51 protein-coding genes, 1 pseudogene and 1 riboswitch (2 of these 53 running past the window's edge) are annotated in these 57671 nt (G+C 66.7%); of the genes and pseudogenes, 30 read left to right on the top strand and 22 right to left on the bottom strand.

Features of this window, described 5'->3' with window-relative positions; all coding sequences use genetic code 11:
- The 7 genes from LG299_RS15115 to LG299_RS15085 form a co-directional block, all read left to right on the top strand.
- Positions 1–905 carry the 3' portion of a phytanoyl-CoA dioxygenase family protein gene (locus LG299_RS15115; protein WP_404431681.1) on the top strand. Its footprint begins 22 nt before the window's first position, so 905 of the gene's 927 nt are visible here — the last part of the coding sequence; its start codon lies off the left edge, out of view; the stop codon is at positions 903–905.
- A 334-nt stretch (positions 906–1239) separates the two neighbouring features.
- The gene (ribD, locus tag LG299_RS15110) at positions 1240–2286 is read left to right on the top strand and encodes a bifunctional diaminohydroxyphosphoribosylaminopyrimidine deaminase/5-amino-6-(5-phosphoribosylamino)uracil reductase RibD (protein WP_404431679.1); all 1047 of its coding nucleotides are present in this window, start codon (positions 1240–1242) and stop codon (positions 2284–2286) included.
- Positions 2286–3008, top strand: a complete 723-nt coding sequence (locus LG299_RS15105; protein WP_404431677.1) for a riboflavin synthase — start codon at positions 2286–2288, stop codon at positions 3006–3008. The genes ribD and LG299_RS15105 overlap by 1 nt, the downstream gene beginning before the upstream one ends.
- Positions 3005–4279: a GTP cyclohydrolase II gene (gene ribA / locus LG299_RS15100; RefSeq protein WP_404431675.1), complete on the top strand. Its 1275-nt coding sequence runs from the start codon at positions 3005–3007 to the stop codon at positions 4277–4279. Before LG299_RS15105 ends, ribA begins: the two co-directional genes overlap by 4 nt.
- Positions 4276–4752, top strand: coding sequence for a 6,7-dimethyl-8-ribityllumazine synthase (gene ribH, locus LG299_RS15095; RefSeq protein WP_404431673.1), 477 nt, complete (start codon positions 4276–4278; stop codon positions 4750–4752). Before ribA ends, ribH begins: the two co-directional genes overlap by 4 nt.
- 175 nt (positions 4753–4927) lie before the next feature.
- Positions 4928–5281 (top strand): Fe-S protein, encoded by a 354-nt coding sequence (locus tag LG299_RS15090; RefSeq protein WP_404431671.1) that lies wholly within the window; start codon positions 4928–4930, stop codon positions 5279–5281.
- A gap of 42 nt (positions 5282–5323) precedes the next feature.
- Positions 5324–6781, top strand: a complete 1458-nt coding sequence (locus LG299_RS15085; protein WP_404431669.1) for an MFS transporter — start codon at positions 5324–5326, stop codon at positions 6779–6781.
- A gap of 19 nt (positions 6782–6800) precedes the next feature.
- Here LG299_RS15085 and LG299_RS15080 read toward each other — a convergent pair whose 3' ends face one another.
- Genes LG299_RS15080 through LG299_RS15070 form a run of 3 tightly spaced genes read right to left on the bottom strand, consistent with a single transcriptional unit; the run spans position 6801 to position 9426 of the window.
- A complete protein-coding gene (locus LG299_RS15080) occupies positions 6801–7622 on the bottom strand; it encodes an ABC transporter permease (protein WP_404431667.1) in 822 nt (273 codons plus the stop codon).
- Positions 7619–8488 (bottom strand): ABC transporter permease, encoded by an 870-nt coding sequence (locus LG299_RS15075; RefSeq protein WP_404431665.1) that lies wholly within the window; start codon positions 8486–8488, stop codon positions 7619–7621. Before LG299_RS15075 ends, LG299_RS15080 begins: the two co-directional genes overlap by 4 nt.
- Positions 8485–9426, bottom strand: a complete 942-nt coding sequence (locus tag LG299_RS15070) for an ABC transporter ATP-binding protein (protein WP_404431663.1) — start codon at positions 9424–9426, stop codon at positions 8485–8487. Before LG299_RS15070 ends, LG299_RS15075 begins: the two co-directional genes overlap by 4 nt.
- Before the next feature lie 117 nt (positions 9427–9543).
- Between LG299_RS15070 and LG299_RS15065 the strand changes: the two genes are divergently transcribed.
- Together LG299_RS15065 and LG299_RS15060 are read left to right on the top strand one after the other, a co-directional pair.
- Positions 9544–9759 carry an AsnC family protein gene (locus LG299_RS15065; protein WP_404431661.1) on the top strand — a complete coding sequence of 72 codons (216 nt, stop codon included), beginning with the start codon at positions 9544–9546 and terminating at the stop codon, positions 9757–9759.
- A gap of 31 nt (positions 9760–9790) precedes the next feature.
- Entirely contained in the window at positions 9791–11746 is a 1956-nt protein-coding gene (locus LG299_RS15060; RefSeq protein WP_404431659.1) for an ABC transporter ATP-binding protein, read from the top strand.
- A 67-nt stretch (positions 11747–11813) separates the two neighbouring features.
- Here LG299_RS15060 and LG299_RS15055 read toward each other — a convergent pair whose 3' ends face one another.
- Positions 11814–13688, bottom strand: a complete 1875-nt coding sequence (locus tag LG299_RS15055; protein WP_404431657.1) for a phosphoenolpyruvate carboxykinase (GTP) — start codon at positions 13686–13688, stop codon at positions 11814–11816.
- Between the two features lie 153 nt (positions 13689–13841).
- Between LG299_RS15055 and LG299_RS15050 the strand changes: the two genes are divergently transcribed.
- Positions 13842–15278 carry a helix-turn-helix domain-containing protein gene (locus LG299_RS15050; protein WP_404431655.1) on the top strand — a complete coding sequence of 479 codons (1437 nt, stop codon included), beginning with the start codon at positions 13842–13844 and terminating at the stop codon, positions 15276–15278.
- Positions 15279–15282: 4 nt separating this feature from the next.
- On the opposite strand, the gene LG299_RS15045 is transcribed toward LG299_RS15050, so the two are convergent.
- The 3 genes from LG299_RS15045 to LG299_RS15035 form a co-directional block, all read right to left on the bottom strand.
- Positions 15283–16350, bottom strand: a complete 1068-nt coding sequence (locus LG299_RS15045; protein ID WP_404431653.1) for a winged helix DNA-binding domain-containing protein — start codon at positions 16348–16350, stop codon at positions 15283–15285.
- A 127-nt stretch (positions 16351–16477) separates the two neighbouring features.
- Positions 16478–17962, bottom strand: a complete 1485-nt coding sequence (locus LG299_RS15040; RefSeq protein ID WP_404434913.1) for an NAD-dependent succinate-semialdehyde dehydrogenase — start codon at positions 17960–17962, stop codon at positions 16478–16480.
- Between the two features lie 146 nt (positions 17963–18108).
- On the bottom strand, positions 18109–18420 hold the full coding sequence (locus LG299_RS15035; protein WP_404431651.1) for a hypothetical protein: 312 nt from the start codon (positions 18418–18420) through the stop codon (positions 18109–18111).
- Positions 18421–18583: 163 nt separating this feature from the next.
- On the opposite strand from LG299_RS15035, the gene LG299_RS15030 reads away from it, so the two are divergent.
- Positions 18584–20236 (top strand): thiamine pyrophosphate-binding protein, encoded by a 1653-nt coding sequence (locus LG299_RS15030; RefSeq protein ID WP_404431649.1) that lies wholly within the window; start codon positions 18584–18586, stop codon positions 20234–20236.
- A gap of 54 nt (positions 20237–20290) precedes the next feature.
- Here LG299_RS15030 and LG299_RS15025 read toward each other — a convergent pair whose 3' ends face one another.
- Together LG299_RS15025 and LG299_RS15020 are read right to left on the bottom strand one after the other, a co-directional pair.
- Entirely contained in the window at positions 20291–22183 is a 1893-nt protein-coding gene (locus tag LG299_RS15025; protein WP_404431647.1) for an FAD-dependent monooxygenase, read from the bottom strand.
- A gap of 36 nt (positions 22184–22219) precedes the next feature.
- Positions 22220–23602: an MFS transporter gene (locus LG299_RS15020; protein ID WP_404431645.1), complete on the bottom strand. Its 1383-nt coding sequence runs from the start codon at positions 23600–23602 to the stop codon at positions 22220–22222.
- A 116-nt stretch (positions 23603–23718) separates the two neighbouring features.
- Here LG299_RS15020 and LG299_RS15015 point away from each other — a divergent pair, with 116 nt between their 5' ends.
- The 8 genes from LG299_RS15015 to LG299_RS14980 are packed head-to-tail and all read left to right on the top strand — an operon-like array spanning position 23719 to position 31277.
- Complete coding sequence (locus tag LG299_RS15015) at positions 23719–25200, top strand: fumarylacetoacetate hydrolase family protein (protein ID WP_404431643.1); 1482 nt, start codon at positions 23719–23721, stop codon at positions 25198–25200.
- The gene (locus tag LG299_RS15010) at positions 25182–25874 is read left to right on the top strand and encodes a GntR family transcriptional regulator (RefSeq protein ID WP_404431641.1); all 693 of its coding nucleotides are present in this window, start codon (positions 25182–25184) and stop codon (positions 25872–25874) included. The genes LG299_RS15015 and LG299_RS15010 overlap by 19 nt, the downstream gene beginning before the upstream one ends.
- Positions 25875–25898: 24 nt before the next feature.
- Positions 25899–27398 (top strand): 5-carboxymethyl-2-hydroxymuconate semialdehyde dehydrogenase, encoded by a 1500-nt coding sequence (hpaE, locus tag LG299_RS15005; protein ID WP_404431639.1) that lies wholly within the window; start codon positions 25899–25901, stop codon positions 27396–27398.
- Position 27399: 1 nt separating this feature from the next.
- The gene (gene hpaD / locus LG299_RS15000) at positions 27400–28563 is read left to right on the top strand and encodes a 3,4-dihydroxyphenylacetate 2,3-dioxygenase (protein ID WP_404431637.1); all 1164 of its coding nucleotides are present in this window, start codon (positions 27400–27402) and stop codon (positions 28561–28563) included.
- Positions 28560–29348 carry a 2-keto-4-pentenoate hydratase gene (locus tag LG299_RS14995; RefSeq protein WP_404431635.1) on the top strand — a complete coding sequence of 263 codons (789 nt, stop codon included), beginning with the start codon at positions 28560–28562 and terminating at the stop codon, positions 29346–29348. Before hpaD ends, LG299_RS14995 begins: the two co-directional genes overlap by 4 nt.
- Positions 29333–30133 (top strand): HpcH/HpaI aldolase/citrate lyase family protein, encoded by an 801-nt coding sequence (locus tag LG299_RS14990; protein WP_404431633.1) that lies wholly within the window; start codon positions 29333–29335, stop codon positions 30131–30133. The genes LG299_RS14995 and LG299_RS14990 overlap by 16 nt, the downstream gene beginning before the upstream one ends.
- Before the next feature lie 56 nt (positions 30134–30189).
- Positions 30190–30636, top strand: a complete 447-nt coding sequence (locus LG299_RS14985) for a MarR family winged helix-turn-helix transcriptional regulator (protein ID WP_404431631.1) — start codon at positions 30190–30192, stop codon at positions 30634–30636.
- Positions 30633–31277: an NAD(P)H-dependent oxidoreductase gene (locus LG299_RS14980; RefSeq protein WP_404431629.1), complete on the top strand. Its 645-nt coding sequence runs from the start codon at positions 30633–30635 to the stop codon at positions 31275–31277. Before LG299_RS14985 ends, LG299_RS14980 begins: the two co-directional genes overlap by 4 nt.
- 30 nt (positions 31278–31307) lie before the next feature.
- On the opposite strand, the gene LG299_RS14975 is transcribed toward LG299_RS14980, so the two are convergent.
- Genes LG299_RS14975 through LG299_RS14960 form a run of 4 tightly spaced genes read right to left on the bottom strand, consistent with a single transcriptional unit; the run spans position 31308 to position 35538 of the window.
- A complete protein-coding gene (locus LG299_RS14975; protein WP_404431627.1) occupies positions 31308–32384 on the bottom strand; it encodes a glycosidase in 1077 nt (358 codons plus the stop codon).
- Positions 32381–33286, bottom strand: coding sequence for a carbohydrate ABC transporter permease (locus LG299_RS14970; RefSeq protein ID WP_404431625.1), 906 nt, complete (start codon positions 33284–33286; stop codon positions 32381–32383). The genes LG299_RS14975 and LG299_RS14970 overlap by 4 nt, the downstream gene beginning before the upstream one ends.
- Complete coding sequence (locus tag LG299_RS14965; RefSeq protein WP_404431623.1) at positions 33283–34233, bottom strand: carbohydrate ABC transporter permease; 951 nt, start codon at positions 34231–34233, stop codon at positions 33283–33285. Before LG299_RS14965 ends, LG299_RS14970 begins: the two co-directional genes overlap by 4 nt.
- A 12-nt stretch (positions 34234–34245) precedes the next feature.
- Complete coding sequence (locus tag LG299_RS14960) at positions 34246–35538, bottom strand: extracellular solute-binding protein (RefSeq protein WP_404431621.1); 1293 nt, start codon at positions 35536–35538, stop codon at positions 34246–34248.
- A gap of 141 nt (positions 35539–35679) precedes the next feature.
- Here LG299_RS14960 and LG299_RS14955 point away from each other — a divergent pair, with 141 nt between their 5' ends.
- From LG299_RS14955 to LG299_RS14935, 5 genes are all read left to right on the top strand, one after another.
- Positions 35680–36474, top strand: a complete 795-nt coding sequence (locus LG299_RS14955; protein WP_404431619.1) for a transglutaminase family protein — start codon at positions 35680–35682, stop codon at positions 36472–36474.
- A gap of 42 nt (positions 36475–36516) precedes the next feature.
- Positions 36517–37071, top strand: a complete 555-nt coding sequence (locus LG299_RS14950; RefSeq protein ID WP_404431617.1) for a phage holin family protein — start codon at positions 36517–36519, stop codon at positions 37069–37071.
- A gap of 160 nt (positions 37072–37231) precedes the next feature.
- Positions 37232–38092 carry a transporter substrate-binding domain-containing protein gene (locus LG299_RS14945; protein WP_404431615.1) on the top strand — a complete coding sequence of 287 codons (861 nt, stop codon included), beginning with the start codon at positions 37232–37234 and terminating at the stop codon, positions 38090–38092.
- Between the two features lie 37 nt (positions 38093–38129).
- Entirely contained in the window at positions 38130–38975 is an 846-nt protein-coding gene (locus LG299_RS14940; RefSeq protein WP_404431613.1) for an amino acid ABC transporter permease, read from the top strand.
- Positions 38972–39706, top strand: coding sequence for an amino acid ABC transporter ATP-binding protein (locus LG299_RS14935; protein ID WP_404431611.1), 735 nt, complete (start codon positions 38972–38974; stop codon positions 39704–39706). The genes LG299_RS14940 and LG299_RS14935 overlap by 4 nt, the downstream gene beginning before the upstream one ends.
- 112 nt (positions 39707–39818) lie before the next feature.
- Here LG299_RS14935 and LG299_RS14930 read toward each other — a convergent pair whose 3' ends face one another.
- Together LG299_RS14930 and glyA are read right to left on the bottom strand one after the other, a co-directional pair.
- Complete coding sequence (locus LG299_RS14930) at positions 39819–40700, bottom strand: bifunctional methylenetetrahydrofolate dehydrogenase/methenyltetrahydrofolate cyclohydrolase (RefSeq protein WP_404431609.1); 882 nt, start codon at positions 40698–40700, stop codon at positions 39819–39821.
- 127 nt (positions 40701–40827) lie between these two features.
- Complete coding sequence (glyA, locus tag LG299_RS14925; RefSeq protein ID WP_404431607.1) at positions 40828–42102, bottom strand: serine hydroxymethyltransferase; 1275 nt, start codon at positions 42100–42102, stop codon at positions 40828–40830.
- A gap of 38 nt (positions 42103–42140) precedes the next feature.
- Positions 42141–42224, bottom strand: a riboswitch (ZMP/ZTP riboswitch).
- 68 nt (positions 42225–42292) lie between these two features.
- On the opposite strand from glyA, the gene LG299_RS14920 reads away from it, so the two are divergent.
- The 5 genes and pseudogenes from LG299_RS14920 to LG299_RS14900 all read left to right on the top strand — a co-directional run bounded on the left by LG299_RS14920 (position 42293) and on the right by LG299_RS14900 (position 48877).
- Entirely contained in the window at positions 42293–43813 is a 1521-nt protein-coding gene (locus LG299_RS14920; RefSeq protein ID WP_404431605.1) for a beta-N-acetylhexosaminidase, read from the top strand.
- Between the two features lie 13 nt (positions 43814–43826).
- Positions 43827–44987, top strand: a complete 1161-nt coding sequence (gene nagA, locus LG299_RS14915; RefSeq protein ID WP_404431603.1) for an N-acetylglucosamine-6-phosphate deacetylase — start codon at positions 43827–43829, stop codon at positions 44985–44987.
- A 401-nt stretch (positions 44988–45388) separates the two neighbouring features.
- Complete coding sequence (locus tag LG299_RS14910) at positions 45389–47047, top strand: sigma-70 family RNA polymerase sigma factor (protein ID WP_404431601.1); 1659 nt, start codon at positions 45389–45391, stop codon at positions 47045–47047.
- Positions 47048–47097: 50 nt separating this feature from the next.
- On the top strand, positions 47098–47490 hold the full coding sequence (locus tag LG299_RS14905; protein ID WP_404431599.1) for a YrdB family protein: 393 nt from the start codon (positions 47098–47100) through the stop codon (positions 47488–47490).
- Positions 47487–48877 (top strand): annotated as a pseudogene (locus LG299_RS14900) (FAD-binding oxidoreductase). The gene LG299_RS14905 and the pseudogene LG299_RS14900 overlap by 4 nt, the downstream one beginning before the upstream one ends.
- A gap of 13 nt (positions 48878–48890) precedes the next feature.
- Here LG299_RS14900 and LG299_RS14895 read toward each other — a convergent pair.
- The 7 genes from LG299_RS14895 to LG299_RS14865 form a co-directional block, all read right to left on the bottom strand.
- Positions 48891–49553 carry a hypothetical protein gene (locus LG299_RS14895; protein ID WP_404431597.1) on the bottom strand — a complete coding sequence of 221 codons (663 nt, stop codon included), beginning with the start codon at positions 49551–49553 and terminating at the stop codon, positions 48891–48893.
- 27 nt (positions 49554–49580) lie between these two features.
- Positions 49581–50360 carry a glucosamine-6-phosphate deaminase gene (locus LG299_RS14890; protein WP_404431595.1) on the bottom strand — a complete coding sequence of 260 codons (780 nt, stop codon included), beginning with the start codon at positions 50358–50360 and terminating at the stop codon, positions 49581–49583.
- On the bottom strand, positions 50353–51294 hold the full coding sequence (locus LG299_RS14885) for an ROK family protein (protein ID WP_404431593.1): 942 nt from the start codon (positions 51292–51294) through the stop codon (positions 50353–50355). The genes LG299_RS14890 and LG299_RS14885 overlap by 8 nt, the downstream gene beginning before the upstream one ends.
- A 43-nt stretch (positions 51295–51337) precedes the next feature.
- Positions 51338–52309, bottom strand: a complete 972-nt coding sequence (locus tag LG299_RS14880) for a carbohydrate ABC transporter permease (protein ID WP_404431591.1) — start codon at positions 52307–52309, stop codon at positions 51338–51340.
- Positions 52306–53283, bottom strand: coding sequence for a carbohydrate ABC transporter permease (locus LG299_RS14875; RefSeq protein ID WP_404431589.1), 978 nt, complete (start codon positions 53281–53283; stop codon positions 52306–52308). The genes LG299_RS14880 and LG299_RS14875 overlap by 4 nt, the downstream gene beginning before the upstream one ends.
- A 227-nt stretch (positions 53284–53510) precedes the next feature.
- Positions 53511–54797 (bottom strand): extracellular solute-binding protein, encoded by a 1287-nt coding sequence (locus tag LG299_RS14870; protein ID WP_404431587.1) that lies wholly within the window; start codon positions 54795–54797, stop codon positions 53511–53513.
- Between the two features lie 98 nt (positions 54798–54895).
- The gene (locus LG299_RS14865; RefSeq protein ID WP_404431585.1) at positions 54896–56095 is read right to left on the bottom strand and encodes an ROK family protein; all 1200 of its coding nucleotides are present in this window, start codon (positions 56093–56095) and stop codon (positions 54896–54898) included.
- A 203-nt stretch (positions 56096–56298) separates the two neighbouring features.
- Here LG299_RS14865 and LG299_RS14860 point away from each other — a divergent pair, with 203 nt between their 5' ends.
- Positions 56299–57671, top strand: partial view of a L,D-transpeptidase family protein gene (locus tag LG299_RS14860; protein WP_404431583.1) — the 5' portion only. Its footprint extends 124 nt past the window's final position; the window shows 1373 of its 1497 coding nt (coding positions 1–1373); it begins with the start codon at positions 56299–56301; its stop codon lies off the right edge, out of view.

Below are 57671 nucleotides of genomic sequence, written 5' to 3'. Positions count from 1 at the left end.
CCATCGCGACCCGCCCGTACCATCTGAGCGCGGACGAGATCGACCGCTTCGATCGCGAGGGATACCTCGTGCTCAAGAACCGGATCCCCGCGCCGCTGCTCCAGCGGCTGCAGTCGGCAGCCGATGGCTGGATCGCCGACGGACGCGGGGTGTCGCCCGAGGATGCAGCATCCGTCGACTATCACTACGCCCCGCGCGGTGGGCAGCGCCGCATGTTCCGCGTGGACTATCTGCACAGCAAGGGGCGCACCGCATCGCTGGAGTTGCTGGGTAGCCCCGCCGTGCTCGGCATTGCCGAAAGCCTTGCCGGCCCGAACCTCGTTCCCACGTACGAGTCGCTGGTGTTCAAGGAGGAAGGCGATGGCGCTGCCATCGACTGGCATCAGGATGCCGTGCACCCGCGCACTCGGCGGATCTTCAACATCGATGTCTACCTCGATGCCTCGCGCGCCGGTGGAGGGGCGCTCCGCGTCGCACCCGGGTCGCACCTGGCACCGGTGGACGTCTGCCAACTGCAGGAGGAGTATGGCTGGGATGCCCCGGGAGTCCTCCAGGTGGAACTCGAGCCCGGCGATGTGCTCGTGCACGACGTGATGATCGTGCACGGCAGCGAATCTGTGCAGGGCAACCGCCTGCGCCGCACGATCTACTACGAGTTTCGCGCCGCCGAGCAGATCGCCGCGGAAGGACCGTGGGATGCCGAGTGGGTCGATCGACGCCTTCGCCTGCTGCCGGTGGCATTGCGTGAACACGCCCGCCGCAACCCCGACGAGAGCGGCTTCGCGTGGAACGTCTCGGACGAGTTCGCCCCCGATGCGAGCTTCGACGACGCGGCAGAGTTGCGCATCGCCCACGGCGTGCACTCGCCGGGTTCATACTGCAGCGCCGGCAACGTCCCCTTCTGAGTCACATCCTGAGTCAACGTCCTGAGTCAAGTCACCCACGGGATCCCGCGGGAATGAACCGCCACACAGCGCGTTGAGTAGACTCTGAGCAGTAACGTGCTCCGGGGTCGGTGAGAATCCGAACCGGCGGTGACAGTCCGCGAGCTGTGGCACCGGCATCCGATTCGGGTGTCGCCACGGCTGATCCGGTGTAATTCCGGAACCGACGGTGATGCGAGGGGAAGCCCTCGCTAGTCCGGATGGGAGGCAGCGCGAGCGGTATTCGGCGACAGAGTCGGATGCCGTGACTTCCCGTTGCCCCGGAGTCAGAGATCCTTTCACTCAGGCGGGAACGATGACGGCAACACAGGCGGAGCAGGTAGCCATGCGGCATGCCCTGTCGCTGGCCGCGCGCGGCCCCCGCGGGATCAACCCGCAGGTAGGCGCTGTCATCCTCGCGCCGACCGGCGAAGTTCTCGCCGAAGGCTGGCACCACGGCGCGGGCACGGCGCACGCCGAGGTCGATGCCCTCTCGAAGCTCGCGCCGGGCGCCGCGCACGGCGCAACGGCGGTCGTCACCCTCGAGCCCTGCAACCACACGGGTCGCACTGGCCCGTGCTCGGAGGCGCTGGTCGCCGCCGGTGTCGCGCGCGTGATCTATGCGATCGCCGACCCGGGAGAGGCCTCTGCCGGAGGCGCCGAGCGACTGCGCGAGGTCGGCATCGATGTCGAATCCGGTGTGCTCGCTGATGACGCATCCGCCCTCCTCGATTCGTGGCTCACCGTCCAGCGGCTCGGGCGCCCGCATGTCACCGTCAAGTGGGCTCAGAGCCTCGACGGCCGCGCGGCCGCGGCCGACGGGACAAGCCAGTGGATCACGGGCCCGGCTGCGCGCGCAGACGTGCACCGCCGCCGCGCAGAAGCCGACGCCATCGTGGTCGGCACCGGCACGCTCCTCGCCGACGACCCTGCGCTGACCGCCCGACAGTCCGACGGCACGCTCTACCACCACCAGCCACAGCCCGTCGTGTTGGGTGACCGCTGGGTTCCCGATGAGGCGGCCGTGCGGAAGCATCCTCTCCTCTTCCTTCACCGCTCGGGAGAAAACTTGCCCGCGGTGCTCGCTGAACTGCGCGATCTCGGAATTCAGCGCGTCTTCGTCGAAGGTGGCCCGACCATCGCGAGCGCCTTCGTGCGCGAAGGTCTCGCCGACGAGATCCTCACCTACGTCGCTCCCACCCTCATCGGCTACGGCGCCGACGGCACCGACCGCCCTGCCCTGCGCAGTCTCGGCGTAGATACCATCGGCGACCAGCGGCGGCTGTCCGTCGCTTCCGTCCAGACACTCGGCGACGATCTGCTGATCGTCTCGCACCCCTTCACCACCACAGGAGAAATCTGATGTTCACCGGAATTGTCGAAGAGATCGGCGAAGTCCTCGCGGTCGAACCGTCGGGAGACGGCGTGCGCGTGACCCTGCGCGCGCCGAGGGCGGTGGCGGATGCCTCGCACGGCGACTCGATCGCCGTCTCGGGCGTCTGCCTCACTGTCGTCGACCAGGGGCCCGACTGGTTCACGGCCGATGTGATGCGTCAGACGCTCGACATGTCGACGCTGTCCGGCGTAGAGGCCGGCCGCGTCGTCAACCTCGAACGCGCGACGCAGGCCCACGGCCGCCTCGGCGGACACATCGTGCAGGGTCACATCGACGGCACCGGCGAGGTGCTCGAGGTGCGACCGGGCGCGCAGTGGCGCGTGCTGCGCGTCGCGCTGCCCGCCCAGCTCGCTCCGCTCGTCGTCGACAAGGGCTCGATTGCCGTTGACGGTGTCTCGCTCACCGTCAGCGCGGCGAGCGACGCCTCGGAGCCGCAGCAGTGGTTCGAGGTGTCGCTGATCCCCGAAACACTCGCCGCGACCACCCTCGGTGCCCGGGTCGCCGGAGACCGCGTCAACCTCGAGACCGACATCCTTGCGCGGCACGTTCAGCGGCTTCTTGCTTTTGCGGCTCCGGCCGCACCCGCGCTCCGCGAGGCGCATTTCGCGGCTCCGGCCGCACCCGCGCTCCGCGAGGCCCCATCCTCTTCCACACCCCAGCTCGATACGAACGAAGGGGGCTCCCGATGAGTCTTTCGACCATTCCCCAGGCTCTCGCCGCCCTCGCCGCGGGGCGTCCCGTCATCGTCGCGGACGACGAGAACCGCGAGAACGAGGGTGACATCATCATCTCGGCTGCGCTCGCCACGACCGAGTGGATGGCGTGGACCATCCGGTGGTCCAGCGGCTTCATCTGCGCGCCGATGCCGGCCGATTGGGCCGACCGGCTCGATCTGCCGCCGATGGTGGCGAACAACGAAGATTCGCGCAGCACCGCCTACACCGTGAGCGTGGACGCGTCTGACCGCATCTCTACGGGTATCAGCGCCGAGGACCGCGCGCACACGCTCAACGTGCTGGCCGACGCCACCTCGACTCCCGCCAGCGTCATCCGTCCGGGTCACATCCTGCCGCTGCGCGCGGTCGACGGCGGAGTGCGCGAACGCGCCGGTCACACCGAGGCGGCCGTCGAACTCATGAGGCTTGCCGGGCTCCCGCCGGTGGGCGCAATCGGTGAGGTCGTCGCCGACGACGGATCGATGATGCGCATGCCCGGACTGCTCGAGCTCGGTGCCCGTGACGGGGTGCATGTCATCACCATCGAACAGCTGATCGCCCACCTCAACGAGCACGAGCCGGTCGAAGCATCCGCCCCCACCGTCTCGAAGCGCCGCGTGAGCCTGCGCGCCGAAGCGCTCGTGCCGACTTCGCACGGCGAGTTCCGATTCTTGGCGTACAAGGACCGGACGACCGGGACCGACCACCTCGCGATCGTCTCGGGTGAGCTCGGTGATTCCTCTCTCGTGCGCGTGCACTCGGAGTGCCTCACGGGTGAAGCGTTCGGCTCGCTCAAGTGCGAATGCGGCCCGCAGCTCGAAGCTGCCCTCGACGCGATCGAGCAGGACGGCGGCGTCGTCATCTACATGCGCGGCCACGAGGGTCGAGGCATCGGCCTGATCAACAAGTTGCGCGCTTACAGCCTGCAAGAGCGCGGGCTCGACACCGTCGACGCCAACCTCGCGCTCGGCCTACCCGCGGACGCCCGTGACTACGCCGCCGCCGCAGGAATCCTCGGCGACCTCGGCGTGGAGCGGGTGCGTCTGCTCACCAACAACACCGACAAGGTCGCCCAGCTGCGCGAACTCGGGCTCGACGTGGTAGAACAAGTGCCGCTGATCGTCGGCGTCGGACCCAACAATCACCAATACCTCGAGACGAAGCGGGATCGCATGGGCCACATCCTCGACGACGGCGACCTCCGAGATGCCCTCGCAGGCCTTCACGAAGGAACCGCACGATGAGCGGCGTCGGAGCACCCCAGCCCGGAGCACCGGTCGACGCGACCGGGATCACCGTTGTCATCATCGCGGGCTCCTGGCACGACGTGATCACCGACGGCCTCATCGCCGGCGCGAAGCGCGCGCTGGACGCCGCCGGCGCGACCTGGACACTCGTGCGTGTGCCCGGATCGTTCGAGTTGCCGGTGGTGGCGAAGGTGGCGCTGGATGCCGGAGCCGACGCCGTCGTCGCGCTCGGAGTGATCATCCGTGGGGGAACCCCGCACTTCGAGTATGTCTCGGCGGCAGCGACCGACGGCCTCACCCGGGTCGCGCTCGACACCGGAAAGCCGGTCGGCTTCGGTGTGCTGACGCTGGATGACGAGCAGCAGGGCCTGGATCGCGCAGGACTCGAGGGCTCGAAGGAAGACAAGGGCTACGAAGCGGCGGACGCCGCCGTGCGCACGGCGCTCGTGCTTCGCTCGTTGCAGCCCTGAGTCCGACTGACCTCACGACGAACTTCGCAGGATAGCGCGAACTTCGCAGGGTTGCGCCGAAATCCTGCGAAGCTCGTCACTTCTTGCGAAGTTGATGCAGCACGGTGAGCGCCAGCACTCCGGGTGAGGCGCGCCTTGCTGGCGCGACCTCGCGGATGCCTCTAGCGTGTCGAGCATGGAGATCCTGCGTCACGTTGTCGTCCTTGTTCACCTCGTCGGCTTCGCCGTGCTGTTCGGCGCCTGGGTGGTCGAAGCGGTCAGCAAGCGCCGCCAGGTCACGCCCCTGATGAACTGGGGTTTGGCGATCGCCGCCGTCGCGGGGCTCGCTCTCGCCGCCCCGTGGGGCATCTCGTACGAGCTCAACTACGTCAAGATCGGCGTGAAGCTCGTGATCCTGCTGATCATCGGCGCTCTGCTGGGCATCGGCGCCGGGCGTCAGCGCAAAGACGGCGCGGTTCCGTCCGCGATCTTCTGGTCGATCGGCATCCTGACCCTGCTCAACGCGGCGCTTGCAGTTCTCTGGCGCTGAGCGGCTCCCCGCCCACCCCGCAGAGGGGTAGGGTAAATCGGCGTGTCACCTGCCTCGCACTCGCCCCAGAAGACCACCTCCACTCCTGCCAACCCACGGTCACGCGTCATCACCGCGACCCTCGTAGGCACGACGATCGAGTTCTACGACTTCTACGTCTATGCGACGGCCGCCGTGCTCGTCTTCCCGATCCTCTTCTTCCCAACGGGCAATGACACGACGTCTCTGCTCGCCTCGTTCGGTGTCTTCGGCGCGGCGATGGTCGCGCGCCCGCTCGGCGCCGTCATCTTCGGCCACTTCGGTGACCGCTTCGGCCGCAAGGCGACACTCGTCGCATCCCTCCTCACGATGGGCATCGCGACCTTCCTGATCGGGTGTCTTCCGACCTTCGACGACATCGGGTGGTGGGCAGCTCTCCTGCTGCTCGTCCTTCGCCTCGCGCAGGGCTTCGCCCTCGGCGGTGAGTGGTCGGGTGCCGCCCTCGTCGCGACCGAGAACGCCCCCGCCGGCAAACGGGCCTGGTACGGCACATTCCCTCAGCTCGGTGCACCGATCGGCTTCATCATCGCCAACACCGTCTTCCTGATGATCAATTTCCCGCTTCCCCACCCCGATGGCGCGGCGCAGCGCTCCGAAGAATTCCTCGCGTGGGGCTGGCGCGTGCCGTTCCTCTTCTCGGCGGTCATGGTCATCGTCGGGCTCTGGGTGCGTCTGCGCCTCGTCGAGTCGGAGTCGTTCACAAAGGCCGAGAAGAAGGGCGTGCTCCGCAAGTTCCCGCTCGGCACCGTGTTCCGCCGCAACTGGTGGCACCTCCTCCTCGGCACGTTCATCATGCTTGCGACGTACGTCCTCTTCTACCTGATGACGAGCTTCACGCTGTCGTACGGCACGAAGCCGACGCTCGATGGTGCGCAGGCGGCAGCGGATGCCGCGGGCACCCCCTTCGACGCGGCGACGTACGTGCCGGGCCTCGGCTTCGGCTACACCGACTTCGTCATCATGCAGATCATCGGGGTGGTCTTCTTCGGCATCTTCACCCTGCTCTCGGGACCGGTCGCCGACTCCATCGGCCGGCGCAAGCTGCTGCTCTGGGTGACGGCCTTCATCATCGTCTTCGGTCTGTCGTTCAGTATCTTCCTGGCACCTCAGGCAGACCCGAAGTTCACGGGCGCCCTCGTGCAGGCGTTCCTCATCTTCGGGTTCGTGCTCATGGGGTCGACGTTCGGGCCCATGGGCGCCGTGCTGCCCGAACTGTTCCCGACGAACGTGCGCTACACCGGCTCGGCGATCTCATACAACGTCTCGTCGATCCTCGGCGCAGCCCTGGCCCCGCTCGTCGCGGTCGCGCTGTGGGCTGCCGCCGGCGGCAGCCCGTGGCTGGTCGGCGCGTACCTGTCGGCGATGGGCGTGCTGACGCTCGTCGCGCTGTGGTTGGCACCCGAGACGAAAGACGTCGACTACGACGACGACCTCGGGTTGGGTGAGACCGCCTCGCTCTGAGCTTCCACCGCCTCGGCGCTCAATCGAGGAACAGCGCCCGCAGACGCTTCGTCGTGAAGACGAGACCGACCGCGATCATGACGACGAAGTAGAGGATGTGCCAGCCTGTGTCGGGGCTCAGCACACCCGTCGTGAGGCCACGGATGAGCTCGACACCGTGCCAGAGGGGGAAGGCCATGATCACGCTCTGGATCCACTCGGGGTAGATCGTGATCGGGAAGAGGGTCGCCGAGAAGAGGAACATCGGCAGAAGGACGAAGTTGATCCAGTCCATCTGCTGGAAGGTCTTCATGTAGCTCGTGACCGCCATGCCGAGGCTCGCGAAGCCGAAGGCGATCAGCAGTACCGCCGGGAGGGCGAGGATCGCGGTGCATGACAGGTTCAACCCGAGGAACTGCATGATCACCATGAAGCCGCTCGCGTAGAGCAGACCGCGCAACAGTGCGTACATGATCTCGCCCAGGGCGACATCGAGCGGGCCGAGCGAGGTCGCCAGCATGCCCTCGTAGAGCTTGCCGTAGTTGAGCTTGAAGAAGACGTTCCACGTCGAGTCGTAGATCGCGCCGTTCATCGCCGACACGGCCAGGAGCGCGGGAGCGATGAACGCGGCATACGACACCTCGACACCTGCGGAGGTCTGCACGTTGCCGATGAGGGTACCGAGTCCGATGCCCATCGACGCGAGGTAGAACACGGGCTCGAAGAAGCCCGACAGCACCACAGCCCAGCTCGACGAGCGCGCGGCAATGAGCCCGCGCTGGACGACCGACTGCGGGTTTCCCGCCCAGAGTGCGCGTACGCTGCCCGAACGAACCTCTGCTACTTCTGTGGGCGCGCTCACTGGGCCAGCCTCCGCCGGAAGAAGCGCCGTCCGATGACGAACGCGACCACCGAGAGCACCAGCAGATAGCCGAGGTGGATCGCGACCATGAACGGCTCGATCGGCTTGCCGTAGGTGACCATCCTCCCGAGCTCGGAGGCGTGCCAGAGCGGCGAAACCCACCCGATCCACTGCAGCCACAGGGGAAGCGTCGCGAGCGGGTAGAACGTGCCCGAGAAGAGGAACATCGGCATGAAGATGAACCGCTGCACCAGCGCGATCTGACCTTTGTCTTCGGTGATGGATGCTGCGTACGCCATGTATGGGATGCCGAACGCGAGCCCGGCGAGGAGGCCGATCGGGATGGTCAGCCACCCGGTCTGCGGGTCGGGCACGGCACCGAAGAGCCAGAGGAAGACGTAGTACGCGGCCACCACGAAGAGCATGCGCACCGAGGCGCCGACGACGACTCCCCCGGCGATCTGGCCCGGTGAGAGCGCCGAGGCGCCGAACCCGAAGAAGTAGCGCCGCCACTTGAAGCCCGAGATCACCGGGTACGAGAACTCTTCGGAGGCGACCGCGATCGAGGCGGTCATCAGCAGAGCCGGGGCAACGAACACGAGGTACGAGACCTCGGTGCCACCGTCGGTGATGGGCGCGTCGATCAACGCTGCGAGACCGACCGCCAGGCCGAGAAGGTACAGGATCGGCTGCCCGAGGGCGCCGACCACGATCGTCCAGCCGTACGCGCGCATGGCACGGACCATGTGCTCGGCGACGTACCACGTGCCGAAGAGGCGGGGCTTGCGACCCCACTCCATCGCCTCGGCGCGGAGTTCGTCAAGGGCGGGATCGCTGGTCGCTGTATTCATTCGATCAGCGCTCATTCGATCAACGACCTTCCGGTCAGCCGCAGAAAGACATCTTCGAGGCTCGAGCGCCGCACGAGGCTCGTGATCGGTTCGAGCCCGCGGTGAGTGACTTCCTCGAGTGCCTGCTCGCCGTTGTCGGTGTAGATCAGCACGCGGTCAGGCAGCACCTCAACCCGCTCGCCGATGCCCTGCAGTTGAGGCTCGATCTGCTGGTTGCGGTCGGAGCCGAAGCGCACCTCGAGCACCTCGCGGCTGGAGTGCTGGCGAATGAGCGACATCGGTGTGCCCTCGGCCATGATCTTGCCCTTGTCGACGACGACGATGCGGTCGCAGAGTTGCTCGGCCTCGTCCATATAGTGCGTCGTGAGCACCAGAGTCGTGCCGCGCTCTTTGAGGCGAAACAGTCGGTCCCACAGCACGTGGCGTGCCTGCGGGTCGAGACCGGTGGTCGGTTCGTCGAGCAGCAGGATGCGAGGGTCGTTGATGAGCCCACGCGCAATCGTGAGCCGCCGCTTCATTCCGCCCGAGAGCTGGTCGACCTTGCTCTTGGCCTTGTCTTCGAGCTGGGCGAACGCGAGTAGCTCATCGGCCTTCTGATGGCAGACCTTTGCCGGCAGTCCGAAGTAGCGGCCGTAGATGAAGAGGTTCTCGCGGGCGTTGAGCTCGCCATCGAGGTTGTCTTGCTGGGGCACCACTCCGAGCCGCGAGCGGATCTCGGGTCCGTAGTTGTTGGGATCGAGCCCCATGATCGACAGGTCGCCACTCGTGCGGGTCGACACCGCGCCGATCATTTTCATCGTGGTCGACTTGCCGGCACCGTTGGGGCCGAGAAGCGCGAAGGACTCCCCCGGGGCGACCTCGAACGACAGACCGTCAACGGCCAAGAAGTCGGGCTTGCCCTTGACCTTGTACGACTTCACGAGGTTCTGAGCGGCGATCACGGGAGCAGGCACCGGACTACCCTAACGCCGCCCACCGACAGGGCGGGACACCCAAACGTCAATGCACGTTGACGGCGCGGCATCCGTCAATGTAAGTTGACTTCTCGACCACTTTGCGAAGGGCATGCCATGAGCGGTGACGACATCCGCACACTGATCGGATCAGCGCCCGATCGCGAGCCGATCGCCGAACTGCATCGCCTTGCCGAGGTACGGCGCGAGCTTGCGCGCTCCGAAGAAGTACAGGTGCGCAAGGCGCGCAACCTCGGCTACTCCTGGCAGGCCATCGCGGCAGCACTCGGTGTGACCAAACAGGCCGCGCACAAGAAGTACGGTCGAAGATGAACCCCGAAGCGAATAGAGCATTCCCGTGTCGATGACATCCACCCGAGCCCGCCGCGGCCGCCGCCGCGGCACCCCCGAAGACGGCCCGCGCGCGAGCCTGAAACAGCTCATTCCCTTCTTGCTCGAGCACAAGGGCGTTTTGATCATCGTCGCGGTTCTGAGCGTCATCGGCGCGGTGACGACGCTCGCCCAACCGCTGATCGTGGGTCAGGTCATCGAGCGCGTGCAGGACGGTGACCCACTCGGGATTCTCGTCTGGGCGATCGTCGCTCTGGTGGTCGCCTCGTCGATCATCTCCGGCTACCAGCACTACCTGCTGCAGCGCACCGGAACCGCGGTGGTCTACTCGAGCCGGCGCAAGCTGATCTCGCGCATCCTGCACCTCCCGATCAGCGAGTTCGACGCGCGCCGCACAGGCGACCTGGTCTCTCGCGTCGGAACCGACACGACCCTGCTCTACGCCGTGCTGACCCAGGGCCTCGCCGACTCCATCGGCAACGCGCTCATCTTCATCGGCGCGCTGATCGCGATGGCCTTCATCGACCCGCTCCTGCTCCTCGCGATCGTGGTCGTCATCGGCATCTCGATCGTCGGAGTGACGGCGCTCAGCGGACGCATCCGCACCGCGACCGCGCAGCAGCAGGAGAAGGTGGGCGAACTCGCCTCGGGTGTCGAGCGGGCGGTCGGCTCGATCCGCACTGTGCGCGCCGCAGGCGCTACCGCCCGCGAGGCGGCAGCGATCACCGGGCTCGCGACCGAGGTGTACGGGGTCGGAGTCCGCATCGCCAAAGTCTCGGCGCTCGTCGTGCCGATCGCCGGCATCGCACTGCAGGTCTCGCTCCTCGTCGTGCTGGGGCTCGGCGGGTTCCGCGTCGCATCTGGTGCGATCTCGATCGCCGACCTGGTGACCTTCGTCATGTTCCTGTTCCTGTTGATCGCTCCCCTCGGATCGTTCTTCGGCGCGATCACCTCAGTGAACCAGGCCCTCGGAGCGCTCGGGCGCATCCAAGAAGTCATCGACCTGCCGACTGAGTCGCAGAACGACTCTGCGATCGCCGCGCAGGTGCGGGCGGGTGCCTCCGCTGTCGCACATGGTGCAGCGGATGCGCAGATTGCGACAGCGGAACTGCGGGCGGATGCTTCGGCTCCTGCGATCGAGTTTCGCGATGTGCACTTCGCCTACCCCGAGAACGTCGTCGCCGCGCGGCGCAAGGCCGAGACGGCCGCGCTGGCCGCGCTCGAAGAGGCCCACGTCAACACGTCAGCTGTGTCGATCTCTGAGGGCGACCTGCGGGAGGTCGTCGAAGGTGGAGTCCTGCACGGCGTCTCGTTCGAGGTCCCGCGCGGAGCGCGCGTTGCGCTCGTCGGCCCCTCGGGTGCGGGCAAGTCGACCACTCTCGCGCTGATCGAGCGGTTCTACGACCCGACGTCGGGCGCGATCCTGCTGGACGGGATGGATGTGCGAGGCCTCGAGCGCGACAACCTGCGCGCGCAGCTGGGCTACGTCGAACAGGATGCCCCCACCCTGGCGGGGACCATCGCCGAGAATCTGCGCCTCGGGGCGCCCGACGCATCCGCCGACGACTGCGAAGCCGTGCTGCGCGCCGTCAATCTCGGCGATGTGCTCGACCGCAACCCGCTCGGGCTCGACGCCCCGGTCGGAGAATCCGGAGTCATGCTCTCGGGCGGCGAGCGCCAGCGCCTCGCGATCGCACGAGCGTTGCTCGCCGCTCCGCCGATCCTTCTCCTGGACGAGTCGACCTCGTCGCTCGACGGTCTCAACGAGCAGCGCATGCGCGAAGCCATCGATGCGGTCGCCGCGGGCCGCACGCTCATCGTGATCGCCCACCGCCTGTCGACCGTGGTCGACAGCGACGTGATCGTGGTGCTCGACCGCGGCCGCGTCGTCGGTCAGGGCACGCACTCCGAACTCGTGGCGTCGACACCGCTGTACCGCGATCTCGCGAAGCACCAGCTGCTGGTCTGAGATTGAACGACGGATGCCTCGACCCTGCGCAGTGCGCGGGGCCGAGGCATCCTGAATCGAACGCGGACTACGCCCGCTGCAGGCGGTACCGAAGTGCGGCGAGTTCTGCCCAGAGCGGCGCCGGAACCCGACCCTCGAAGGTCCGGTAGAACTCTTCGGTCAGCTCGGCCTCGCGCAACCACGATTCGGGGTTGATGGCGAAGAGCTCGTCGAGGTCGTCCTGCGGAACGTCGATGCCGTTGAGGTTCAGGTCGGACGTCTGCGGCAGACGACCGATCGGGCTGTCGACCGCGGGAACCTGGCCTTCGACGCGACGGATGATCCAGTCGATGACGCGCGAGTTGTCGCCGAAGCCCGGCCAGAGGAACCGGCCGTCCGAACCCTTGCGGAACCAGTTGACCTGGAAGATACGCGGGGCGCGGTCGAAGCGCAGTTTCTGTCCGACCTTCAGCCAGTGACCGAAGTAGTCGGCCATGTTGTAGCCGCAGAACGGGAGCATCGCGAAGGGGTCACGGCGCAGTTCGCCGACCAGGCCTTCGGCTGCGGCCGTGCGCTCGGACGAGATGTTCGACCCCATGAAGACGCCGTGGGTCCAGTCGGTGGCCTCGACCACGAGCGGAACATTGGTCGCGCGACGGCCGCCGAACAGGATCGCGTCGAGCGGCACGCCCTCGGGCGCCTCCCAGTCGGCAGCGATCTGCGGGCACTGGCCAGCACTCACGGTGAAGCGCGAGTTCGGGTGCGCGGCAGGGCGACCGGATGCCGGGGTCCAGGGATTGCCTTCCCAGTCGGTCAGGTTCGCCGGAGCCTCGTCGGTGAGCCCCTCCCACCAGACGTCGCCGTCGGGACGGAGCGCAACGTTGGTGAAGATCGTGTTACCCCACAGGGTCTCGACCGCAGTGACGTTGGTGGACTCACCTGTACCGGGTGCGACACCGAAGAAGCCGGCCTCGGGGTTGATCGCCCAGAGGCGTCCATCTTCTCCGGGGCGGAGCCACGCGATGTCGTCGCCGAGGGTCTCGACGCGCCATCCGGGAATGGTCGGACGCAGCATCGCGAGGTTCGTCTTGCCACAGGCAGAGGGGAACGCGGCGGCCACATGGTACGCCTTGCCCTCGGGCGAGATCACCCGGATGAGGAGCATGTGCTCGGCGAGCCATCCCTCATCGCGTCCGATGACCGATGCGATGCGGAGGGCGAAGCACTTCTTCGCGAGGATCGCGTTGCCGCCGTACCCGGACCCGAACGACCACACCTCGAGCGTGTCGGGGAAGTGCACGATGTACTTCTCCTCGTTGCACGGCCAGGCCTCGCTCTTTTCACCCGGCTGCAGCGGTGCGCCGACCGAGTGGACCGTCTTGACCCACGCTGCACCACCGGCGATTTCGCGCAGGACGTCGGTGCCGACGCGCGTCATGATCTCGATCGAGGCGACGGCGTAGGGAGAGTCGGTGACCTGCACGCCGATGTGCGAGAGGGGTCCGCCGACGGCGCCCATCGAGAACGGCACGACGTACATCGTGCGGCCCTTCATGGACCCCTCGAACAGTGGGGTGATCGTCGCGCGGATCTCGTCCGGCGCCGCCCAGTTGTTGGTGGGGCCGGCGTCTTCGGCGCGCTCGGAGGCGATGAAGGTGCGGCCCTCGGTGCGAGCGACATCGCTCGGGTGCGAACGGGCGAGGTACGAACCCGGTCGCCACTCGGGGTTGAGCTTGATGAGCGTTCCGTCATCGACCATGGCGCGCAACAGGGCGTCGTTCTCGGAGCGCGATCCGTCGACCCAGTGGATGCGGTCGGGGGTGGTCAGCGCGGCGATCTGGTCGACCCACGCGATAAGCGCGGTCATTCCCTCACCCGCGATGCTCGGACGAGTTCCATAGACTGGCGCCGTCGAGCCAGAGGCGATTCCCTCGGTACGGGTGAAGATGTCTGCCAGTGCCATGTGTGTCACTCCAGTTCGATTCGACGTGCGGAGATCTCGACGACGAGATTCTGCGTTCAGAATGTTGCTCTTCCCCTACTTTGCGGGCATTCGGATGCCGCTTCCCAGCAATCTTGGACTCAAAAGTCGCGATTCTTTCGCTATTGTCAAGGAATGCCACCCACGTCACTCGAACTGTCCACTCTGGGCCACCGCATCCGCCACCACCGCGTCAGCAACGGATTCACGCTGGACGAGCTGGGCGAGCGGGTCGGTATCGCGGGGAGCCAGCTGAGCCTGATCGAAAACGGCAAGCGTGAGCCGAAACTCTCGGTGTTGCAGGGCATCGCCGCAGCGACCGGCGTGGAAGTCACCGAACTGCTCTCGACCGAACCACCCAACCGTCGCGCGGCGCTCGAGATCGAGCTGGAGCGCGCGCAATCCAGCTCGGTCTTTCGTCAGTTGGGAGTTGCTCCCGTCAAAGTCACCAAGGGAATGGGTGACGAGACGATCGAGTCGATCCTCGGGCTGCACCGCGAACTTCAGCGTCGAGAACGCGAGGCGATCGCCACCCCCGAAGAGGCCCGTCGCGCCAACACCGAGCTGCGCCTCGAAATGCGCACAGTCGACAACTACCTCCCCGAGATCGAGAAGCTCGCCGAGCGTCAGCTCAAGCTCGCCGGGCACGTCTCGGGTGCTCTCACGCACCGCAGCGTCAGCATCATGGCCCAGCAGCTTGGGTTCGAACTGCTCTACGTCAACGACCTGCCGCACTCCGCCCGATCAGTCACCGACATTGAAAATGGGCGAATCTATCTGCCCCCGGCATCCATTCCCGGAGGCCACGGCCTGCGCTCGATGGCCCTCCAGGCAATGGCGCACCGTCTGCTCGGCCACCAGCGCCCGACCGACTACGCCGACTTTCTGCGTCAGCGGCTGGAGATCAACTACTACGCGGCGTGCTGTTTGATGCCCGAAACGGCATCAGTGGCGTTCCTCCAGCAGGCGAAGAAGGATCGGAACCTCGCGGTGGAAGACTTTCGCGATGCGTTCGGCGTCACGCACGAGGCAGCCGGCATGCGTATGACCAACCTGCTCACCCATCACCTCGAGATTCCCCTGCACTTTCTGCGCGTCGACGGCTCGGGCGCGATCTCGCGCGTGTACGAGAACGACGACCTTCCGGTGCCGATGGATGTCACCGGTTCGGTCGAAGGTCAGATCGTGTGCCGAAAGTTCTTGGCCCGCTCGGCGTTCGAAGAGACGAACCGCACCACCGAGCACTACCAATACACCGACACTCCGGCGGGCACGTTCTGGTGCTCGACGCAGACCGGAACGACTTCGGCCGGTGAGTTCTCGATTACAGTCGGCGTGCCCTTCGACGATGCGAAGTGGTTCCGCGGTCGCGAGACGCAGAAGCGTGTGTCGTCGACGTGCCCCGACGAGTCCTGCTGCAGGCGGACCCCCGTCGATGTCGCCTCACGCTGGGCTGGCAAAGCCTGGCCGAGCGCCCGCGTGCACATGCAGATGTTCTCGCCGCTCCCCCGCGGCGCGTTCCCCGGAGTCGACGACAACGAGGTCTACGCCTTCCTCGACCGGCACGCGTGACGCATCAACCCTCGATGAAGCGCCGGTAGCGCTCGAGAGCGGCGGTTGCTTCGGCCTCACTCACTGCGCCCTCGACGATCCACTTCGCGGTCGGGGGCAGATGACGCCGGGCGAGGGCGTGGGAGTGGCTCCAGGTCGCCACGACCTCGCCGCGCGCGAGCAGGATCGGATATCCCGCTCCCCCGGTCATCACCGCGGGCGAGTGGTGGGGCGGGACCGAGACCGAGCGGTCGGCGTAGGAGAGGAAATACTCCTCGAAGGGAGGGAGTGCGATCACAACGCTGGCGGAGGGATGCCTACGCGGCAGGTCTGTCGCCACCCAGAGATCGTCGTCCAGGCGTGTCAGGCGGGAGTCGGATGCCGCGGCCGCGGCCGCCCTTCGGGCCGTGCCGATCGGCAACCCTGACCACCACGCGAAGTCCGCGGTGCCCGCGGGACCGTGGGAGAGCATGTAACGCACGAAGAACTCTGCGAGCGGGTCCGCCGGGTGAACCGGGGCGTCAACCCACTCGTCGGTGAGTACGAAGAACTGCTCTCGGGTCGGCCCTTCCTCGCGCGGGACGACCGGTCCCTGACAGATGAGACCGCGCACCGAGAGCGCGACGAGCAGGTGGTAGCCCCGCTGACCTGCGGTACTGAGTCCGCCTCGGTCGAAGGCGTCGAAGAGCTCACGGCGGGAAAGGCGGTTGCCACCGGCCAGCGCCGATACGGCCACCTGCTCGGCGACCGCGAAGGCCTCAGCATCCAATCCTTCACGACGATGAATGGATGCCGCGCCTCGATGCTGCCGTTCGCCCGTGAGCCCGAGTACCCAGCCGAGCTCATCCGCGGGAATGACGTGAATCGTGCCCCGCATCGTCCACGAGCGCACCAGTCCGCTGCGCTCGAAGGCCCCGTCGACCTCGCTCAGCGTGGGCTCGCGCGTCGTCCGCGCGGCGAGCGCGAGGCGCCCGCCCCAGAACTCCTGACCCTGCGTGGCGAGCATGTGGCGGGCGGTCTCGATGACGCTCGCTGCGGGCGCGCTCAACCTATGCGACCGCAAGCGCCGCGCGCGGAACTCACCGATGTTCATCAGCCCATGATGCCCGGGCGAAAGCGACCTCGGAGGTCCGGATCTCGATACGCTCGCTGGCGCTCGCTGCTCGATCTTGACCCGCGATGCATCAACGCGGGCTTCGCTCGCATCGATCCGGCGCGCGTCAAGCGTACGGGCTGGCCGTGAGCGTGTACTTCGTCTGCAGGTACTCGTGGATGCCCTCGGCGCCGCCCTCGCGGCCCAGGCCCGACATCTTCCAGCCTCCGAAGGGGGCGGCCGCGTTGGAGACGACCCCGACGTTGAGGCCCATCATGCCGGTCTCGAGCTTGTCGATCATGCGCTGGCCGCGGGAGAGCGACTCGGTGAAGACGTACGACACCAGGCCGTACTCGGTGTCGTTGGCGATGGCGACGGCTTCGTCCTCGGTGTCGAACGGGACGATCGCCAGCACCGGGCCGAAGATCTCTTCGCGGAGGATGTTGCTCCCCGCCTGAACATCGGTGAGTACCGTGGCCTCGTAAAACGTTCCGTCGCCGAGGCCGTCGATGACACCGCGCTGACCACCCGCGAGCAGGGTCGCACCGCGGGTGACAGCATCCGTCACCAGTTCTTCGGCCTTTACGACCGCACGGTCATCGATCAGCGGGCCGATCACGACACCCTCTTCGGTGCCCCGACCCATCGTGAAGGCCTTCACGCGTTCGGTCACACGCGACGCGAACTCGTCGGCCACCGAACGGTGGACGATGAAGCGGTTCGCGGCCGTGCAGGCCTGGCCGATGTTGCGGAACTTCGCGAGCATCGCACCGTCGACGGCCTTGTCGAGGTCGGCGTCGTCGAAGACGACGAACGGGGCGTTGCCGCCGAGTTCCATCGAGGTGCGCAGCACGCCGTGCGACGCCTGCTCGAGCAGCTTCTGGCCGACCGGCGTCGAACCCGTGAACGAGAGTTTGCGCAGGCGCGGGTCGCGAATGATCGGCTCCGACACGGCACCTGATGTGGACGTCGTGAAGACATTCACGACGCCCTTCGGCAGGCCGGCGTCTTCGAGAAGCTTCGCGAAGAAGAGGGTGGTGAGCGGAGTGAGCTCGGCGGGCTTGATGACGACGGTGCAGCCTGCGGCGAGCGCGGGCGCGATCTTGCGGGTCGCCATCGCGAGCGGGAAGTTCCACGGCGTGATCAGGAAGCACGGGCCGACGGGATGCTGCGACACGATCATGCGGCCGGTGCCCTCGGGGTTCGCGCCGTAGCGGCCCTGAATGCGTGCGGTCTCTTCGCTGAACCAGCGGAGGAACTCCCCGCCGTAGGCGACCTCCCCGCGGGCCTCGGCCAGGGGCTTGCCCATCTCGATCGTCATGAGCAGGGCGAAGTCCTCCTTGCGCTCCTGGAGGAGGTCGAACGCACGGCGGAGGATCTCGGCACGCTGGCGGGCGGGCGTCGCCGCCCACGCCGGGAAGGCGTCGGCGGCAGCATCCATCGCCGCCTTGCCGTCTTCGGGGCCGGCGTCGGCGATCTTCTTCACGACGCGCCCTGTCGAGGGGTCGAACACGCGCAGGGAGTTGCCGCTCGCGGCGGGGCGCCACTCGCCGCCGATGAACAGGCCGTCCGGCACAGATGCGAGGAGCTCAGCTTCGCGGTCAGCGGTCACAGTCGTCTCGGGCACGGGGCTCCTTCGTCGCTCCGGATGCAGCCGCATCCGCTCTCGGCACGTTCGTTGCCATTCTGCCCCCGCTCATCGGCAGGGTCGATGTACATGCCGTACATGCAAGGGCGTGAACTGTGCGCGCGGGATACTCACGCCACGGTGACGGGGAACTCGTCGACGAACGCCACGTTGTACACCGCGACGCGCTGCGGAACGCCGTCGAAGGCTTCCGCGCGCGCGTCCGAGACCATGTATGCCTCCTCGAGCGCGAGGAAGGCATCTCGATCACCCTCGGCACTGACGGCCCACACGAACTCGTTCGTTTCGGGCAACCCGTACGCGAAGTCGATCGCGAAGCCCGCGGCGGGACGCACGCTCGGCATCCACTGGTCGAACCACGCGACGAACGCGTCGTACTCTCCGTCGACGAGTGTGTACCGGCGCAGCTGAATGGTTCTCATGCCCCCATCCTGCCGCGATCCGCGCCGTATACTCGAACCGTCCGGCGGCTGTGCCGCCCGGTGCCCGAAAAATGGGCACGCAGCCGCCTCGGCATCACCTCAGAGGCCCCAGCGCGCGAGACACATACGGCTCAGCATCCGTCCTGTCTCGAAAGGCCTACCCATGCCCACCGTCTCTGCGCACGTCGCGATAACTCTCGCCCGTCATATCGACCATGTCTTCGGAGTGATGGGCAACGGCAACGCCTGGTTTCTCGATGCGCTCGAACGCCAGACACCGTCGACCTACACCGCGGTCCGTCACGAAGCGGGCGCGGTCGTCGCGGCCGACGCGTTCTACCGGGCCGGCGGCGGACTGGCGGCGGCCACCGCCACCTACGGCGCCGGCTTCACGAACACCCTCACAGCCCTCGCTGAAGCGGTGCAGGCACACACCCCGCTCGTGCTTGTCGTCGGAGACGAGCCGACCTCGGGACCGCGGCCGTGGGACGTCGACCAGATCGCGCTGGCTGCCGCAGTCGGCGCGCGCACCTATACCGTCGGGCGGGCGGATGCTGCGGCCACCACGATCATCGCGATCGAGCATGCCCTGACTTATCGGGTGCCCACGGTGCTCGCTATTCCGTACGACGTGACGACCCTCGACGCCGGCCCGGTGCCCGAGACGCTCGAACCCCGGCAGCCCGGGCCGTTGACACCGGTCAGCCCGTTCGCCGCCGAGGCCCTTGCCGATCTCGCTCGCACTCTCGCCGGTGCGCAGCGCCCGTTCTTGCTGGCGGGGCGCGGAGCCTGGGTCGCGGATGCATCGGACGCGCTCGGTGCGCTGGCCGATGCAACCGGAGCGCTCACTGCGGGTACGGCTCTCGGTCGCGGCGTCTTTCCGCGCGCCGAGTTCGACCTCGGTGTGACCGGCGGGTTCGGGGCAGAGGGCGCGATGGAGCTCATCCGCGAGGCGGACGTGGCCGTCGTGTTCGGGGCATCGCTCAACCAGTTCACGATGCGGTTCGGTGACCTCTTCGCCCCCGGCACCCGAATCGTGCAGGTAGATGTCGCTCCGACGGCGACGCACCCCAACGTCGGTGGGTATCTCCGCGCGGATGCTCGCGTCGTGGCCGAGCAGCTCGTCACTGAGCTCACAGCGCTCGGAGCGACCCCCTCGGGCTGGCGCGAATCGGTCGACCTCGACGCCGCGCGCGAGCGCGACGAGGGCGACGGCATCGCCCCGGACGGGCGTCTCGACCCCCGCTCGGCAGCCGCGCGCATTGCCGAGCTCCTGCCCGAGGACCGCGTGGTCGTCTCGGACGGGGGCCACTTCATCGGCTGGGCGAACATGTACTGGCCCGTGGCATCCCCCGACCGAATGATGATGATCGGCACGGCGTTCCAGTCGATCGGCCTCGGCTTCCCCTCGGTACCCGGTGCGGCCCTCGCCAAGCCCGATGCGACGGTCGTGCTCACGACCGGCGACGGCGGTGGACTCATGGCTTTGTCCGACCTCGAATCGGCCGTGCGCGTGGCCGCCGGCCGCGGAATCGCCGTGGTCTGGAACGACGGCGCTTACGGTGCCGAGGTCAACCTGTACGGCCTCAAAGGGGTCGCGACCGGCCCGATGATGATCCCCGAAGTCGACTTCGCCGGCCTTGCCGAAGCCGTGGGCGCCGAGGGCGTCGTCGTGCGCACCCTCGCCGACCTCGATCGCCTGGCGTCGTGGACGATGGAGGATGCGGCATCCCGCTGCTTCCTCCTGCTCGACCTGCGCATCTCGGGCGGGGTCATCGCGCCGTACCAAGAAGAGATCATCCGCGTGAACTCCTGAGGCGGGATCTCCTGAGGCGGGATCTCCTGACACCGGATCTCCTGACGTGTGCGCTCAGCGCGCGGTGACCATGTTCTTCGCGAAGAAGTCCGCGAGTTCTGTGGTCGACGCGAGCGGCAGGACAGCCGCGACGTACAGGTCCGGTCGCACCACCACGACCACACCTTCCCGCGAGAGACCACGCTCGTCGAAGATGTCGGTGCTCGTCCAGGCGCTCGGCGCCGCGGCGAAGACCTTCTCCCAGTCGGTGAGGCCGTGCGGCCCGCTCTTCGGCATGAAGACCTCGGGGACCACTGAGACGTCGACCTGATCGTGCGCCTGCTGGTAGATCACCTTGACGTCGAACACGGCGTCGGCATCAGCATCCGTCGGCGTATGACGCGCCAGCGGCGACTCGGGTGACGCGAGCCAGGCCGCCCAGTCAGCGAGGGCGGATGCCACGCCGGCACCGGGCGCGTCGGCGAACGCGTAGATCCGCCAGCGCCCGTCGGCCTTGGCATGGTGGCCGAGGTGCACGGCATTGCCATCGCTCACCCGCACGACCTCTGAACTCTTGAACCTCTTGCCGATCGGGAAGCCGGTCGCCAAGTGCTGGTGCGCGGCATCCGCCACGATCATCGACGCGCCGTACTCGGTCATGAACCCGGACGGAAACTCCGCCGTCGCCAGGTAGTAGGTCGCGACTTCTTGAGGGTCGGTGAGCTCTGAAGGCTTGCGCGCCATGAGCTGTGACCACTCCTTGTCGAAGTCGATCAGCTGTTGCGCTACGGGCATGCGCTCGGCGGAATACGTCGATAGCAGTGTTCCAGGGCTACGTCCGGTGAGGACGGACCCGAGCTTCCAGCCGAGGTTGAAACCGTCCTGCATCGAGACGTTCATGCCCTGTCCGGCCTTCGCGCTGTGCGTGTGGCATGCGTCTCCGGTGAGGAACACACGTGGGTCACGATCGGTACCGGCGGGGGCATCGTCGAAGCCGTCGGTCACGCGATGCCCGACCTCATACACGCTGTGCCAGGCGACCTCTTTGACATCGAGCGTGTACGGGTGCAGAATCGCGTTCGCGCGACGGATGATCTCGTCGATCGGCGTCTGGCGCACCCGGTGATCGTCATCCGCGGCGACTTCGCCCAGGTCGATGTACATCCGGCTGAGGTAGCCGCCCTCGCGCGGAATGTGCAGGATGTTGCCCGCCGCCGATGCGATCGCGCATTTGGTGCGCCAGTCCGGAAAGTCGGTGTTCACGAGCACGTCCATCACACCCCAGGCGTGCTGCGAGATGTCGCCCACGTGCACTCGTCCGATCGCCTCGCGCACACCACTGCGCGCTCCGTCGCAACCGACGACGTACTTTGCCCTCACTGTGCGCTCTTCGCCGGCGCGATCACCCGCGGTGTACCGCATGCTCACCTCGACGGGGAACTCCCCCTCTTCGTGCACAGTGAGTCCCGCGAACTCGATGCCGTAGTCGGGCGTAATGCGTCCCGGACCGAACGCCGCGGCCTCGGCGAAGTAGTCGAGCACGCGCGCCTGGTTGACGATCAGGTGCGGGAACTCGCTGATCTTGAGGGCATAGTCCTCAGTGCGGGCCGTCCGGATGATGTTGCCGGGCTTCTCGGGGTCTGGCCCCCAAAAGTTCATGTAGGCGATATTGTACGCCTCGGCGACGATCCGCTCGGCAAACCCGAACGCCTGAAAGGTCTCGACGCTGCGCGGCTGGATGCCGTCCGCCTGGCCCAGTACGAGGCGGCCGTCGCGGCGTTCGATGATGCGGGTCACAACGTCGGGGTACTGCGACATCTGCGCCGCGAGCAGCATTCCCGCGGGTCCTGAGCCGACGATCAGCACGTCCAACTCGTCGGGGAGGTCAGCGGGCCGATCAAGGCCTGAGCCCGCCGCCGGCTGCACCCGCGGCTCGCCCGAAACGTACCCGTGGTGGTGGAACTGCATCGATGACTCCTTCGTCGGCTTCAGGGTACGCGCGGGTCAGGCCTTCGAGAGCCCGTAGATCGGGCTCTGCGCCTGCTCGGCCTCGTGGTCGGGACCCAGCGGAATTCCACTGCGGTCACGCAGCAGGAGCGTTGCGATCAGTCCAAGCACGACCATCCCGGCTAGGTACCAGGTGACCGCGGCCGTGCCGCCCGTGTTCTGCACGAGTGCTTGAGCGATGGTGGGTGCGAACGCGCCACCGAGAATCGCACCGATCGCATACGAGATCGATACGCCCGAGAAGCGGATGGATGCCGGAAACAGCTCTGTGTACAGCGCGGCCTGCGGGCCATACGTCAGTCCGAGCCCGACCGTCAAGATGATCAAGCCGAGCGTCAGCATGGCGATGCTCCGGGTGTTGACCAGGGGGAAGAGCGCAAAGACTCCGACCAGAAGCAGTATCCAGCCGATGATGTAGGTCGTGCGCCGGCCGATCTTGTCGGCCAGCCAGCCGCCGAGCGCGGTGAAGACAAGCCATGACACGGCGGAGAGGGTGACGGCCCAGAGCACATCGGCGGTGGCAAGCCCGACGGGTCCCGCGGGGTCGGTCGCGTAGCGCTGGATGAAGCCGCCGGTCGTCATGTAGCCGACGGCGTTGTTGCCGGCGAACACGAAGGCGGCGATCAACACGAGCAGCGCATGCTTGCGGAAGAGCTGCACGATCGGCATCTTGGTCTGCTCTTTGCGCTCGGCGAGTTCGACGAACACCGGGCTTTCGTCGACGCGGCGACGGATGTAGTACCCGATCAGGATCAGCACGAACGAGAGCAGGAACGGCACACGCCACCCCCATTCAAGAAATGCGTCCCCCGGTGCGATGACCGCCATGAGGGCCATCACTCCCGAGGCCAGCAGCAGCCCGAGCGGAACCCCGATCTGTGGTGAGGCGCCGAAGACACCGCGCCTTTTCGACGGTGCGTGCTCGACGGCCATGAGGACGGCACCACCCCACTCACCACCGGCCGAAATGCCCTGCAGGATACGCAGGAGGATCAGCAGGATGGGGGCGGCGATGCCGATTGCGGCGTAGGTCGGCAGGAGGCCCACCAAAGTGGTCGCGGCACCCATGAGGATCAGCGTGATCATCAGCACAAGGCGGCGCCCGTACCGGTCGCCGAGGTGGCCAGCGAGGAACGCGCCGAGTGGCCGGAAGAGGAAGCTGATGCCCACCGTGAGGAACGACAGGATCTGGGCGAACTCTTCACCGGCCGGGGCGAAGAACAACTGCCCGAAGACGAGTCCCGCCGCCAGTGCGTAGATGAAGAAGTCGTACCACTCGACGGTGGTACCCACAACCGTGGCGAAGACCACGCGACGCCGGTCTTTGGTTGTGGCGATTGTGCCGGTGGGCGTGAACCCGGTGTCGTTCGCGGTGCTCATGGGTGACTCCTCTGTCGGTTGACGTCACTGTCAGGTCGAGCCGGATCCGAGAATCACTTGCCCGATGTCGACCGATCATATACGATTTCGGATATCACGCAAGAGCGAGGGAGCTCATGACACTTTCGATGGATGCGGGAACCGGCGGTTTCGAGGCACTCCCGGCACGTCCCGGCAAGATCATTGCGATCCACCTGAGCTACGCCTCGCGCGCCGACCAGCGCGGCCGCAGGCCGGCTGCGCCGTCTTACTTCTTGAAGCCGTCGAGCTCAGTCGCAGCATCCGGAAGCACCATCGAACGGCCCGCCGGCACCGAACTGCTCGCCTTCGAGGGTGAGATCGCCCTCATCATCGGCGAGCCCGCGCGGCGAGTGTCGATTCAGGATGCCTGGACCCACGTGGCCTTCGTCACCGCGGCGAACGACTTCGGGCTGTATGACCTGCGGGCGAACGACAAGGGCTCTAACGTGCGGTCAAAGGGTGGCGATGGGTTCACACCGGTCGGTCCGTCACTGTTGGATGCACGCCAACTCGACCCGGCCGCACTGCGCGTGCGCACCTGGGTGAACGGCACGCTCGCGCAGGATGACACCACGGCTGGCCTGATCTTCTCGCTCCCCCAACTCGTCGCCGACCTTTCGCAGCACTTCACGCTCGAATCCGGCGATGTGATCCTGACCGGCACTCCGGCGGGCTCCTCGGTGGTCTCACCCGGCGACGTCGTCGAGGTCGAGGTCGACGCGCCGGCACTCGGGCTGAGCACAAGCCGACTGGTCACGACCGTGACGCAGGGCGAGACGTCGTTCGACCCGTCGATCGGGTCGCTGCCGGCCGTCGACGACACCCAGCGTGCCGAAGCGTGGGGGTCGCGCGAAGCCGCCGGGCTGCCGACCGAGAGCCCAAGGTTGAGCGAAGCGCTCCGGGCGAAGCTCGAGAGCGTCCCGGTCGCTGCCCTGTCGCAGCAGCTCCGCAAGCGCGGGCTGAACAACGTCACGATCGACGGGGTCCGGCCGATGCATCCGGGCACCAAGATCGTCGGAACCGCCAAGACGCTCCGCTTCGTCCCCGGGCGCGAAGACCTCTTCCAGAGCCACGGCGGCGGTTACAACGCGCAGAAGCGCGCGTTCGACGCCGTGGGCGAGGGCGAGATCATCGTGATCGAAGCCCGCGGCGAGACCGGTTCGGGAACGCTCGGCGACATCCTGGCCCTGCGTGCGCAGGCGCGCGGAGCCGCGGGGATCATCACTGACGGCGGAGTCCGCGACTACGACGCGGTCGCCGCGATCGGCATCCCGGTGTATTCGAAAGGCGCCCATGCCGCTGTCCTCGGGCGCAAGCATGTGCCGTGGGACACGGATGTCACGATCGGATGCGGCGGCACGACCGTTCAGCCGGGCGACATCCTCGTCGGCGACGGTGATGGAGTGATCGTGATCCCTCCTGCACTCGCCGAAGAAGTCGTCGATGCCGCGCTCGCCCAGGAAGACGAAGACGCCTGGGTCGCCGATCAGGTGCGCGCCGGGCACCCGGTCGACGGACTCTTCCCGATGAACGACGAGTGGAAGGGCCGGTACCAGTCATGGAAGCTCTCCAGGTGAACCACGACCTCAGCAAGTCGCAGCAGGCCTACCACTGGATCAAAGAGCGCATCGCGCGCCAGGACTTCACCCCCGGCTACCGGCTCGTGCTCGGCAGCATAGCGAAGGAGCTCGACATGTCGGTCGTGCCGGTGCGCGAAGCGATCAGGCAGCTCGAGGCCGAGGGGCTCGTCACGTTCGAGCGCAACGTCGGCGCACACGTGTCGATGGTGGACGACTCGGCCTACCGCCACAGCATGCAGGCACTCAGCATCGTCGAAGGGGCGGCGATCGCTCTCTCAGCGCGGCGTCTGAACGAGCATGACATCCGTCGAGCACGGTCGATCAACGAGCTCATGATCGAGACGCTCGACAACTTCGACCCGCACGCGTTCACGTCGCTCAACCAGGAGTTTCACGCGATCCTGTTTGCGCCCTGCGCCAACCCGCGACTGCTCGAGATCGTGCGCGGTGAGTGGGGTCGGCTCGGCAACCTGCGCGACTCGACGTTCAGCTTCGTGCCCGGCCGCGCCGCCGAGTCGGTGCGCGAGCACGAGAACATCCTGCAACTTATCGAAACCTCCGCCCCGCTCGGCGAGATCGAGAAGGCCGCCCGCAGGCACCGGTCAGCCACCCTCGACGCCTACATGATCCACGAGCATCCCGACGAGGCCCTTGGCCTCCCCGCGTTTTGAACTCTTCCCCGAAGGAGCACACACATGACCACGCACCGCATCCCGTCAGATCTCCCCTCGCGCATCCAGCACTACATCGACGGCGCTCTCGTCGACTCGATCGACGGCGACACGTTCGACGTGCTCGACCCGGTGACCAACGAGACCTACGTGCAGGCGGCGGCCGGCAAGAAGGACGACGTCGACCTGGCCGTCGCCGCGGCGCGCCGCGCCTTCACGGACGGACCATGGCCCCGGATGCTGCCGCGCGAGCGATCCCGCATCCTGCACAGAATCGCCGACATCGTGGAGTCCCGCGATGTGCGACTGGCCGAGCTCGAGAGCTTCGACTCGGGCCTGCCGATCACCCAGGCTCTCGGCCAGGCCCGGCGTGCGGCGGAAAACTTCCGCTTCTTCGCCGACCTGATCGTGGCGCAGTCCGATGACGCCTACAAGGTGCCGGGCAAGCAGCTCAACTACGTCAACCGCAAGCCGATCGGCGTCGCGGGCCTCATCACGCCGTGGAACACCCCCTTCATGCTCGAGTCGTGGAAGCTCGGCCCGGCGCTCGCCACCGGCAACACCGTCGTGCTCAAGCCCGCCGAGTTCACGCCGCTCTCGGCATCGCTCTGGGCGGGCATCTTCGAAGAGGCCGGGCTCCCGCAGGGCGTCTTCAACCTCGTCAACGGACTCGGTGAAGATGCCGGAGACGCGCTGGTGAAGCATCCTGACGTCCCGCTCATCTCGTTCACCGGCGAGAGTTCGACCGGCCAGTTGATCTTCGCGAACGCGGCGCCGTTCTTGAAGGGGCTGTCGATGGAGCTCGGCGGCAAGTCGCCCGCGATCGTCTTCGCGGACGCCGACCTCGATGAGGCGATCAACGCCACGATCTTCGGCGTCTTTTCGCTCAACGGCGAGCGTTGCACGGCGGGCTCGCGGATCCTCGTGGAGCGATCGATCTACGACGACTTCGTCGAGCGCTATGCCGCTCAGGCCTCGCGCATCATTGTCGGCTACCCGAGCGACCCCGAGACCGAGGTCGGCGCGCTCGTGCATCCCGAGCACTACGACAAAGTCATGTCGTACGTCGAGATCGGCAAGACCGAGGGGCGGCTGGTCGCGGGCGGCGGACGACCGGGTGGCTTCGACACCGGCAACTTCGTCTCACCCACCGTCTTCGCCGACGTGTCACCGGATGCGCGGATCTTCCAGGAAGAGATCTTCGGACCGGTCGTGGCGATCACCCCGTTCGACAGCGACGAAGAGGCGCTCGCTCTGGCGAACGACACCAAGTACGGTCTCGCGGCGTACATCTGGACGAGCGACCTCCGCCGTGCGCATAACTTCGCCGGGGCGCTCGAGGCGGGCATGGTGTGGCTCAACTCCAACAATGTGCGCGACCTGCGCACCCCGTTCGGCGGGGTCAAAGCCTCCGGCCTCGGGCACGAGGGCGGCTACCGCTCGATCGACTTCTACACCGACCAGCAGGCCGTGCACATCACGCTCGGCGAACCCCACAACCCCACCTTCGGCAAGGGAGCCTGAGATGACCCGTGACGATATGACCCTCACCTCGTCGGGCTTCTACGTCTCACAAGAGGCCCCGATCCGCACCGACAACCCGGTGCCGACGCCCACCAGCCCTGCACCCGACATCCTCCGGTGCGCGTACATGGAGCTCATCGTCACCGACCTCGCAGCATCCCGCGTCTTCTATGTCGACGTGCTGGGCCTGTATGTCACCGAAGAGGACGACGACGCGATCTACCTGCGCTCCACCGAGGAGTTCATCCACCACAATCTCGTGCTGCGCAAGGGCCCGATCGCTGCCGTCGCCGCGTTCTCGTACCGTGTGCGGTCTGCCGAAGATCTCGATAAAGCCGTCGCGTTCTACGAAGAGCTCGGATGCCGCGTCGAGCGCCGTATCGACGGATTCACCGGAGGCATCGGCGACTCGGTGCGGGTAGAGGACCCGCTCGGGTTCCCCTACGAGTTCTTCCACGAGACAGCGCACGTCGAGCGGATGTCGTGGCGCTACGACCTGCACATTCCCGGCGAACTGGTGCGCTTGGACCACTTCAACCAGGTCACGCCCGACGTTCCGCGCGCCGTCAACTTCATGCAGACCCTGGGCTTCCGCGTCACCGAAGACATCCAGGACGACGAGGGCACCGTGTATGCGGCGTGGATGCGTCGCAAGCCCACGGTCCATGACACCGCGATGACCGGTGGCGACGGGCCGCGCATGCATCACGTCTGCTTCGCCACGCACGAGAAACACAACATCCTCGCGATCTGCGACAAGCTCGGCGCGCTGCGTCGGTCCGACGCGATCGAGCGCGGTCCGGGCCGCCACGGGGTCAGCAACGCTTTTTACCTCTACCTGCGCGACCCCGACGGACACCGTGTCGAGATCTACACCCAGGACTACTACACCGGCGACCCCGACAACCCGGTCATCACGTGGGACGTGCACGACAACCAGCGGCGCGACTGGTGGGGCAACCCCGTCGTTCCTTCCTGGTACACCGAGGCCTCGCTCGTGCTCGACCTCGACGGAAACCCGCAGCCGGTCGTCGCCCGCACCGATAGCTCCGAGATGGCGGTCACGATCGGCGCCGACGGCTTCAGCTACACCCGGCCCGACGAAGGTACTGAGTCGATTCCGGAGGACAAGCAGGGCGAGTACAAGCTGGGTCACCAGCTGTGACGCTTTCCCCCGACGTCATCGCGGCGATCGCAGCCGAGCTCGCCGAGGCCGACCGCGCGCACAGCGTCATTCCGCGCATCACCGGACGGTATCCGGATGCCACGGTCGAAGACTCGTACGCCATTCAAGCCGTCTGGCGCGATCGCATGATCGCCGAGGGCCGCACGCTGGTCGGGCGCAAGATCGGCCTCACGTCGAAGGCGATGCAACAAGCCACGGGCATCACCGAGCCCGACTACGGCGTGATGTTCGACGACACCGTGTACCCGTCCGGCGCAGACATCCCCATCGATCACTTCTCGAACGTCCGCGTCGAGGTGGAGTTGGCGTTCGTGCTGAAGCATCCGCTCACAGGCCCCGATTGCACGCTCGAACAGGTTCTCGCGGCAACCGACTATGTTGTGCCAGCGCTCGAAGTGCTCAACTCACACATCGAACTCGAAGGGCGCACGATCGTCGACACGATCAGCGACAACGCCGCCTACGGGGCGATGGTGTTGGGTGACGTGCGCAGGCGCCCTGACGAGATCGACCTGCGCTGGGTGCCCGGCGTGCTCGCCAGAAACGGTGAGATCGAAGAAACCGGCGTCGCGGCTGGCGTGCTCGGCCATCCCGGGCACGGGGTCGCGTGGCTCGCGAACAAGCTCCACCAACACGGCGCCCGGCTCGAGGTGGGACAGATCATTCTCGCCGGCTCGTTCACGCGCCCGGTATGGGTGTCGAAAGGCGACGAAGTAGTGTGCGACTACGGACCGATGGGAAAGATCACATGTCGTTTCAGTTGAGCCCCACCTTTCGCGAGCAACTCGCGGGTGCCGAGCGGCCGCTCGTCGGCCTCTGGGTGACCAGCGGTAGCCCCGTCGTCGCCGAGATCTGCGCCGGCTCGGGCGTCGACTGGCTGCTGATCGACATGGAGCACGCCGCGAACGGCCTCGAGTCGGTGCTCGCGCAACTGCAGGCCGTCGGCGCGTACCCGATCACGCCGGTCGTCCGCGTGCCGAGCGGTGACCCAGTGGTCATCAAGCAGGTACTCGACCTCGGCGCTCAGACGATCATCGTTCCGATGGTGGGCTCGGCGGCAGAGGCCGAGGCTCTGGTGCGCGCCACCCGCTATGCGCCCGAGGGCATCCGCGGCGTGGGTTCCGCACTCGCTCGGTCGGCCCGATGGAACCGGGTCGAGGGCTACCTTGCCCACGCGCAGCGCCACGTCACTCTCATCGTCCAGATCGAGTCGGCCGAAGCGGTCGAGCACGCGGCCGAGATCGCCGCCGTCGACGGCGTGGACGGGGTCTTCGTCGGGCCGGCCGACCTCGCGGCCTCGATGGGTGTGATCGGTCAGCAGGCGCATCCGGATGTCACCGCCGCCGTGCACCGTGTCTTCGAGGCCGCGCGTGCGGCCGGCACCCCGGTCGGGGTGAACGCCTTCGACCCTCAGGTCGCCGATGCCTACCTCGCCGCCGGGGCGGACTTCATCGCGGTGGGAGCCGATGTCACTCTGCTCGCTCGCGGGTCCCAGGACCTCGCCGCACGGTTCGGTGCCGGTGAGAGCAATCCGCTCGCCGGGTACTGACGCACCCACTATGTCAACGGGTTGACATAGTGGGTGTCAACCCGTTGACTAGAGCCATGGCTCAGCGCGTCACTGTCACCCTGCACGAACTCGTCTCCGCTCTGGACGGCTACGCAGAGGATGTGCTGCAGGCCCGGCACGCCGTCTCTTTCCCACATTTCGCCTTTCTGGTGGCGTTGGCCGAAGAACAGCCGATCGACATCACCCATCTCGCGCGATGCCTCGGGGTGACTAAAGCCGCCGTCAGTAAGCGCGTGCCGGCCATGGTTGAGGGCGGCTGGGTGCAGACATCCGTCGACGCCGCCAACGCTCGCAGGGTCGTGCTGTCACTGACCGACAAGGGCGCCACACTCGTTCGCGAGGCCGGGGGCGAACTGGAAGCACTCTTCGCCGACGTGTTCGCCGACCCCCGGCTGGCGGCGATGGGCGTCGATGTTCCCAGCCTCAACCGGCAGTTGGCACTGCTGACCACCCTCATCGTCGCGAAGGGAACACCATCATGACCCGCATCCTCGTCATCATCGGCACCCCGCTTGACCAGACCCTCACCCACGCTCTCGCCACCGCCTATGCCTCCACGGCGCGCGAAGGCGGTGCCGAGGTGCGGGTGATCGATTTAGCACACGACACCGTGCCGGGGCATCCGACTCATCGCGATTCTCTGCGTACGCCGCGGTCTGCCGAAGATCGACCCCTGGAACCTGCGGTCGCCACCTACATCGCCGATGTGGAGTGGGCCGACCACATCGCCTTCTTCTACCCCCAGTGGTGGGGAACGTATCCGGCCGCACTCAAGGCCTTCATTGACGCCGTGTTCTTGTCAGGGTCGGCATTTCGCTACCGCGCCACGGGAAAGCTCTGGGACAAGCTGCTGACCGGCCGCACCGCGCGCCTCGTGATGACGATGGACTCACCGCGCGCCTGGAATCGCTTGATGTATCGCAACGCCGCAGAGACGAGTCTCACCCACGCGGTGCTCGGATACTGCGGTATCAAGACCGTCGGCGTGACGCGATTGGCCGAAGTACGCCACCGCGATGCTGCAGCGCGCGCCAAGTGGGTGCGTCGGGCGCAACACTTGGGAGCGAAGGATGCTGCGGCCCCCGAGCGTCGCTCGCCCGAGCGTGTCCTGCAGTCCGCCTGAAGCGCGTGAGGCGCTGGAGGCGCCCGACTCTCAGACCCGGTCCAACCGCGCGACGCCGATCTTCGTGTCACCCATGCCGTAGAAGACGTACCTCACGCCGTCGATCTCTTCGATCGCGGTCGGAAAGACGACGTTCGGCACGATCCCGACCCGCTCATCCTCGGTCTCGGCCTGGAGCAGTGGCTCGGGTGTGCGGGCGATCACGATCGAGGGATCGTCGGCATCGAGCAACATCGCCCCCGCGGCGTAGTGCACGTTCTGCTGGTGATCGAAGGCCTTCTCGATGCGCCCGGTCACCCCGTGATGCAACAACAGCCAGCCTTCCGGAACCCTCAGCGGCGCCGGGCCCCCACCGATCTTGGTGAGCTCGAAGTCGAACTTCGGACCCGCCACGAACCGGTGCTGGCTCCACAGCGTCAGTGTCGCGAGATCCTTCTGAACGGCCTCAACCGGCACATAACTGATCCAGATCGACTGCCGCGCATCGGTCGTCCCCGCCGGAAGAACCACACCCTGATCGGGCTTGGTCTCGCCAAGATCCCACATTGGACGGTGCAATACCGCGAAGCTCCGCACCCCGTTCGGGGCAACGACAGCTTCCGGAAAAAACACCGCGTCCTTGTTGTGGAAAAGATTCAGATCGATGTCGAGTTGGTCCTCGTAGGTGAACAGCACCGGCCCGAGCCGGCGCCACTCCCGAAGGTCCTTCGAGACTGCGAGCGCGGTGCGCGGGCCGAGCGGACCGTAGGCGACGTAGGTCATGACGTGCAGATCGAGATCGCTCATCCACGTGATGCGAGGGTCTTCGACTCCGGAGTTGCCGACGCCGCGTTCCCACGAACGATCGGGTTCGAGAACGATCCCCTGCCGTTCGACTCCCACCGGCACGCCGTCCTGCACCACAACGCGGGCGAGCGCGACACGCGACACGTTGCCGACGGCCACGACGCGAGGCAAGAGATAGATCTCACCGTCGGGTCCGCGACCGGATGCCGGGTTCAGCACTCCGTCCACTTCGTGAGGGTTGCCCTCCTCGGGGGTCATGACGACCCCGACCCGGGTGAGGGAGTACGGCACCGTGGGCAGATCACCCACCGAGGCGATCATCCCTTCACCCCCGAGCCGATGTCGGAACTCTGGAACTGGCGTTGGAAGATGATGAACAGCGTCACCGCGGGGATGGCCAGCACCACCGCTCCTGCGAGGATCGCGCCGAACGGGTTGGACGCCGAGGCGGCCACCGTTGTGATGTAGTTCGCCAGTGATACGGCTAAAGGTTGCATCGATGCCTCTTTCGTGATGAGGAATGGCCAGAGGAATTCGTTCCACGGACCGATGAACGTGAGCAGCACGACTGTGACGAGCGCCGGTCGCACGAGAGGCAGCGCCACGCTCCACAGCACGCGCAGCTCTTTCGCGCCGTCGATGCGCGCGGCGTCGAACATCGCTCGCGGAACCTGCAGAAAGTACTGCCGGAAGATGAGGACCGCCGCGGAGTTGATCGCGAAGGGAAGGATCATCCCGAGGTGCGTGTCGGCGAGACCGTAGTCACGCGCGATCAGCACGTACAGCGGGATCATGAGCAGTTGGAACGGCACGATCTGCACGAGCAGGGCGATCGCGAAGGTCACGCCGCGGCCGCGCCAGTGCAACACCGACAGCGCGTAACCGGCGAGAACCCCGAAGACCACGGTGCACACAATCACGCCGCCGGTGAAGATACCCGAGTTCACCAGTCCGGTCACGAGGTTGATGCGTTCGTTGATCTGGACGTAGTTCTGCAGCGTGATGTTCGCCGGGTTAGGGAACGCACCCGCCGGAGTCGGGTCCGGCCGCGTCTGGAGCGATCCGATGATCATGTAGTAGAAGGGGAACAAGAACAACAGCGCCCCGGCGGCCAGCACGATCCACCGGATGATCGCCGCCGAGCGGCCGGGGTGACCGCGGCGCCGTGGCGCAGCATCCGCGCTCTCGTTCTCCAGCGAATCAGTGCGCGTGATCACGCTCATGACTGCTCATCTCCGACGAGCTTGCGTTCGATCATCGCGAGGGCAAGCACGATGATCACCAGAATCACGCCGATGGCTGCCGCGACATCGGGATTGCCCTGCTCAAGACCCTTTTGATACATCAGCAACACGGGAGAGGTGGATGCTCCGTTCGGACCGCCTCCGTTGGTGAGCAGGTACGGCTCGGTGAACAGATTCGCGCCCGTGATGGTGGCGAGCAGGAGCACCAGCAGCGTCGCCGAGCGCACCCCCGGAACCGTCACCGAGAAGAACGTGCGCACGGCCCCCGCGCCATCGGTGGCGGCCGATTCGTAGAGCTCTTGCGGCACGGCCTGCAACGCTGCGAGGTACAGCAGGATGAAGAATCCGAGCTGCTTCCAGGTGACGAAAAGGGCGATGGTCGGCATAGCGAGTGTGGGGTTGATCAACCACGACGGACTGGGGGCGAGATCACCCAGGACTTGATTGACCAGACCCGTTCCGCTGAACATGAACAGCCACACCCCGACGACGGCGACGGATGCTGTCACGTAGGGCACGTAGAAGCTCACGCGGAGGAAGAGCCGCGCGCGGACGACCCGGTTGAGCGCGTTGGCCAACACCAGCGACAGCACAACGGTGAGCGGCACGTTGATGATCAAGAAGATGCCGACGTTGAGGAACGAGCGCCACACCGCCGGGTCGCCGGCCACATCGACGAAGTTGTCGAAGCCGACGAAGTTGCGCTCCACATCGGCGCCCGGGGCGGCGAAGAAGTAGTCGTGGAACGACATCCAGACCGCGAAGACGACAGGGAAGGCGAAGACGACCCCGATGAAGATCAGGTACGGGGCACTGAGCAGAAGCCCGAGCGGGTTCTCGCCGAGGATCCGTCGACGGCGCCGGGCCGAACGCGCGTGCTGCGCGTCGGCCCGAGCCGACTCGGGCTCTGTGAGCACGGCGACCATGTCGCTGGCCCGTCAGTCCTGGCCGACCAACGCGTCGACCTCGGCGGCGGCGTCGGTGAGGAAGGACTGAACATCACCCTCGCCGAAGATCACCGCACGCGAGTACGCATCGCGGAAGGTCTGCCACAGCTCAATCGAGTTGGCCACGTTCGGCACCTCGACCACACGGCTCGCCTGGTCGCCGAAGACCTCGTAGGCGGGGTTGTCTGCAAAATAGTCCGGGTAGGCCGCTGTCAGGTCTTGCCGCAACGGCATCTGGCCGGTGAGCTCGAGCAACTGTCCGTCCTGCTCCTCACCAGTGGCGAACTTCAGAACGTCCCACGCCGTGCCCTGGGCCTCACAGGCAGTGAACATGCCCACGTTCTTCGCGTCGCTGAAGGTGTAAGTCTCTTCGGCGGGCGTACCCTCCGATGTCGGCACCGGCACGGTCCCCCAGTCGACGTCTTCGCCGAAGTAGTCGATCGCCCACGGTCCCGCGATCGTCATTGCCGAGTTGCCCTCGACGAACGAGTCGCCGGTGAAGGGCTCCTGGCCCGCGAGTCCCTCTTCATACATGGTTGCCCAGAACTCCGACACGGCGGCGCCGGCTTCGGAATCGAAGGTGGCGGCACCGTCCTCGACGAGCAGCGTTCCGCCGGTCTCCGCGCCGTAAAGCGGATAGAAGTCGAACCAGGATTGGAAGAATTCGCTGGACGGAGCGGGGTAGATGGCGTAGGGCGCCGCTCCCGATTCGGTCAAGGCGCGCGAGGTGTCGAGAAACTCGTCGTAGGTCGACAGCGCCGGAGCCTCGGGGTCAAGTCCGGCTACGGTGAACATCGCCTTGTTGTAGAAGATGACGACCGGGTTCGACTTCCACGGCATCTGGTAGAACTCGCCGTCGGCAGACGCGTACTGGGCAGCATTGTCGCCGCTGCGTTCGGTGATGTACGCATCGCCGTCCTCGAAGGAAGAGAGAGAGACGAGGCCGCCGGCCTTCTCGAACTGGGGCACCGCCGCGGGCGAGGTGTTGAAGATCAAGCACGGCGCATTGCCCGCGGTGATCGCCGCGCCGATGACGGCTTCGCTGCTGTCGCCTGCGGGAATCTCCTGCGCCTTCACCTGCTCGTCGGGATGCTCGGCGTTCCAGGCATCCACCATCTGGGTGCCCCAGGCGATCTCGGCCTCGTTGTTCGAATACCAGATCGTGATGTCGCCCCGACCGTCGCCGGCGTCCGCGCCGTCACCGGAACCCCCACTGCCTCCGCACGCAGTGAGAGTGAGTCCCCCTGCGGCGAGTAGCGCAGCGATTTTGATGCCTCTTCGCATTGCGTCATTCCTTCCGTGCCGTTTTGGCTCACGGTAGGTCTGGGCATCCGATCGGCTCAGGCCATTGACATATCGGTCGCCATGGTGTCAAGCCATGCGAGCGGTGAGGTGTTCGCGACGCGAACGTGTCACTCTTGATCTATGCAGAGAGACGTCGCGAGCCACATTGTCCTGAACGTGTCCGAGCCCGCCGACCTCACTTTCTCGGTTGCGGTCTCTGGGCAGTACACCGCCATCGAGCAGTTCACCGCCACGATCGACGGTGCACCCGTGCAGTTCTCGGAGCTTCACGACGCACACGGAACCCGCCTGCACCGCATCATGAGTCCGGTCGGCCAGCTCGTCGTCGACTATTCGGCAATCATCACAGGCCAGGGTGACATCGACACCGCCACCGAGGTCGACACCCTGATTTTCCAGCGTCCGAGCCGCTACGCGCAGTCCGATGAGCTCGCCCCCACGGCCGGTGCCGAGTTCGCCGGCATCACCGATCACCATCAGCTGCTGACCGCGGTCTCGTCCTGGGTCGGGACCCACCTCTCCTACGTCCCCGGGTCCAGCCTCCCCACCGACGGCGCGACCCGCACACTCCTGGCCCGCCAGGGAGTCTGCCGCGACTACGCACACCTGTGCGTCGCGTTACTTCGGGCGTCCGGCATCCCTGCCCGCCTTGTCGCCGTCTACGCACCGGGTCTCGTTCCCATGGACTTTCACGCGGTCGCCGAAGCGTGGATCGACGGCGTGTGGCGAGTCGTCGATGCGACCACCCTCGCGCCGCGCTCGACGCTCGTGCGCATTGCGACGGGTCGGGATGCCGCAGACACCGCGTGGCTCACCGTCAATTCGGGCCGCGCCGACGTTCTCGAGATCACCGTCTCGGCCACCGTGGATTCGCTCCCGGGCGACGATCTGGACCAACTCGTTTCAATCGCCTGAGCCTCTTCCACGAATCCGCGAGGTCGTGGCACAGTAATTCGTATGAAGTCCTGGGTCGTTCGATTCGTTTCGCTGTACGCCTTCAACCTCGTCGTGCTGTGGCTCATCGGGTTGCTCCTCCCCCCGGTCAGTGTCGGATGGGCCGCACTGTGGGCGTCCGTCGTCCTGACACTCGCCACGATGCTCCTCAAGCCCCTGCTGACCAGGATGTTCACGGGCATGAGCTCGAAGTCCGCTGGTCAGCGCACGAAGTTCGCCGAAAAGCTGGTGCAGTACGGCACCGTCTTCGTCGTTGAACTCATCATCTGGGTGCTGACGGTGTGGCTGTCGGGCGTCAACGTGGGCGGCTTCTTCTGGGGATACGTGATTCCCCCGATCATCCTGCTGATCGGCTGGGTCATCTACGACCGCATCGACGACACGGTCGAGTCGCACGCGGGCGCCATCTACGACAAAGCCGGTGCGAGCATCGGCAGCCAAAAAGCGGCGACGACGGATGCTGCCACCCCGCCTTCCCCGGCGGCCCAGGCTGGTGCGCGTGAACTGAAGGACGGTCTCACCGACGAGCAGCGCCGGATGCTCGACGAGCTCGGCTGATCTCGTAGGAATTTCGGGATGCTGCGGCCGCAGCATCCATGAAGAACGCGTAACAAAGCGACGCCCGCGGCCTTCTCTGCGCGTGCGACGAGGAATGATGGACTGAGTCCACTGCGCCGACAGCACGAGCGCTGGATGCACCCGAGTCCTGGAGGCCCCCATGTCGCTTCGTCCCCGTCTTGTCCGCACTGCCGTCGTCGGCATCGCCCTGACCGCTCTCGCACTCACCGGCTGCGCGGCGGGCACACCGTCCGGCGAATCCTCAAGCGAAGCATCCGGCCCGACAGAAGCCGACTACATCACCCCCGGCAAGCTGACGATCGCCACCGGCGACATCGCCTACGAGCCCTACGTCATCGGCGACGACCCGTCATCGGGAGAAGGTTTCGAAGCGGCGATCGCGTACGCCATCGCTGAGGAGCTGGGCTTCGCGGCTGAGGATGTCGAGTGGGTGCGCACGAGCTTCGAGGCCGCCATCGCTCCAGGCCCGAAGAACTTCGACTTCAACATCCAGCAGTACACGATCACCGACGAGCGCAAGCAGGCGGTCGACTTCTCTTCGCCGTACTACTCCGCCAGCCAGGCGGTCGTCGCGATCAACGGAGGCCCCCTGGACGGCGTCGACTCGATCGACGGACTCAAGGACGTCGCGCTCGGCGCGATGGCGGGCTCGACCAGCGCGCAGACGATCGAAGACGTCGTCGCGCCGTCCGTCGAGCCGCGCCTGTACGCGTCGAACGAAGACGCCGTCGCGGCCTTCAACGCGAACCAGTTCGACGGCTTCGTGATCGACCTGCCCACGGCCTTCCTCGCCACCGCGCTCTACATCGAGAACTCCTACATCGTGGGTGAACTTCCCGCCGGTGGCGTAGCCGACGAGTGGGGCGTCGTGCTCGCGAAGGATTCGCCGCTGACCGCCAGCGTCAGCGCCGCGATCGATGCGCTCCGCGAGGACGGAACGCTCGAAGAGATCACCGACGAGTGGCTCGGAGCCGGCCTGGGCGTCACGCTGTTGCAGTGACGACCGGTACAGCCGTCCGGTCGAGTACCGTCGATTCGTGACTTCGCACACTCCGAGCACGCTCGAACTCGAACGGCGCGCCTATCGCGCCGGTCAGTCGCGGCGCTCGGTGCTGGTCGCGATCGCTTCGACCATCGCCTTCGCGGTGATCGTGTGGGCGACGGTGATCAACACGCCCGGCTGGGCGGCCGTGCAACAGTCGTTCTTCAACCCTGAGATCGCGCTCGCCTCGCTCCCCCGCATCTGGGACGGGTTCCTGTTGAACCTTCGCGTGCTCGGGCTCTCGGTGATCACGGTCGGCATCTGCGCCTTGGGCCTGGCGCTCCTGCGCACCCTGCGGGGTCCGGTGTTCTTCCCTGTGCGGGTGATCGCTGCGGCCTACACCGACATCTTCCGCGGACTGCCGTTCATCATCGTGCTCTACCTGTTCGGTTTCGGCATCCCGACGCTGATCGGCGTGCGCATCGATCCGGTCGTTCTCGGCGTGATCGCCGTGACCCTCACCTACTCCGCGTACGTGTCGGAAGTGATCCGGGCGGGCATCGAGGCCGTGCATCCGTCGCAGACCCTCGCTGCCCGCGCGCTCGGTCTCGGGTACACCCAGACCATGCGGCGCGTCGTGCTTCCGCAGGCTCTGCGCAAGATGACGCCGCCGCTCATGAACGATTTCGTCGCCATGCAGAAGGACGTCGGGCTGATCTCGATCCTCGGGGCCGTCGATGCCGTGCTCGCCGCCAAGATCGAGTCGTCGCAGACCTATAACTTCACGCCGTACGTCGTGGCAGGCATCCTGTTCATCCTTCTCGCGATTCCGACCGTGCGCCTGACCGACTGGTACACCGCCAAACTGCGCGCGCGCGAGCAGGCGGGGGCGATCCTGTGACCGCGCTGCTCGAAGCCCGCGGCCTCTACAAGTCGTTCGGTGACCGCACCGTGCTGCGCGGAGTCTCTCTCGAACTCGCCGCCGGTGAAGTCGTCGCGGTCATCGGTGCGAGCGGGTCGGGAAAGTCCACTCTGCTGCGGTGCCTGAACCTTCTGGAGCCCATCGACGACGGTCAGATCTTGCTCGGTGGCGAAGACATCTCTGACCCGCGCGTAGGCGCCAACCGCGTGCGTGCGCGGTTCGGCGCGGTGTTTCAGAGCTTCAACCTCTTTCCGCACCTGTCGGTGCTCGACAACGTCACACTCGCTTCGCGGGTGGTGCACCGGATGCCTCGGGCCGAGGCCGAGGCGAAGGCCATGGGTCTGCTGGATCGAGTGGGACTCACAGGCCTCGCCCGCTCGCACCCCGACCGACTCTCAGGCGGTCAGCAGCAACGTGCCGCGATCGTCCGCGCGATCGCGACAGACCCCGAGATTCTGCTGCTCGACGAGATCACCTCGGCGCTGGACCCCGAACTCGTCGGAGAGGTGCTCGAACTCGTGGCCCAACTCGCGGCCGAGGGCTCGACGATCCTCATGGCCACGCACGAGATGGCCTTCGCGCGCGATGTGGCCCATCGCGTGCTGTTTCTCGACGACGGCGTCGTGCTCGAACAAGGCACCCCGACCGAGGTGTTCGGAGCGCCGCGCGAGCCGCGCACGCGCGAGTTCTTGGCCCGGTTCACGGCCTGATCCTCGGCTGTGCGTGTGCACACCCGCGGGGATCATGTCCAACACGCCGGGCCGCGGCATCCTGAATCGGCATTTCTGGCACGGTCCCCGCAGTTACGCGCGGGCGGATGCTTCAGCCCGCGGCGCGTTCGGCGGCTTCGACGACGTTCGTCATGAGCAGCGCGACAGTCATCGGGCCGACCCCGCCCGGGTTGGGCGAGACCCACCCCGCCGCCTCGGCGACATCGGGAGCCACGTCACCGGAGATCTTCGCCTTGCCGGTCTCGGGGTCGATCTCGCGGGTGACTCCGACATCGAGCACGGCGGCACCGGGCTTGACGTCTGCGGCGGTGACGAGATGCTTGACTCCGGCTGCCGCAACGATGACGTCGGCCTGGCGCAGGTACTGCCCCACATCGACGGTGCCAGTGTGGGTGAGAGTCACGGTCGCGTTGATCTCACGCCGGGTGAGCAACAGTCCGATCGTGCGCCCGATCGTGACACCGCGCCCGACGACAACGACGTGCTTGCCGTTCAGGTCGTACCCATTGCGCACCAGCAGCTCGATCACTCCGCGCGGCGTGCACGGCAGGGGCGAAGTGATCGGCGCGTTGACGTTCAGCACCAGGCGTCCGAGGTTGGTCGGATGCAGCCCGTCGGCGTCCTTCGCTGGGTCGATCCGCTCGAGGATCGCGTCGGTGTCAATGTGCTTCGGCAGCGGCAGCTGCACGATGTACCCGTGGCACGCGGGGTCAGCATTGAGCGCATCGATGGCGGCCTCGACGTCGGCCTGTGTTGCATCAGCGGGCAGCTCGACCTGGATCGAGTTCATCCCGATCGCTTCGGACTGGCGGTGCTTCATTCCGACGTACAACTGCGAGCCGGGGTCTGACCCCACGAGCACGGTCGCGATGCCGGGCACGATGCCGCGCGCTGCGAGCGCTGCGACGCGCTCGCGCAGCTCGTCCTTGATCGCGGCCGCAGCCGCCTTGCCGTCGAGCGTGATGGCGGTCATGTCGATCCTCTCGAGGATTCACCGCGAGAACCCACTCCGCCGACGAGAACACCGGCGTAGGCGGGGTTCTCGTCGAGGAGATGGGTTCTCGACGTCAAAAGATTGGCCGGGTGGGGTGTGGCGAGGATTACTGCGCGAGCCCGGGGTACAGCGGGAATGCCTCGGTCAGGACGGCCACGCGGGCGCGAAGCGCCTCGACATCAGCATCCGGAAGCAAGGCCAGCGCGATCACGTCGGCGACCTCGGTGAATTCCGCATCGCCGAAGCCACGTGTCGCGAGTGCGGGAGTGCCGATGCGCAGGCCCGAGGTGACCATCGGCGGACGCGGGTCGTTCGGCACCGCGTTGCGGTTGACGGTGATGTGGATCTCGTGCAGCAGGTCTTCGGCCTGTTTGCCGTCGATCGCCGCATCACGAAGGTCGACCAGCACAAGGTGCACGTCGGTACCGCCCGAGCGCACCGCGATACCCGCGGCTGCCACGTCGGGCTGCGAGAGGCGCTCGGCGATGATGTGCGCGCCGCTGAGCACGCGCTCTTGGCGCTCTTTGAATTCGGGCGTCGCGGCGAGCTTGAACGCGGTCGCCTTCGCGGCGATGACGTGCATGAGCGGGCCACCCTGCTGACCAGGGAAGACGGCCGTGTTGATCTTCTTGGCGATGTCGGGGTCGTTCGTGAGGATGAAGCCCGAGCGCGGGCCACCGATGGTCTTGTGCACGGTGGACGAGACGACGTGGGCGTAGGGCACCGGGTTCGGGTGCAACCCCGCGGCGACGAGTCCGGCGAAGTGCGCCATATCGACCCACAGCAGCGCGCCGACCTCGTCGGCGATCGCGCGGAAGGCCGCGAAGTCGAGCTGGCGGGGGTACGCCGACCACCCGGCGATGATCACCTTGGGCTGGTGCTCGATGGCGAGGCGGCGGACCTCATCCATGTCGATGATCGAGGTCTCGGGGTCGACGCCATAGGCGACGATGTTGAACAGGCGGCCCGAGAAGTTGATCTTCATACCGTGCGTGAGGTGTCCACCCTGGTCGAGCGACAGTCCGAGGAGGGTGTCGCCGGGGCGGGCGATCGCGTGCAGCACGGCGGCGTTGGCGGTCGCACCGGAGTGGGGCTGCACGTTGGCGAACTCGGCGCCGAACAGCGACTTCGCGCGGGCGATGGCGAGCTCTTCGGCGACGTCGACTTCTTCGCAACCGCCGTAGTAGCGACGGCCGGGATAGCCCTCGGCGTACTTGTTGGTCAGTACCGAACCCTGCGACTGCAGGATCGACATTGGAACGAAGTTCTCGGATGCGATCATCTCGAGATACCCGCGCTGGCGCTGAAGTTCGCGCTCGAGCACCTCGGCGATCTCAGGGTCTACCTCAGCGAGAGGGGCGTTGAAATACTGATCGGTCATGGCTGGCTCCTTGACGGTGTGACGGCGAACGGGGATCCCGCATCGGCCCAGGCGCGCGGTCGATTGCCGTGTCAATCGCTCCCCGGTGGTGGTCCACCTCAACGCCAGTCGCGACAAGATGAGCATAACGGATGCGCTCGCCCCAGCGCCTTGGTATGCTGACTTCGACCAATTTGTTAGGACTCTTTACATGATGCAGCCCCACTCGCTGGTGCCAGTTCCCGCCGGTTTCGAGGCATCCGATGGCGCCCCTTTTGTTCTCTCTTCAGCGATGGGGATCGATGGTGATCCGGATGCCGCCACCACCCTCGCGGCGCTGGTCGAGGCCCGCACCAGCCTGAGCCTCGACGGCGAGAGCAGGATCCACCTGCGCATCGCCCGGGGCGGGCCGGCGGAGTCATACGAATTGACGGTGGATGCCGCATCCGTCGTCATCAGCAGCGCGGATGCCGCGGGCCTCTTCTATGGCGTGCAGACTCTCGCGCAGCTGATCACTCGTGAGGGATCGGACTGGATCATTCCCGCGGTGCGGATCACCGACGCTCCTCGGTTCGCGTATCGCGGGGTGATGCTCGATGTCGCTCGCCACTTCTTCGGGGTCGACACGGTGAAGGCGTACATCGACCGCGCGGCGGGGCTCAAGTTCAACGCGTTACACCTGCACCTCACCGACGACCAGGGCTGGCGCATCCACCTGAACTCACGGCCGAAGCTCACGGAGGTCGCCTCGGGCACCGCGGTCGGCGGCGACCCCGGCGGCTTCTACTCGAAGGCCGACTACCGCGAGATCGTCGAGTACGCGGCGTCCCGCCACATGATCGTCGTCCCCGAGATCGACCTGCCCGGCCACACCCACGCCGTGGGCCTCGCCTACCCCGAACTGGTCGAGGTGCCGGTCATCACCGACCACATGCTCGAGATCGTCCGCGACTACGGCGGCGAGGTCCCCACCGCGGGCGTGCCGTACGACGGCATGGCCGTCGGGTTCTCGTCGGTGCGCGTGCACGACGAGGCGACCTATGACTTCATCGCGGACGTCTTCGGAGAACTCGCCGGAATGACGCCCGGCCCCTACCTGCACTTCGGTGGAGACGAAGCTCTCGGAACGGATCCGGCAGACTTCGCCCTCTTCGTCGAGCGCGTGAGCGAACTCATCGCCGATCTCGACAAGATTCCCGTCGCGTGGCACGAAGTGGGCGCGGCTGGGGGTCTGCACCCCGCCACGATCGGTCAGTACTGGGGGTTCGTTACCCCCGCAGACGGCATGGACGATAAGGCTCGTGCGTTCGTGCGGGGCGGATCGAAGCTGATTCTCTCGCCCGCCGACGCGATCTACCTCGACATGAAGCCGACCTCCGACTTCGCCCTCGGGCTCACCTGGGCGAACGGGGTGACCTCCATCGAGCGCGCGTACGCCTGGGAGCCGTCCACTGTGATCGACGGCATCGACGATTCCGACATTTTGGGTATCGAGGCGCCGTTGTGGACCGAGACCGTGCGCACGCAGGGCGACATCGACGCGCTGGCTTTCCCGCGCATCGCCGCCGCTGCCGAGGCTGGCTGGTCGCCAGCGACGGGCGCGAGCGACCTTCGGACGTGGGAGTCTTTTCGCGAACGCGTCGGAGCACTCGCACCCTTGTGGACGAGCCTCGGCATCGAATTCTTCCGCTCCGACGACGTTCCGTGGGTCGTTGAGCCGAGCGCCGAGTGAACGGAGCACACCTGTGACCACCATCATTCACTCGGTGCGCCTTGTCGACAGCGGCATACTGACCGATGATGCGTGGATCAGCTTCGAGGGCACTCGCGTCGCGGGGACCGGCACGGGAGACGCCTGGAGAGCGCTGAGCAATCGCGGCGACACCGTGATCGACGGCACCGAGATCGCGGGCGACGGAGCACTTCTCACGCCCGGTTTCATCGACCTGCACGGGCACGGCGGCGGCGGCTTCGCCTACGACGACGGCCCGGCGGCCATCCGGGCGGCTCGCCGCCTCCACCTCTCACACGGGACGACACGTGCCGTGATCTCTCTGGTCACCGCCCCGCTCGAGACCCTCGAGCGCCGCGCAGCCATGGTGGCAGACCTGACTGCGACCGACACCGACGTTCTCGGTTCACACCTGGAAGGGCCGTTCCTCGACCCGGCGCACAAGGGCGCGCACGACGAGGCGTTGCTGCGGCATCCGGAACCTGCCGCCGTGGCACGATTGCTCGCAGCCGGACGCGGAACGATCCGCCAGGTGACACTCGCCCCTGAACTCCCCGGCGGACTTGAGGCGATCTCAGCGATTGTCGACGCTGGCGCGGTTGCCGCGGTCGGCCACACCGGTGCGACGACGGATGCTGCCACCGCCGCCTTCGACGCGGGAGCGACGATGCTCACCCACGCCTTCAACGCCATGCCGGGTTTGCACCATCGCGAGCCTGGGCCTGTCGGTGCGGCCCTTCGCGACGAGCGAGTCGTGCTCGAAGTCATCGCCGACGGTGTTCACCTGCACCCCGATGTCGTGCGGATCGTCTTCGACGCAGCACCCGGGCGCGTGGCCCTGGTCACCGACGCGATGGCGGCCGCGGGCGCACATGACGGCCACTACGACCTGGGCAGTCTCACCGTGCAGGTGCAGGACGGCGTCGCACGCCTCGCGGGAGGCGGTGCGATTGCGGGGTCGACTGTGACGCAGGATACTGCGTTGCGCTTCGTCGTGTCGACCGGGGTGTCGCTCGAGGCCGCGGTGCTGGCCCTGACCTCTACCCCCGCACGAGCGATCGGCCGCAATGACCTGGGGCGCCTCGAACCCGACTTCCGTGCCGATGCCGTGCTTCTCTCGCGCGACCTCGAGGTCTGCGCCGTGTGGACCGACGGCGAATCTGTCCAGGCCTGACGAGAGGTGGTCGCTGCATCCCCCGATGCAGCGACCACCCGTCCCCGGAAGTGGTGGGATTCGTCAGGACCCTCCCCCGAGATTCCCGACGAACCCCACTCCTCGCGACCCGGACGTCTCCGCCCCCCAGTCGCTTCGCGTTCGAATCCGCCCCCACGGGAGCCCGAACAACGTTTCTCACTGATGAGACGACCCGGTGCTCGATCTATTACGCGGGTTTGCAGAATCTTTTTGACGAGTTTTCGCGGGCGCGGTTTTTTCACCCGCGCATGCCGGGTCCGAGGCATCCGCTGGTCAAACTGAACGGATGCCGAGAGAATGGGTCTCGCGCGTAATGAAACCCCGGATCGCGCATCTCTTGGGTGAAGGCACTCTCTGCTCGTCAGCCCACAAGGAGACTCATGACGACGAACGACGCAGCAGCCAGCACGACCGAGCTCGGCGACGCCGACCTCGTGCTGCGCACGCGTTCGGGCGATACCGCGGCGTTCGGCGAACTCTGGGTCCGCCACTACCGCTCGGGCATCACCGTGGCCCGTTCGGTCACCTCGACTCTCGACCCCGACGACCTGGTGCAAGAGTCGTATACCCGCATCTACCAGTCGATCCTGAAGGGCGGCGGGCCTACCGGATCGTTCCGTGCGTACCTGTTCACCAGCATCCGCAATACGGCCGCGGGGTGGGGCCGCTCGCGCCGCGAGACGGCCATTGATGAGCTCGACGCGATGGAGGATCCGACGACGACAGAGGGAGCGACCGCCGAAGCGCTCGACCGCGGACTGACACACCAGGCGTTCCGGAGCCTCCCGACACGGTGGCAAGAAGTGCTGTGGTACTCCGAGATCGAACAGATGAAGCCCGCCGAGATCGCCCCCCTGCTCGGGATGAAGGCCACGGCGGTCGCCCAACTCGCCTTCCGCGCCCGCGAAGGCCTTCGCGAAGCGTGGATTCAGGCGCACGTGCGCTCGGTCGAAGACGGCTCGGACTGCCAGTGGACGATCGAACGCCTCGGCGCTTACGCCCGCGGCAACCTCGGGCGGCGTGATCACGCCAAGCTCGAAAGTCACCTCGAGGACTGCGCGCGCTGCACGATCGTGGCGAGCGAGGCCAAAGAGGTTTCGCATCGGCTGGCGCTGGTGCTCCTGCCTTTGACGATCGGCGTGGCCGGAGCCGGCACCTACCTGGCGAGCCTGCAGGGTGGTGCGACAGCCGGCATGGCACTCGCAGCGATGCCGTCCGGCGTCGTCGAAGGTGCGGTCGCTGTCGGTTCGGGTGCCGGAGCGGCAGGTCTCGTCGGTGCGTCTGGCGCCTCGGGAGCGGCCAGCGGCGCGAGCGCCGGAAGCTCCGGGGGTGGCCTCGGGGGAACGGCAGTGACCATCGGGCTGGTAGCTGCCGGTGCCCTGGTGGTTGGCGGGATCTTCGCCGCCGCGCTGGTTCTCCCCAGCCTTTCGGAACCGGCAACCGACGCAGCCGGTTCGTCCGAGGTGCTCCCACCTCCCGAATTGGTAACGGAGGCTCCTGCGGTCGCCCTGCAGAGGCCCGAGACGATCCTCGATCCCGTCACCGAGCCCTCAGATGAACTCGCGCCGCCGACGGTCAGCGATCCGGTGACGCCGCCGACGGCGCCCGTGCCGACCCCTCTCTCGCCAGCGCCGCCGGCGAGCTCTGTCGATCCGGTAGTCACGCCCACCGATCCGGTCGAACCCGTTGATCCGGTCGAACCTGTCGAGCCCGTTGATCCGGTTGATCCCGCCCCTCCGACGGACCCGGTGCTCCCCGCGGGCACCCCCGGCATCCTGAGTATCGTCGCCTCCTCGACTGGTCACCAGTTCCAGCAGTCGTTCTCGGTCGGTCTGAGCGGCCCCGCAGGCGCAACGGTGGAGGTCGCCGTGCGCGGCGCGGTGATCGGGAGTGTGGTGCTGGATGCCTCGGGCCACGGAACGCTGACCTTCGTCCCGCGAATCTCTGACGTGGCGAGCAACCAAGCCGCCGAGGTGCGGTTCGTCGCGGGCGGTCAGACCGGAACTCCCGTGACGCTGAACCTGCGCGACCTGCTCTGACGAGCGGCGCCCGCGGCGAGGGCTGCGGAGGGCGGCCGTAGAATGGACGCATGTCGGACACCCCCTGGGTGAGGCCCGAAAAGCCCGCTGAACCCACCCCCGGAATGCGCGCGCCGCTGAGCGCGATCGACCTGCTCGCCTTCCTCTGCGAGATGTTCGCGTTCGCGACGCTGGCGATCTGGGGCTTCGCCACCTGGCCGTTCCCCTGGAACATCGTCGTCGGCATCGGCGCCCCCGTGATCGCCATCCTGCTGTGGGCGCTGTTCGTCTCACCGCGCGCCGTCCTGGCGGTGCACCCCTTCGTGCGCGCGATCGTCGAACTGCTGGTCTACGTCTCGGCCACGATCGCCTGGTGGAGCCTCGGCTTCACGTGGGTCGGGCTCATCTTCGGCATCATTGCGGTGACCGTGGGCGTCATCGCGGGTCGGCGCCGCTTCGCGTGACCTCCCAAGCCGAGGTCGTAGCGCGACTGTGCGCACAACTCGGTGAGCGCGTCGACGCGACACCGGCAGCCCTGCAGACTGCGCGTGCCGACAAGTCGGGGCACGCCGCATCCGGAACCCCGCTCGCGGTCGTGCATGCGGCTTCCATCGACGACGTCCAAAGAGTTCTCCGCATCGCGTACGAGACCGGCACCACGTCGTCACCCGAGGCGCCGGCACGGGCCTGGCTGGCGGCGCGAACGCGGGGTCGGGCGAGATTGCACTTTCGGTGCGCAGCATGGACCGCATTCTCGAGTTGCGCCCGGACGATCTTCTCGCCGTCGTCGAACCGGGGATCATCAACGCCGACCTCAACGCCGCGCTCGCCGAGCATGGTCTATGGTGGGCGCCCGACCCGGCGAGTCGGGCGATCTCGACCGTCGGCGGTAACATCGCCACCGGCGCCGGCGGTCTGTTGTGCGCAAAGTACGGGGTCGTTCGCGACGCCGTACTGGGCGTCGATGTCGTCCTCGCCGACGGTCGGCTCATGCGGTTCGGCCACCGCACCGTCAAAGGCGTGACCGGGCTCGATCTGACGTCGCTCATGATCGGGTCCGAGGGCACGCTCGGGGTCATCGTGGGCGCAACCCTGAAGCTCCGAAGGTTCGTGCCCGGCGAGATGTGCACGATCGTCGCAACCTTTGCTTCTGTGCGGGGTGCGGCCGCAGCATCCGCCGCCGTCACCGCCGCAGGCGTGCAGCCCGCGATTATGGAATTGATGGATGCTGCGTCACTCACAGCAGTTCATGCCTTGCTGGGAATGAACCGTCCACTTCCCGGTGCGGCACAGCTGACGATCCAGACCGACGGGGTCGCCGCCGAGGCCGAGGCAGAAGCGATCGCCGCGATTCTCGAAGCGAACGGCGGAGCGGTCGTGCTCTCGAGTGACCGAGCCGAAGGCGAACGGTTGCTCGCCGTGCGGCGGTCGATGCATCCGGCAATGGAGTCGCTGGGCACGGCTCTGATCGAGGATGTCTCAGTGCCGCGCAGCATGATGGCCGCGATGTTCGATGAGATCGCGCGGATCGAGCGAGAGCACGGGATGGTGATTCCGACGGTCGCGCACGCCGGCGACGGCAACCTGCACCCCAACTTCATCTTCGAAGGCGAGCCCGACGAGCACGGCGTCGTCGAGGCGCCGCCCGAGGTGTGGGCTGCGGCCGACGAATTGTTTCGCGCGGCCCTGCGCCTCGGCGGAACCCTCACCGGCGAGCACGGCATCGGCGTGCTCAAGCGCCGCTGGCTCGCCGACGAGCTCGGCGACGATCAGTGGCAGCTCCAGCGCGATATCGCCCGGGTGTTCGACCCGAAGAGCATTCTCAACCGCGGCAAGGTCTTCACTCCGTAGTCGAGGCCGTGGGTTAGTTCGTGGAGGACGGCGGGTAGACCTGCACCGGCCGCGACGGCGCGTCTGAGACCTTCCGCGGAGCGAGCACGATCGCCAGCACCCCCACCGCTACGAGCGCTGCAGTCGAGATCAGCGTCATCAGCCCGAACAAGGGCACGAGAACCTGTTGCCCGGCCGTGGGCGCCGCCATACCTACGAGCTGAAGCACCACGTACATCGCGCTCACAGCACACACAGCGATCAGGGGAGCCCAGCGCAAGCGCCCGGTGACGGCACCAGCGCGCGCGATCACAACGCCCGCGATCACCAAGGCCGTGCCGGGAACGAGAAGCTGAACCACGGCGAGGGTCTGCACTCCAAGCGTCGGGCCCGTCACCGTCGGTAACACCGCCCACACCATCTGAAAGACGACGGGCGCGACACCCGCGACAACGAGGGCGACAACACCGACTCGGTTGCGTGCAACCACACTCCCCGCACCGCGGATTCCGAAGGCGAAGATCACCATCGCCGCGCACCAAGCAACGTCGCTCATGACCCCGGTGAAGAAGATTCCTGGGCCGAGGTTCGTGACGATCAGCGGGATCAGTGCAACGACGATGAGCAGCGAGCCACCGATGATCCATGCGCGCCGCGCATCTTCGGAGCGGATCGGCCGGGGGGAGGCATCCATCATGATCCCGACCCTATCGAACGGTAAACGCTACAGACCCTGCCATTCGGGCTTGTTCGCAAGCGCGTACCGGTAATAGTCGGCGCCCTTCAGAGTGGATGCCGCGGCCTCGTCGACGACAACGGTGACGTGGGGGTGCAACTGGATCGCCGACGCCGGAAGCCATGCGGTCAGTGGACCCTCGATCGCCGCTGCGACCGCCTCGGCCTTGCCCGCACCGAAAGCGAGCAGCACCAGGTGGCGTGCGCGAAGAATGGTTCCGAGGCCCTGAGTGATGCAGTGCCGGGGAACGTCGTCGATCGTGTCGAAGAATCGGGCGTTGTCGCTGCGCGTCTGTTCGGTGAGCGTCTTCACGCGCGTGAGCGACGCGAACGAGGACCCCGGCTCGTTGAATCCGATGTGCCCGTCGGTGCCGATGCCGAGGATCTGCAGATCGACGCCCCCCGCCGCCGCGATGGCAGCTTCGTAATCGGCACCGGCGTGCTCGATACCCGCGAGCGACCCGTCCGGCACCCGCACGAGATCAGGATTGAACCCGAGGGGTTCCACGACCTCGCGATGAATCACCGCACGGTACGACTCCGGATGCCCCGGCTCGATGCCGACGTACTCGTCGAGCGCGAACCCGCGGACGCGGGAAACGTCGACTCCGGCAAGCCGCGAACGCAGCGCCTCGTAGACGGGGACTGGGGTGGAGCCGGTCGCCAATCCCAGCACTGTGTCGGGGTTGGTGAAGATCAGTCGGGCGATCTCGTCGGCCACGACACTGCCCGCGTCGGCAGGCGTCGAGACGATCACGACCTCAGCCATGGGTCAGGGCTCCGCGTTCTTCAGAGTGGGCGGTTGAGCCGATGAGCGCGGCACCGAGTGCGGCGGCCGGCGAGCCCGGAGGAAGCAGTTCGACGCGCTCCTGCAGTCGCAGCGAGCGCATGAAGGGCGACGTCGCCGCGCTCGCGGCGAGCTCGGCATTCACATCGGCCATCAGTCGATCGCTGAGCGCCGTGATTCCCCCGCCCAAGACGACCGAATCCACATCGACCGTGAGGACGAGCACGCGCACCGCCGCCGCAACTCCGCGTGCTAGGCCCGTGCGGATCTCGAGGGCGACGGGGTTACCCGCATCGGCCGCATCGAAGAGGTCGCGGACAGGGAATGCACCGGGGTGACCCCATCGCTCGGCGATGGCTCCCCCACCCGAGAACGCCTCGATGCAGCCGCGCTGCCCGCAGCGACAGACGGGACCATTCGGGTCGACGGACACGTGGCCGATCTCGCCCGCCGTTCCTCGCGCACCGCGCCACAGCACGCCGTCAGCGACGATGCCCGCGGCGATGCCGGTGCCGAGGTTGAGGTACGCCATCGAGCCCGCCCGCCCTGCGGCACTCCGCAGCGCGTACGCGCCGAGGGCCGCCGCCTTGACGTCGTTCTCCACGCGTACGGGCACGCCGAGCGAGGGCCCGACGGCGGCGCTCAGGTCGAGTTCATCGACACCGAGGTTCACCGCGTGAACGACGCGCGCCGTGCCCGGCTCAACCTGACCCGGAATTCCGATGCCCACCGAGTCGATCGCCGAGATGTCAGCACGGCCGTCGCTCCCGAGGGCTGCGACCGCATCGATGACCGTGCGTACGACCCCCTCGGGTCCCCAGCCGGTGGCCAACCGCACACGCGCGGTCACCGAACCCGACTCGTCGACGGCGACGGCATCTGTCTTGGTTCCGCCGACATCGAGCCCGACCCTCATCGGCCGTCCTCCCCACGGGAGGCGGCAGCATCCTGCTCGAACATCAGCCCTTGACCGCCCCAGAGACCAGTCCGCCCGTCATACGACCCTGGACGATGAGGAAGAAGATCACGACGGGGAGCGCAATGAGGGTCGAACCCGCCATGACGGCGCCCCAGTTCACCGCCCCGCCGACAGAAGAGGACTGGAAAGCGTTGAGCCACGGCATGAGCGTCAAGTTGTACCCGCTCATGAGCAGCAATGCCATCGTGAACTCGTTCCACGCCTGGATGAAGGCGAAGATGCCGGTCGCAACGAGGCCCGGTGCGAGCAGCGGGAAGGTCACCTTCCAGAACGCCTGCGACTTCGTGCACCCGTCGATCATCGCGGCTTCTTCCAGATCGGCGGGGACACCTGCGACGAAGCCGCGGAGCGTCCAGATCGTGAAGGGGATCACCGCAGCGGTATATACGATGCCCAAGCCCAACATGGTGTTGATCAGGCGCCAGTCATCGAGCATGCCGTAGATGGTGAACATCATCGCTTCGCCGGGAATCATCTGCACGATGAGCACCGAGACGATGAAGGTGCGACGACCCTTGAACTTGATGCGCGCGAGCGCGACCGAGGCGAGAAAGGCGACCAGGAGTGTGGCAACCAGCACGCCGGCGGTGACCGTGACAGTCGTGCCGAGTGCGTGCGAGAAGTCCGTCTGCCCCTGAGCTGCCTCGCGGTTCCATGCCGTCACGTAGTTGCTGAAGGTGAGGTTCGTCGGGAAGAAGCTCGGCGTGCGGCTGATGATCTCGGGGTTGGGGGTAAGCGAGAGGTTCACCATCCAGTACACCGGGAAGATCGACATCGCGAAGACGATCGCGGCGGTGATGTTGAGCATCGTGCGGGTCGCGACGCGCCGTGCCGACGGACGACGTGCGTCGATCGAGCCGCGCTTCGGGCGCTTGGCGTTGCCGACCTCGCCGATGACCTCGTCGACGCCGACCGTCGTGAGCTGCGTTCCGACGCTGACCTGAGTGCTCACAGTTCCTCCTCCTTGAGCGTGGTCCGCACGTATCCCCATGAGAGGGCGAGCAACAGGATCACCATGAACACACCGATCGCAGCCGTGCTGCCGAACTCACCGACACCCTGCCGAAAGAGGTAGGTGCCGAGCACGTTCGTCTCAGACACCAGTCCGCCCCTGCTCTGCAGCGCGTAGACCTGGGTGAAGATGCGCAGGTTCCAGATGATCTGGAGCACGAGCACAACGGTCAGGATGCTGCGGATGTACGGAAACACCACCTGCCAAAAACGCTTCCATCCGGTGGAGCCGTCGAGCGCGGCGGCCTCGAGCACTTCTCCCGGCACCTGCCCGAGACCGGCAAACGTGGTGAAGGCGACGAACGGGATGCCCTGCCACACGACGATGATCGTGAGCACGAAGTAGAACGACCAGGGGTTGAGCAGCCACGAGTGGTTGGTCCAGTTCTCGGTGCCGGTGATGGTGTTCAGCGCCCAGTTGACGACGCCGTACTGGGTGTCGAAGATCCAGCCCCACACGACCGTCGCCGTCAGAGGCGGCATTGCCCAGGCCAGGAGCAGCCCGACGGAGACGACGATGCGCCATGCGCGGCTGAGTCGCGTCATGAGGATCGCGATCAGCACGCCGAAGGTGATGATGAGCGCCGTGAGCACGACCATCAGTCCGAGGCTGCGCATGAGGACGGCCGGGAAATCAGACTCGGAGAAGAGTGCGATGTAGTTGTCGAAGCCGATGAAGTTGGGAAGGGTGCCTTGCACCTTGTTCTTGACGGTGTAGTCGGTGAACGACTGAATCACCATCAGGACCGACGGGTAGCCGACCATGATGCCGAGGATGATCAGTGCGGGGGTCAACAGACCCCAGGCTCCTCGAGCATCGCGTCGGGCACGGAGCTTCTCGCGTGAGACGGGCGGGCGGGGTGCGTTTTCGCGACGGGCTCCGGATGCCGGGACCGCGGTGGCTGTTTCGCTCATGTCGTCTCCTCTCTGCGGATTGGGGGGATTAGCGGGTATGCGGGACGGCACGGCGAACCGTGCTGCGTTTCGGGGGATGCGGAGTGATCGGACCGGTCTCCGGGCCAGGCGCAGGGTGCGGCTGTGGGCCGCGACCTGAGTCTGGCCGAGCGATCGGTCCCGGGGAAGACCCGGGGTGTGGTGCGGGGTCTCGGCTCGGAAAGACCGAGACCCCGCACCACGGATGACTAGCCGTTGAGGATGTCCTCGATGGCGGCGTCGAGTTCTTCGGCGATGACCTTGATGTCGCCACCCTGAGCGATCTTGACGAGCGCGTCGGGGATGACCTGCGCTGCCTCGACCTCAGCCCAGTTGGGGCTGGTGGGGGTGAACTTCGAGTTGGCGAGGGCCTCGGCCTGCGCCTTCGCGATGGCGGTGTCGGGCAGCGCGGACGCGGCCGACTTGATGCCCGGGGTCAGACCCTGCTCGGCGAGCAGCTCCTGGTAGCCGGTCGAGAGCATGATCGTCAGAGCAGCCTTGGCCATCTCGGGCGAGTCACTCTTGGTCGCGACGGCGACGTTGGAGCCACCAGCGAAGATCGGAGCAGTCTCACCGGCGGTCAGGCCGGGAAGAGCGAATGCGCCGAGGTCGCTACCGAAGGTCTCTGGGCAGCCGTTGCTGACCTCTTCACCCGCGGCCTCGTCACCCCAGGGCCATGCACCCGTGATGTTGCCGGCAGCCCACGCGGGGCTCGAAAGGAAGCCGACCTCGCCTGCGCAGAAGTCGATGTTTCCGAGGCGCTCGTTGCCGTCGACCGGAGCGACCGAGGCGTTCAGGTAGACCTGCTGGAGAAGCGCGAGACCCTCCTGGCTCTCGTCGCTCGAGAACTGAGCGTCCCACTCATCGCCGTCCTCGACAGCGATCTCGCCGCCGAACGTCCAGATGTAGGGAAGAGCGTTGTACCAGTCTTTGCCGGGCGCGTAGATGCCCGAGACCGTGTCGGTCTTGAGCGCCTCGCCCGCCGCGACGTACTCCTCGAGGGTCTCGGGGAGAGTGTCGCCGACGATCTGCGGCGTGTAGAAGACGATGCGGCCACCGGCGTAGTACGGAGCGGCGTAGAGCGCGCCATCGTAGGTGCCGGCATCCACGAGACCCGACAACAGGTCGTCGCCGCCGAGGTCTTCCTTGATGTCGGTGATGTCCAGGAACAGACCCGCGTCGGCGAAGCCGAGCGCCTGGGTGTTGCCGACCTCGACGACGTCGGGCGCGTCGTTGGACGACAGTGCCGCGGTGTAGGTGTCGGAGACGTCGGCCCAGGTCTTCTCCTCGACTGTGAGGGTCCAGCCGTCGTTCTCGGACTCGAAGGTCTCCTTCAGGTAGTCGCGCGCCGTCTGGGGTGTGTCGGCACCAACGAGCCAGACCGTCAGGTCGCCGGTCTCTGCCTCGGCGGGCGTCGAACCGTTGCCTCCGGCGCAACCGGCCAGCACGATCGCGGAAGCGCCGACGAGCGCGAGTGCTCCGAGCTTCTTGTTCATGGGTTTTTCCTTTTGTGTGTGTTTCTTGGTGAATCCGGGAGGCCGGGTGACCTATCCGAGGGGGTTCTTTTCTTCTCGGGTGGAAACGCAGGCGGTGTCTACGACACCCCGAGTTGACCCGAGAGGACCATGACGGCGGCTCCACGAAGGACGATGTCTTCGCCTTGCTCCGTCATCCGTACGCGCACGCCATCGTGGAACTGAGCGAGTGTGCGTGCACGGAGCGTCTCGACGGTCGCTTGCGCGAGTGCTCCGTCGAGAAGTTCAGGGGGGCCGGAGAGCACGATCTCCGACAGGTCGAGTGCGCCGACCACGGGCGCGAGGGCGATTCCGAGGCGCTCGCCGGCATCGCGAAGGATTCCGTCACGTTCGGCGGGGGTGGATGCCGCGGCCAGCCGTGTTGTGAGCGACGGGACCGACAGCCAGGCCTCGAGGCATCCGACCTTTCCGCATACGCACACAGGGCCACCGTCGGTGCCCACCGTGACGTGGCCGATCTCGCCGGCCGCGTAGCGGCTGCCGCGCATGGGCTGGCCCGAGGTGAGCAAGCCCGAACCGACACCGCGGCCGACCTTGACGAGGACGACATCGTCGGGTGCTCCCCCGAACGTGTACTCGGCGAGGACGGCGGCGTTGGCGTCGTTGGCGACGAGCACCGGAAGCCCCAGGGCGTTGCGCAACGCTCCTTCGAGGTCGAAGCCCGCCCACCCGAAGTTCGGCGCGGTGAGGATCACACCGCGGTCATCGACCACACCGGGCGTGCCGACGCCGATTCCGAGTACGGGCGCGTGCGATTCTGCGACGAGTTCCCGGGCGAGTTCGACCACGGTCGACACGACATCTCCGGCGATCGGCATGGCGACATCTCGGCGAACGACGATGTCGCCGTCGAGGGTCAGTACCGCTCCGATGATGCGGTCGGTCCCCGAGAGGTCGATGCCGACGATGCGGTGACCCGCACGATCGAGGTCGACGAGCATGGCGGGCTTTCCCGGACCGGCTGCTTCACGCACGCCCATCTCTGCGACGAAGCCGTCGGTGATGAGTTCAGCGACCAGATCAGAGATCGTCACCCGGGTGAGGCCGGTCTCCCGGGCGAGGTCTGCCCGGCTCATTGCGCCCTGGTGGAAGAGGTTCTGCAACACGAGCGAACGGTTGTGACCGCGAGCGTGCTCCGGCAGCACTTTCGCTCCCTGACGCAACGCGCGGCCCGGGCCGAACGCTTTCGCGCCGGCGGATGCTGCGTGGTGCGCGGGCTCGAGAGTGGAGGAGCCGCGATGCACTTCCGATGTGGACATGTTTGTTAGTAGACCTTACGAACAAACAATTCGCAAGAGTTTGAGGGAGGTTTGCTCGGGGTGTTTACAAAATCGTTACATTCGACTCCCGGGGGTCTGCTCGACCCTCACACAGCAGGAAGTGTCGTGATTCATCCGTTGTCCGCGCCGCGTCGCGCGTCCCTTACCATAGAAGGACGTGTATAGAGCCGGGGGGTGATGGCATGACCGATGTGGCCACCAGGCCCGGCGCCGAAGAGGCGCCGATCGATGATGCCACGCGTGCGCTCGACGCAGACGGCGAACGAGTCGATGCCGACGCGACCACGCAGAACCTCGAGTGGGCTCCCGCTGATCCCCCGCGCCGCAAGCGACACTGGGGCCTCTGGCTCGGTATCCCCGCGGCGATCGTTGCAGTGAGCCTTGTCGCATCCTCCCTCATCCTCATCGCACCCGGCACCTCCGTCGCAAGCGTCCCCGTCGGTGGACTCACGCCCGGCGCTGCAGCAGACGCCCTGGCCGAGCGACTCGCCGCCACAACCGTCGTGCTGACGAGCGCAGACGGCTCCCCCGAAGTCTCTGCCACCGACCTCGGCGCGACGCTCGACGCGCGCGCCCTGGCCGAGCGCGCACACGCCGAGCACCCGATGTGGAACGTCTCGACCTGGAACGGCGACCCGTCCACCGCTGCCGTGCGGATCGACGCCGAGGCCGCCACCGCTGCGTTGCGCGATGCCGCCCCCACACTTTTCGTCGACCCCGTCGACGCAACGATCGCCTTCGATGCAACGACGGCGGGCTTCGCGGCCACCCCCGATGTGCCGGGTAGCGGTGTGAGCGTCGAAGCCGTCCGCCTCGCACTCCAATCCGCACTCGTCAGCGGTGAGACGCGTGTCGAGATCGACACCGCCGCAGCCGTCGCTATCCCCGCTGTCACCTCCACGGCATCGGCCGAGGCGCAGGTAGCCAGCCTCAACACGATGCTCGACACCGCGGGCTTCTACGTGGGCGAGGAGCGCACCGTCCCAATCGATCGGGCGGTCGCAGCATCCTGGATCACCGTCGCACCCGCCGGTGACGGCACGTTCGCGATCACCGCCGACCCCGCGGCAATCCAGCCTGTCGTCGACGGCCTTGCTCCGCTCGTCAACCGTGCCGCTGCCGACGGCAAGGTCATCACCGATTCGGGCGGACGCGTGTTGCGCGAAGACGCGCCGGGCATCTCGGGCCGCGAACTCGGCGACACCTCGACCGTTGCGTCGGATTTCGCCACTCAGCTCTCGACCACGGGCAACGGTTCGTTTGCTCTGCCGGTGAACGAGGTCGCTCCCGTGATCGTCTCCGTCGCTCGGCGCATCGAGGTCGACCTCGGCGCCCAGCGCACGTATCTGTTCGAGAACGGCAACGTCGTCCAGAGCTACGCGATCTCTTCCGGTCTCGCAGGCACCCCCACTCCGACCGGCAACTTCCGGGTATTCGCGCACACCCGCATTCAGGACCTGGGGGCGCTGTGCTACAACCCGGAGGCGGTCAACAGCTACTGCACCGAGGACGTCCCGTGGCTCACGTGGTTCGCGCCCGACATCGCCTTCCACGG

It is taken from the genome of Microbacterium lacus (genome assembly GCF_044794305.1).
Classification (GTDB): Bacteria; Actinomycetota; Actinomycetes; order Actinomycetales; family Microbacteriaceae; genus Microbacterium; species Microbacterium lacus_B.
Note: the sequence above shows the minus strand (reverse complement) of the source record. Positions and strands in the feature narration are given on the sequence as shown.

What these genes read in the sequence shown, in the direction of transcription:
- LG299_RS15030 (WP_404431649.1), top strand. Translation starts at nt 18,584, where the DNA reads ATGCCCACCGTCTCTGCGCACGTCGCGATAACTCTCGCCCGTCATATC.
- LG299_RS15055 (WP_404431657.1), bottom strand. Translation starts at nt 13,688, where the DNA reads ATGGCACTGGCAGACATCTTCACCCGTACCGAGGGAATCGCCTCTGGC.
- LG299_RS14895 (WP_404431597.1), bottom strand. Translation starts at nt 49,553, where the DNA reads ATGATGGATGCCTCCCCCCGGCCGATCCGCTCCGAAGATGCGCGGCGC.
- LG299_RS15105 (WP_404431677.1), top strand. Translation starts at nt 2,286, where the DNA reads ATGTTCACCGGAATTGTCGAAGAGATCGGCGAAGTCCTCGCGGTCGAA.
- LG299_RS14865 (WP_404431585.1), bottom strand. Translation starts at nt 56,095, where the DNA reads ATGTCCACATCGGAAGTGCATCGCGGCTCCTCCACTCTCGAGCCCGCG.
- LG299_RS14890 (WP_404431595.1), bottom strand. Translation starts at nt 50,360, where the DNA reads ATGGCTGAGGTCGTGATCGTCTCGACGCCTGCCGACGCGGGCAGTGTC.
- LG299_RS14980 (WP_404431629.1), top strand. Translation starts at nt 30,633, where the DNA reads ATGACCCGCATCCTCGTCATCATCGGCACCCCGCTTGACCAGACCCTC.
- hpaD (WP_404431637.1), top strand. Translation starts at nt 27,400, where the DNA reads ATGACCCGTGACGATATGACCCTCACCTCGTCGGGCTTCTACGTCTCA.
- LG299_RS15035 (WP_404431651.1), bottom strand. Translation starts at nt 18,420, where the DNA reads ATGAGAACCATTCAGCTGCGCCGGTACACACTCGTCGACGGAGAGTAC.
- LG299_RS14955 (WP_404431619.1), top strand. Translation starts at nt 35,680, where the DNA reads ATGCAGAGAGACGTCGCGAGCCACATTGTCCTGAACGTGTCCGAGCCC.
- LG299_RS15065 (WP_404431661.1), top strand. Translation starts at nt 9,544, where the DNA reads ATGAGCGGTGACGACATCCGCACACTGATCGGATCAGCGCCCGATCGC.
- LG299_RS14870 (WP_404431587.1), bottom strand. Translation starts at nt 54,797, where the DNA reads ATGAACAAGAAGCTCGGAGCACTCGCGCTCGTCGGCGCTTCCGCGATC.
- LG299_RS14920 (WP_404431605.1), top strand. Translation starts at nt 42,293, where the DNA reads ATGATGCAGCCCCACTCGCTGGTGCCAGTTCCCGCCGGTTTCGAGGCA.
- LG299_RS14905 (WP_404431599.1), top strand. Translation starts at nt 47,098, where the DNA reads ATGTCGGACACCCCCTGGGTGAGGCCCGAAAAGCCCGCTGAACCCACC.
- LG299_RS14985 (WP_404431631.1), top strand. Translation starts at nt 30,190, where the DNA reads ATGGCTCAGCGCGTCACTGTCACCCTGCACGAACTCGTCTCCGCTCTG.
- LG299_RS14975 (WP_404431627.1), bottom strand. Translation starts at nt 32,384, where the DNA reads ATGATCGCCTCGGTGGGTGATCTGCCCACGGTGCCGTACTCCCTCACC.
- LG299_RS15020 (WP_404431645.1), bottom strand. Translation starts at nt 23,602, where the DNA reads ATGAGCACCGCGAACGACACCGGGTTCACGCCCACCGGCACAATCGCC.
- LG299_RS14930 (WP_404431609.1), bottom strand. Translation starts at nt 40,700, where the DNA reads ATGACCGCCATCACGCTCGACGGCAAGGCGGCTGCGGCCGCGATCAAG.
- LG299_RS14875 (WP_404431589.1), bottom strand. Translation starts at nt 53,283, where the DNA reads ATGAGCGAAACAGCCACCGCGGTCCCGGCATCCGGAGCCCGTCGCGAA.
- LG299_RS14950 (WP_404431617.1), top strand. Translation starts at nt 36,517, where the DNA reads ATGAAGTCCTGGGTCGTTCGATTCGTTTCGCTGTACGCCTTCAACCTC.
- LG299_RS14960 (WP_404431621.1), bottom strand. Translation starts at nt 35,538, where the DNA reads ATGCGAAGAGGCATCAAAATCGCTGCGCTACTCGCCGCAGGGGGACTC.
- LG299_RS15075 (WP_404431665.1), bottom strand. Translation starts at nt 8,488, where the DNA reads ATGAGCGCTGATCGAATGAATACAGCGACCAGCGATCCCGCCCTTGAC.
- LG299_RS15050 (WP_404431655.1), top strand. Translation starts at nt 13,842, where the DNA reads ATGCCACCCACGTCACTCGAACTGTCCACTCTGGGCCACCGCATCCGC.
- LG299_RS15015 (WP_404431643.1), top strand. Translation starts at nt 23,719, where the DNA reads ATGACACTTTCGATGGATGCGGGAACCGGCGGTTTCGAGGCACTCCCG.
- LG299_RS14945 (WP_404431615.1), top strand. Translation starts at nt 37,232, where the DNA reads ATGTCGCTTCGTCCCCGTCTTGTCCGCACTGCCGTCGTCGGCATCGCC.
- LG299_RS15010 (WP_404431641.1), top strand. Translation starts at nt 25,182, where the DNA reads ATGGAAGCTCTCCAGGTGAACCACGACCTCAGCAAGTCGCAGCAGGCC.
- ribA (WP_404431675.1), top strand. Translation starts at nt 3,005, where the DNA reads ATGAGTCTTTCGACCATTCCCCAGGCTCTCGCCGCCCTCGCCGCGGGG.
- ribD (WP_404431679.1), top strand. Translation starts at nt 1,240, where the DNA reads ATGACGGCAACACAGGCGGAGCAGGTAGCCATGCGGCATGCCCTGTCG.
- glyA (WP_404431607.1), bottom strand. Translation starts at nt 42,102, where the DNA reads ATGACCGATCAGTATTTCAACGCCCCTCTCGCTGAGGTAGACCCTGAG.
- LG299_RS14910 (WP_404431601.1), top strand. Translation starts at nt 45,389, where the DNA reads ATGACGACGAACGACGCAGCAGCCAGCACGACCGAGCTCGGCGACGCC.
- LG299_RS15025 (WP_404431647.1), bottom strand. Translation starts at nt 22,183, where the DNA reads ATGCAGTTCCACCACCACGGGTACGTTTCGGGCGAGCCGCGGGTGCAG.
- hpaE (WP_404431639.1), top strand. Translation starts at nt 25,899, where the DNA reads ATGACCACGCACCGCATCCCGTCAGATCTCCCCTCGCGCATCCAGCAC.
- LG299_RS14885 (WP_404431593.1), bottom strand. Translation starts at nt 51,294, where the DNA reads ATGAGGGTCGGGCTCGATGTCGGCGGAACCAAGACAGATGCCGTCGCC.
- LG299_RS15060 (WP_404431659.1), top strand. Translation starts at nt 9,791, where the DNA reads ATGACATCCACCCGAGCCCGCCGCGGCCGCCGCCGCGGCACCCCCGAA.
- LG299_RS14970 (WP_404431625.1), bottom strand. Translation starts at nt 33,286, where the DNA reads ATGAGCGTGATCACGCGCACTGATTCGCTGGAGAACGAGAGCGCGGAT.
- LG299_RS15045 (WP_404431653.1), bottom strand. Translation starts at nt 16,350, where the DNA reads ATGAACATCGGTGAGTTCCGCGCGCGGCGCTTGCGGTCGCATAGGTTG.
- ribH (WP_404431673.1), top strand. Translation starts at nt 4,276, where the DNA reads ATGAGCGGCGTCGGAGCACCCCAGCCCGGAGCACCGGTCGACGCGACC.
- LG299_RS14965 (WP_404431623.1), bottom strand. Translation starts at nt 34,233, where the DNA reads ATGGTCGCCGTGCTCACAGAGCCCGAGTCGGCTCGGGCCGACGCGCAG.
- LG299_RS15090 (WP_404431671.1), top strand. Translation starts at nt 4,928, where the DNA reads ATGGAGATCCTGCGTCACGTTGTCGTCCTTGTTCACCTCGTCGGCTTC.
- LG299_RS14990 (WP_404431633.1), top strand. Translation starts at nt 29,333, where the DNA reads ATGTCGTTTCAGTTGAGCCCCACCTTTCGCGAGCAACTCGCGGGTGCC.